The 57,671-nt window shown below is 44.4% G+C and carries 54 protein-coding genes (2 of these 54 cut by a window edge); 43 read left to right on the top strand and 11 right to left on the bottom strand.

What is annotated here, in order from left to right:
• The 11 genes from LIN78_RS14890 to astB form a co-directional block, all read left to right on the top strand.
• Window positions 1-464 carry the 3' portion of an ABC transporter permease gene (locus LIN78_RS14890; protein WP_227181648.1) on the top strand. It extends 226 nt beyond the left edge of the window, so 464 of the gene's 690 nt are visible here — the last part of the coding sequence; its start codon lies beyond the left edge, outside the window; the stop codon is at window positions 462-464.
• Window positions 461-1,189, top strand: a complete 729-nt coding sequence (locus tag LIN78_RS14885) for an ABC transporter permease (protein ID WP_284700260.1) — start codon at window positions 461-463, stop codon at window positions 1,187-1,189. The genes LIN78_RS14890 and LIN78_RS14885 overlap by 4 nt, the downstream gene beginning before the upstream one ends.
• Window positions 1,190-2,308, top strand: a complete 1,119-nt coding sequence (locus LIN78_RS14880) for a succinylglutamate desuccinylase/aspartoacylase family protein (RefSeq protein ID WP_227181647.1) — start codon at window positions 1,190-1,192, stop codon at window positions 2,306-2,308.
• Window positions 2,309-2,342: 34 nt separating this feature from the next.
• Entirely contained in the window at window positions 2,343-3,461 is a 1,119-nt protein-coding gene (locus tag LIN78_RS14875) for a succinylglutamate desuccinylase/aspartoacylase family protein (protein ID WP_227181646.1), read from the top strand.
• Window positions 3,462-3,519: 58 nt separating this feature from the next.
• Complete coding sequence (locus LIN78_RS14870) at window positions 3,520-4,284, top strand: ABC transporter ATP-binding protein (RefSeq protein ID WP_227181645.1); 765 nt, start codon at window positions 3,520-3,522, stop codon at window positions 4,282-4,284.
• A gap of 84 nt (window positions 4,285-4,368) precedes the next feature.
• Window positions 4,369-5,361: a GlxA family transcriptional regulator gene (locus tag LIN78_RS14865; protein WP_227181644.1), complete on the top strand. Its 993-nt coding sequence runs from the start codon at window positions 4,369-4,371 to the stop codon at window positions 5,359-5,361.
• A 208-nt stretch (window positions 5,362-5,569) separates the two neighbouring features.
• Window positions 5,570-6,784, top strand: a complete 1,215-nt coding sequence (locus LIN78_RS14860; RefSeq protein WP_227181643.1) for an aspartate aminotransferase family protein — start codon at window positions 5,570-5,572, stop codon at window positions 6,782-6,784.
• Between the two features lie 24 nt (window positions 6,785-6,808).
• Window positions 6,809-7,825 (top strand): arginine N-succinyltransferase, encoded by a 1,017-nt coding sequence (gene astA / locus LIN78_RS14855; RefSeq protein WP_227181642.1) that lies wholly within the window; start codon window positions 6,809-6,811, stop codon window positions 7,823-7,825.
• Between the two features lie 104 nt (window positions 7,826-7,929).
• On the top strand, window positions 7,930-8,967 hold the full coding sequence (astA, locus tag LIN78_RS14850; protein WP_227181641.1) for an arginine N-succinyltransferase: 1,038 nt from the start codon (window positions 7,930-7,932) through the stop codon (window positions 8,965-8,967).
• A complete protein-coding gene (gene astD / locus LIN78_RS14845) occupies window positions 8,967-10,442 on the top strand; it encodes a succinylglutamate-semialdehyde dehydrogenase (protein WP_227181640.1) in 1,476 nt (491 codons plus the stop codon). Before astA (LIN78_RS14850) ends, astD begins: the two co-directional genes overlap by 1 nt.
• A 20-nt stretch (window positions 10,443-10,462) precedes the next feature.
• The gene (gene astB, locus LIN78_RS14840) at window positions 10,463-11,803 is read left to right on the top strand and encodes an N-succinylarginine dihydrolase (RefSeq protein ID WP_227181639.1); all 1,341 of its coding nucleotides are present in this window, start codon (window positions 10,463-10,465) and stop codon (window positions 11,801-11,803) included.
• Window positions 11,804-11,868: 65 nt separating this feature from the next.
• Here the strand turns inward: astB and LIN78_RS14835 are convergent, their stop codons facing one another.
• Complete coding sequence (locus LIN78_RS14835; protein ID WP_227181638.1) at window positions 11,869-12,648, bottom strand: helix-turn-helix transcriptional regulator; 780 nt, start codon at window positions 12,646-12,648, stop codon at window positions 11,869-11,871.
• 190 nt (window positions 12,649-12,838) lie between these two features.
• Between LIN78_RS14835 and recA the strand changes: the two genes are divergently transcribed.
• From recA to gabD, 5 genes are all read left to right on the top strand, one after another.
• Window positions 12,839-13,897 (top strand): recombinase RecA, encoded by a 1,059-nt coding sequence (gene recA / locus LIN78_RS14830; RefSeq protein ID WP_227181637.1) that lies wholly within the window; start codon window positions 12,839-12,841, stop codon window positions 13,895-13,897.
• Window positions 13,898-13,970: 73 nt separating this feature from the next.
• Window positions 13,971-14,459: a recombination regulator RecX gene (gene recX, locus LIN78_RS14825; RefSeq protein WP_227181636.1), complete on the top strand. Its 489-nt coding sequence runs from the start codon at window positions 13,971-13,973 to the stop codon at window positions 14,457-14,459.
• A 193-nt stretch (window positions 14,460-14,652) separates the two neighbouring features.
• On the top strand, window positions 14,653-15,927 hold the full coding sequence (locus LIN78_RS14820) for a 4-aminobutyrate--2-oxoglutarate transaminase (protein ID WP_227181635.1): 1,275 nt from the start codon (window positions 14,653-14,655) through the stop codon (window positions 15,925-15,927).
• Window positions 15,928-16,011: 84 nt separating this feature from the next.
• Window positions 16,012-16,296 carry a cupin domain-containing protein gene (locus LIN78_RS14815; RefSeq protein ID WP_227181634.1) on the top strand — a complete coding sequence of 95 codons (285 nt, stop codon included), beginning with the start codon at window positions 16,012-16,014 and terminating at the stop codon, window positions 16,294-16,296.
• Between the two features lie 98 nt (window positions 16,297-16,394).
• Window positions 16,395-17,855, top strand: a complete 1,461-nt coding sequence (gene gabD, locus LIN78_RS14810; protein ID WP_227181633.1) for an NADP-dependent succinate-semialdehyde dehydrogenase — start codon at window positions 16,395-16,397, stop codon at window positions 17,853-17,855.
• Window positions 17,856-17,931: 76 nt separating this feature from the next.
• Here the strand turns inward: gabD and murJ are convergent, their stop codons facing one another.
• Window positions 17,932-19,467, bottom strand: a complete 1,536-nt coding sequence (gene murJ / locus LIN78_RS14805; RefSeq protein ID WP_227181632.1) for a murein biosynthesis integral membrane protein MurJ — start codon at window positions 19,465-19,467, stop codon at window positions 17,932-17,934.
• Window positions 19,468-19,693: 226 nt separating this feature from the next.
• Here murJ and rpsT point away from each other — a divergent pair, with 226 nt between their 5' ends.
• The gene (gene rpsT / locus LIN78_RS14800) at window positions 19,694-19,957 is read left to right on the top strand and encodes a 30S ribosomal protein S20 (RefSeq protein WP_227181631.1); all 264 of its coding nucleotides are present in this window, start codon (window positions 19,694-19,696) and stop codon (window positions 19,955-19,957) included.
• A gap of 103 nt (window positions 19,958-20,060) precedes the next feature.
• On the opposite strand, the gene tfpB is transcribed toward rpsT, so the two are convergent.
• Both tfpB and LIN78_RS14790 read right to left on the bottom strand, forming a co-directional pair.
• Complete coding sequence (gene tfpB / locus LIN78_RS14795; protein ID WP_227181630.1) at window positions 20,061-21,848, bottom strand: type IV pilus assembly ATPase TfpB; 1,788 nt, start codon at window positions 21,846-21,848, stop codon at window positions 20,061-20,063.
• A 90-nt stretch (window positions 21,849-21,938) separates the two neighbouring features.
• The gene (locus tag LIN78_RS14790; RefSeq protein WP_227181629.1) at window positions 21,939-22,826 is read right to left on the bottom strand and encodes a LysR family transcriptional regulator; all 888 of its coding nucleotides are present in this window, start codon (window positions 22,824-22,826) and stop codon (window positions 21,939-21,941) included.
• Between the two features lie 88 nt (window positions 22,827-22,914).
• Between LIN78_RS14790 and LIN78_RS14785 the strand changes: the two genes are divergently transcribed.
• Window positions 22,915-23,247, top strand: a complete 333-nt coding sequence (locus tag LIN78_RS14785) for a DMT family transporter (RefSeq protein ID WP_227181628.1) — start codon at window positions 22,915-22,917, stop codon at window positions 23,245-23,247.
• Window positions 23,248-23,313: 66 nt separating this feature from the next.
• On the opposite strand, the gene LIN78_RS14780 is transcribed toward LIN78_RS14785, so the two are convergent.
• On the bottom strand, window positions 23,314-23,901 hold the full coding sequence (locus LIN78_RS14780) for a superoxide dismutase (RefSeq protein ID WP_227181627.1): 588 nt from the start codon (window positions 23,899-23,901) through the stop codon (window positions 23,314-23,316).
• A gap of 377 nt (window positions 23,902-24,278) precedes the next feature.
• On the opposite strand from LIN78_RS14780, the gene LIN78_RS14775 reads away from it, so the two are divergent.
• Together LIN78_RS14775 and LIN78_RS14770 are read left to right on the top strand one after the other, a co-directional pair.
• Complete coding sequence (locus tag LIN78_RS14775) at window positions 24,279-25,199, top strand: CobD/CbiB family protein (protein ID WP_227181626.1); 921 nt, start codon at window positions 24,279-24,281, stop codon at window positions 25,197-25,199.
• Between the two features lie 273 nt (window positions 25,200-25,472).
• Window positions 25,473-28,667, top strand: a complete 3,195-nt coding sequence (locus tag LIN78_RS14770; RefSeq protein WP_227181625.1) for a pilus assembly protein — start codon at window positions 25,473-25,475, stop codon at window positions 28,665-28,667.
• A gap of 65 nt (window positions 28,668-28,732) precedes the next feature.
• Here the strand turns inward: LIN78_RS14770 and LIN78_RS14765 are convergent, their stop codons facing one another.
• The 3 genes from LIN78_RS14765 to betC all read right to left on the bottom strand — a co-directional run bounded on the left by LIN78_RS14765 (window position 28,733) and on the right by betC (window position 33,077).
• Window positions 28,733-30,400, bottom strand: coding sequence for a ClcB-like voltage-gated chloride channel protein (locus LIN78_RS14765; protein WP_227181624.1), 1,668 nt, complete (start codon window positions 30,398-30,400; stop codon window positions 28,733-28,735).
• A gap of 92 nt (window positions 30,401-30,492) precedes the next feature.
• A complete protein-coding gene (gene choX / locus LIN78_RS14760) occupies window positions 30,493-31,440 on the bottom strand; it encodes a choline ABC transporter substrate-binding protein (RefSeq protein ID WP_227181623.1) in 948 nt (315 codons plus the stop codon).
• A 107-nt stretch (window positions 31,441-31,547) separates the two neighbouring features.
• Window positions 31,548-33,077, bottom strand: coding sequence for a choline-sulfatase (gene betC / locus LIN78_RS14755; RefSeq protein WP_227181622.1), 1,530 nt, complete (start codon window positions 33,075-33,077; stop codon window positions 31,548-31,550).
• Window positions 33,078-33,211: 134 nt separating this feature from the next.
• Between betC and LIN78_RS14750 the strand changes: the two genes are divergently transcribed.
• The gene (locus tag LIN78_RS14750; protein ID WP_227181621.1) at window positions 33,212-34,120 is read left to right on the top strand and encodes a choline sulfate utilization transcriptional regulator; all 909 of its coding nucleotides are present in this window, start codon (window positions 33,212-33,214) and stop codon (window positions 34,118-34,120) included.
• 39 nt (window positions 34,121-34,159) lie between these two features.
• Here the strand turns inward: LIN78_RS14750 and LIN78_RS14745 are convergent, their stop codons facing one another.
• The 3 genes from LIN78_RS14745 to mfd are packed head-to-tail and all read right to left on the bottom strand — an operon-like array spanning window position 34,160 to window position 39,062.
• The gene (locus LIN78_RS14745) at window positions 34,160-34,771 is read right to left on the bottom strand and encodes a pyridoxamine 5'-phosphate oxidase family protein (RefSeq protein WP_227181620.1); all 612 of its coding nucleotides are present in this window, start codon (window positions 34,769-34,771) and stop codon (window positions 34,160-34,162) included.
• A gap of 17 nt (window positions 34,772-34,788) precedes the next feature.
• Window positions 34,789-35,634: a phosphoserine phosphatase SerB gene (gene serB, locus LIN78_RS14740; RefSeq protein ID WP_227181619.1), complete on the bottom strand. Its 846-nt coding sequence runs from the start codon at window positions 35,632-35,634 to the stop codon at window positions 34,789-34,791.
• A gap of 2 nt (window positions 35,635-35,636) precedes the next feature.
• The gene (mfd, locus tag LIN78_RS14735; RefSeq protein WP_227181663.1) at window positions 35,637-39,062 is read right to left on the bottom strand and encodes a transcription-repair coupling factor; all 3,426 of its coding nucleotides are present in this window, start codon (window positions 39,060-39,062) and stop codon (window positions 35,637-35,639) included.
• A gap of 202 nt (window positions 39,063-39,264) precedes the next feature.
• Here mfd and LIN78_RS14730 point away from each other — a divergent pair, with 202 nt between their 5' ends.
• From LIN78_RS14730 to flgE, 22 genes are all read left to right on the top strand, one after another.
• Window positions 39,265-39,729, top strand: coding sequence for a ComEA family DNA-binding protein (locus LIN78_RS14730; protein ID WP_227181618.1), 465 nt, complete (start codon window positions 39,265-39,267; stop codon window positions 39,727-39,729).
• A gap of 168 nt (window positions 39,730-39,897) precedes the next feature.
• The gene (gene cysM / locus LIN78_RS14725) at window positions 39,898-40,800 is read left to right on the top strand and encodes a cysteine synthase CysM (RefSeq protein ID WP_227181617.1); all 903 of its coding nucleotides are present in this window, start codon (window positions 39,898-39,900) and stop codon (window positions 40,798-40,800) included.
• Between the two features lie 15 nt (window positions 40,801-40,815).
• Window positions 40,816-42,816, top strand: coding sequence for a translocation/assembly module TamB domain-containing protein (locus LIN78_RS14720; RefSeq protein WP_227181616.1), 2,001 nt, complete (start codon window positions 40,816-40,818; stop codon window positions 42,814-42,816).
• 48 nt (window positions 42,817-42,864) lie between these two features.
• Window positions 42,865-43,056 (top strand): hypothetical protein, encoded by a 192-nt coding sequence (locus tag LIN78_RS14715; protein ID WP_227181615.1) that lies wholly within the window; start codon window positions 42,865-42,867, stop codon window positions 43,054-43,056.
• 56 nt (window positions 43,057-43,112) lie between these two features.
• On the top strand, window positions 43,113-43,541 hold the full coding sequence (locus tag LIN78_RS14710) for a YdbL family probable chaperone protein (RefSeq protein ID WP_227181614.1): 429 nt from the start codon (window positions 43,113-43,115) through the stop codon (window positions 43,539-43,541).
• A gap of 19 nt (window positions 43,542-43,560) precedes the next feature.
• A complete protein-coding gene (locus LIN78_RS14705; protein WP_227181613.1) occupies window positions 43,561-43,890 on the top strand; it encodes a LiaF transmembrane domain-containing protein in 330 nt (109 codons plus the stop codon).
• A gap of 48 nt (window positions 43,891-43,938) precedes the next feature.
• Complete coding sequence (locus LIN78_RS14700) at window positions 43,939-44,445, top strand: disulfide bond formation protein B (protein WP_227181612.1); 507 nt, start codon at window positions 43,939-43,941, stop codon at window positions 44,443-44,445.
• 2 nt (window positions 44,446-44,447) lie between these two features.
• A complete protein-coding gene (locus tag LIN78_RS14695) occupies window positions 44,448-44,765 on the top strand; it encodes a (2Fe-2S) ferredoxin domain-containing protein (RefSeq protein WP_227181611.1) in 318 nt (105 codons plus the stop codon).
• 107 nt (window positions 44,766-44,872) lie between these two features.
• Window positions 44,873-45,496, top strand: coding sequence for an alpha/beta hydrolase (locus tag LIN78_RS14690; RefSeq protein ID WP_227181610.1), 624 nt, complete (start codon window positions 44,873-44,875; stop codon window positions 45,494-45,496).
• The gene (locus LIN78_RS14685; RefSeq protein WP_227181609.1) at window positions 45,484-46,395 is read left to right on the top strand and encodes an ATP-binding cassette domain-containing protein; all 912 of its coding nucleotides are present in this window, start codon (window positions 45,484-45,486) and stop codon (window positions 46,393-46,395) included. Before LIN78_RS14690 ends, LIN78_RS14685 begins: the two co-directional genes overlap by 13 nt.
• Window positions 46,392-47,867, top strand: a complete 1,476-nt coding sequence (locus LIN78_RS14680) for a GGDEF domain-containing protein (RefSeq protein ID WP_227181608.1) — start codon at window positions 46,392-46,394, stop codon at window positions 47,865-47,867. The genes LIN78_RS14685 and LIN78_RS14680 overlap by 4 nt, the downstream gene beginning before the upstream one ends.
• Before the next feature lie 27 nt (window positions 47,868-47,894).
• Window positions 47,895-48,653, top strand: a complete 759-nt coding sequence (locus LIN78_RS14675; RefSeq protein ID WP_227181607.1) for an ABC transporter permease — start codon at window positions 47,895-47,897, stop codon at window positions 48,651-48,653.
• Between the two features lie 121 nt (window positions 48,654-48,774).
• Window positions 48,775-50,412 carry a CTP synthase gene (gene pyrG, locus LIN78_RS14670; RefSeq protein WP_227181606.1) on the top strand — a complete coding sequence of 546 codons (1,638 nt, stop codon included), beginning with the start codon at window positions 48,775-48,777 and terminating at the stop codon, window positions 50,410-50,412.
• A 5-nt stretch (window positions 50,413-50,417) separates the two neighbouring features.
• Window positions 50,418-51,257, top strand: a complete 840-nt coding sequence (gene kdsA / locus LIN78_RS14665; protein WP_227181605.1) for a 3-deoxy-8-phosphooctulonate synthase — start codon at window positions 50,418-50,420, stop codon at window positions 51,255-51,257.
• Between the two features lie 2 nt (window positions 51,258-51,259).
• A complete protein-coding gene (locus LIN78_RS14660) occupies window positions 51,260-51,736 on the top strand; it encodes a GNAT family N-acetyltransferase (protein ID WP_227181604.1) in 477 nt (158 codons plus the stop codon).
• 95 nt (window positions 51,737-51,831) lie between these two features.
• Window positions 51,832-53,115: a phosphopyruvate hydratase gene (gene eno / locus LIN78_RS14655; protein WP_227181603.1), complete on the top strand. Its 1,284-nt coding sequence runs from the start codon at window positions 51,832-51,834 to the stop codon at window positions 53,113-53,115.
• Window positions 53,116-53,228: 113 nt separating this feature from the next.
• Complete coding sequence (gene ftsB, locus LIN78_RS14650) at window positions 53,229-53,564, top strand: cell division protein FtsB (RefSeq protein WP_227181602.1); 336 nt, start codon at window positions 53,229-53,231, stop codon at window positions 53,562-53,564.
• A gap of 282 nt (window positions 53,565-53,846) precedes the next feature.
• Window positions 53,847-55,607: a GGDEF domain-containing protein gene (locus LIN78_RS14645; protein ID WP_227181601.1), complete on the top strand. Its 1,761-nt coding sequence runs from the start codon at window positions 53,847-53,849 to the stop codon at window positions 55,605-55,607.
• Between the two features lie 177 nt (window positions 55,608-55,784).
• A complete protein-coding gene (flgB, locus tag LIN78_RS14640) occupies window positions 55,785-56,198 on the top strand; it encodes a flagellar basal body rod protein FlgB (protein ID WP_227181600.1) in 414 nt (137 codons plus the stop codon).
• Window positions 56,199-56,217: 19 nt separating this feature from the next.
• Window positions 56,218-56,628 (top strand): flagellar basal body rod protein FlgC, encoded by a 411-nt coding sequence (gene flgC, locus LIN78_RS14635; RefSeq protein ID WP_227181599.1) that lies wholly within the window; start codon window positions 56,218-56,220, stop codon window positions 56,626-56,628.
• Between the two features lie 11 nt (window positions 56,629-56,639).
• Complete coding sequence (locus LIN78_RS14630; protein ID WP_227181598.1) at window positions 56,640-57,314, top strand: flagellar hook assembly protein FlgD; 675 nt, start codon at window positions 56,640-56,642, stop codon at window positions 57,312-57,314.
• Between the two features lie 16 nt (window positions 57,315-57,330).
• Window positions 57,331-57,671, top strand: partial view of a flagellar hook protein FlgE gene (flgE, locus tag LIN78_RS14625; RefSeq protein WP_227181597.1) — the beginning only. It continues 898 nt past the right edge of the window; the window shows 341 of its 1,239 coding nt (coding positions 1-341); the start codon lies at window positions 57,331-57,333; its stop codon lies off the right edge, out of view.

The raw sequence follows: 57,671 nt of genomic DNA, 5'->3' as shown, positions 1-57,671 counted from the left end.
GGTTGAACGAATTAACTGAATGGATGGGCATGGAGCAAATTACCATCGATCCATTCATGGCTGGGGTGATCACCATTGGGTTCATCTATGGCGCGTATTTTACCGAAACGTTCCGTGGGGCTTTTCTATCCGTCCCCAAAGGGCAGCTAGAAGCAGGGCAAGCGTTTGGGATGAGTAGCTGGCAAGTATTTCATCGTGTGTTATTTCCTCAGATGATGCGTTTTGCATTGCCAGGCATTGGAAATAACTGGCAGGTATTATTAAAAAGTACCGCGCTTGTCTCCATTATTGGTCTTGCAGATGTCGTGAAGCTGGCTTCTGACGCTGGCAAAGCAACTTTTAATATGTTCTTTTTCACGTTAGTTGCAGGTGGTATTTACCTCATTCTAACTACGCTATCTAATTTTATCTTAATGCGCTTGGAACGTAAGTATTCCGCAGGGGTTAGAGGAGCAGAACTATGATGAGCGGAATCTGGGACATTATTGATAACTACTGGAAAGCTTACCTCTGGACTGACGGTTATAAGTTTTCTGGCTTATTGATTACCTTGTGGTTATTGGCACTATCGGTGTTTTTTGGATTCTTGTTGTCGATTCCATTATCGGTCGCCCGTGTGTCTAGTAATAAGTGGGTTTCAAAGCCTGTTTGGTTGTATACGTATATCTTCCGAGGTACGCCGCTATATGTTCAGCTGCTACTCATTTACTCTGGCTTGTATAGCCTTGAAATGGTGAAAAATACCGAGGCGCTAAACACCTTTTTCCGTGATGGCTTTAACTGTACGATTGTAGCGTTTGTATTAAATACATGTGCCTATACCACAGAGATTTTTGCTGGGGCAATTAAAGCAACGCCGTATGGTGAAATTGAAGCGGCGAGAGCGTATGGGATGTCTCGTTTCACCGCGTACCGCCGTATTATTTTACCTTCAGCACTAAGAAGAGCATTGCCTGCGTACAGCAACGAAGTCATCTTTATGTTGCATTCGACACCAATCGCCTTTACTGCCACGGTTCCTGACTTATTAAAAGTGGCTAGAGACGCGAATGCGGCGACTTATAAATCGTTTGAAGCATTTGGTTTGGCTGCACTGGTGTATTTGTGCGTGACATTCACCTTGGTGTGGATGTTTAGAAAAGCGGAAAACCGTTGGTTGTCTTATTTACAGCCGAGAAAAAGTCACTAAATGAGAGTCTGCTATCATCCGTTGATTTCTCCAGGTTTAGGTGTTGCTAGAGAAATTACTAGCTATCACTTTGGTTTGGCAGGGAGTGGTAAGAAGGTTTATATCCAATCTTCTCTCCATGCGGATGAATTACCGGGGATGTTGGTCAGTTGGCAGCTTAGACAAACACTAGCCCAACTAGAAGCTCAGGGTCTTATCATTGGTGAAGTGGTGCTGGTACCGGTTGCCAATCCAATTGGGCTTTCGCAGCAAGTACTCAGACAATCAATGGGTCGGTATGACTTAGATAGTGGCGAAGATTTTAACCGAGGCTTTGAGGATCTATCTAGATCATTAATCGATGTTGTAAAAGATCGTCTGACGCAGAGTGAAGCGCAAAACTTGCAAGTCATCAGAGAGGCCGCAAAGCAAATTTTGGCAAAGCAAACGCCTGAAGATGAGTTGAGTTCTGCTAGAAACATACTGCTTTCGTTGTTGATTGATGCAGATGTTGTGCTCGACTTGCATTGCGATTGGGAGTCCGTTGTTCATCTGTATGCAAATACAGATGGTTGGCAAACGTTAGCGCCGCTAGCAAGATATTTAGAAAGCCAAGTTTCATTATTAGCTGAGTCCTCGGGTGGGATGCCTATAGATGATTCTGTTCTCGTATTGTGGTCCGCATTAAAAGAAGCATTTGGCGATCAGTATCCGATCCCGAATGGCGTCGCTTGTGCAACGATTGAACACAGAGGACAGCGCGATACTAGTTATGCTTATGCAGATAAAGATGCAAAAGCTATCGTGTCGTATATGGTTTGGTTGGGTGTTATTAAGGGGGAAGCTCCCTCAATGCCTGATTTACCTAATCCTGCCACACCATTGGCTGGGTCGTTGCCAGTAAAGGCCGTTAGTTCTGGTGTGATTGTGCATTTGGTGGCCGTTGGTTCGCAGGTGAAAAAGAATCAGGCATTAATGGAAGTGATAGATCCTCATAAGAGTGAGGTTTCTACATTGTATAGTCCTGTGGATGGGGTGCTATATCAACGTCACTTTCAACGGTTGGCATACCCTGGAATGGCGATAGCTTATATTGCTGGAGTGGATGCCGTACGTTCAGGTAATTTATTGATTGAATAGATCAGTGCCATCTAAACATGGCATAGGGGCAAAGATGAAGACACAAACTCACGCTTTGATTTCTCCTGCGTTAGGGACGCAAAGAGAAGTGATCAGCTATCACTTTGGTAATGAGGGGCAAGGTAAGAAAGTTTATATCCAATCTTCATTGCATGCTGACGAATTGCCTGGAATGCTGACAGCTTGGCAACTCAGACAACAACTTACCGCACTAGAGGCGGAAGGGAAGTTAATTGGCGAAGTGGTGTTAGTACCTGTCTGTAACCCAATTGGTTTAAATCAGCGTTTGCAAAATGCGTTTCTAGGCCGGTTTGAGTTAGGTAGCGGGGAAAATTTTAACCGTAACTATCCTGATATTACTGAAGAACTGATTGCAGCAGTAGATGGCCAATTAAGCCAAAATGCAGAAGAAAATGTTCGTTTAATTAGACAGACGGCAAAGGCGATTTTAAAGGCTCGCCAATCGGTTAACGAACTGGACTCTCTTCGCACAACGCTACTAGGGTTGTTGATTGATGCAGATGTATTTTTAGATTTGCATTGTGATTGGGAAGCTGCTCTACATTTATATACCGGCACGTCGGTTTGGCCAACGGTGGAGCCATTGGCAAGGTATTTAGGTGCGTATGCGTCATTACTCTCATTAGAGTGTGGCGGGGCGCCAATTGATGATGCTTCTTTCCAGATTTGGTGGAAGTTGCGCGAACATTTTGGTGACCAATTTCCGATCCCAGATGCGACTGCCTGCGTAACCGTAGAGTTGCGTGGCCAATCGGACATTACGCATGAACTTGCAAAGCAAGATGCGGACAATTTGATTGCGTATTTAACTTGGTTAGGGGTTGTTGGGGGCGATGTCCCACCACAACCGGATTTAATTTATCCAGCCACACCACTTGCAGGCACCGCCCCTGTGAAAGCGCCTGTGTCAGGTGTGATTGTCCACCGCTCTGAAGTGGGGCAATTTGTGAAAGCTGGCGAGCCATTAATGGATATTGTGAATCCGCATCACGATGAAGTGACGACACTTTATGCGCCTGTCGATGGCGTATTGTATCAACGTCATTTTGTCCGTTTTGCACATACAGGCATGGATATCGCCCGGATTGCAGGCAGTGAAGCAACTAGAAGTGGCAAGTTATTAGGTGCTTAATCACCCTTTGACCGAACATTAGAACCAAAGTAGAGAACCGAGATAGGACAGGAAAGTCATGAACAAGCTGGTAGTCAAAGACATTCATAAGAAGTATGGCAGTCATGAAGTACTAAAAGGCGTATCCCTTTCTGCAAAAGCGGGTGACGTGATTAGTATTATCGGTTCTTCTGGCTCGGGAAAAAGTACGTTTCTGCGCTGCATTAACTTTCTAGAGCAGCCAAGTGCAGGTTCTATCGAAGTGAGTGGGGAAGTGATTGCGACTACCCAAGATAAAAGCGGAAACTTACGTGCGGCAGATGTGAAGCAATTACAAAAAATGCGCACTAAGTTAGCTATGGTGTTTCAGCATTTCAACTTGTGGTCTCATATGACGGTGTTGGAAAACATTATTGAAGGGCCGATTCACGTGCTAGGTGTGCCAAAAGAAGAGGCCATTGCACGTGCCAGAAAATATCTGGAAAAAGTAGGCCTTCAAAGTGCGGAAGATAAATATCCGGCGCATATGTCTGGTGGTCAGCAGCAACGTGTAGCCATCGCCCGTGCTTTGGCCATGGAGCCAGAAGTGATGTTGTTCGATGAACCAACCTCTGCGTTAGATCCAGAGTTGGTTGGTGAAGTGCTAAAAGTGATGCAGAAATTGGCGGAAGAAGGCCGAACCATGGTGGTGGTGACGCATGAAATGGGGTTTGCACGCAATGTATCTAACCATGTGATCTTCTTGCACCAGGGTAAAATTGAAGAAGAGGGCAATCCTTCTGAAGTTTTTGATAACACAAAGAGTGAACGACTCAAGCAGTTTTTATCTGGTAGTCTAAAGTAATACTAAGCCCAGCCATTTTATGCTAAATGTCTGGGCAGCTTTCCCATCGAGAATCGTCGATTATTTGTCGCAAATAGCCCTTTCATGATCATTTCTACCGAAAAAGCTCAGGCGCCTTGGCGTGTTGGGATCTTGTTATTGCCGCCATGTTCCTTGTTAGGCATTGGTGCATTAACTGATCCTATGTCTCGCATTAACCGCCAAACAGGGTCTCGAGCCTATCAGTATCTTACGTTGTCCGTCGATGGTAAGCCGGTTGCCTTGTATGGCGGGGGCCAATGGCCGGTGGATATGGCACTGAGTGATGCTCCAACATTGGATGTGCTCCTCGTGCTAGCAGAAGAAGTGACGATGGTACGTGGCAGTGATCAATTCTTGCAGACGCTTGCTTTGTTGTCACAAAAACAAATGATACTAGGTGGCGTTGGCGTGGGGGCTTGGTGGTTAGCCAAAGCGGGCGTTTTAAACGATTATCGCGCAACGATTCATTGGTCTGAACAGGCACGATTTAGCGATGAGTTCGAGCAAGTTATTTTAACCACTAACTTGTATGAAATGGATCGTGATCGTGTGACGTGTGCAGGTGGTACTGCAAGCTTAGACATGATGCTTTACTTGATTGGCGAAAGACAGGGGCAAGAGCAGGCAGCTCAAATTTCTGAGCAACTATGTCTCGAGCGAATTCGTGGTGATCATGATAAGCAACGAGTACCGTTGGTGAATCGAATTGGCGGTAGCCAGCCTAAGCTTTCTGAAGCAGTGATGTTGATGGAAGCTAATATTGAAGAACCGTTAACCACGGATGATATTGCCCATTACGTCGGTTTGTCTCGTCGACAATTAGAACGCCTATTTAAGCAATATCTAAATAGTGTGCCTTCCAAGTATTATTTAGAGTTGCGCTTAAACCGGGCAAAACAACTATTACTGACAACCAGTAAATCGATTGTTCAAATTGGTTTATCGTGTGGATTTTCGAGTGGTCCCCATTTTTCGAGTACTTATCGTGGCCATTTTGGTTTAACGCCGCGTGACGAGCGAAGCCAACGCGCTATGTCGGGTGTAATGGATGAGTAATCGGATACATAAATAGAGATTAGATGTACGAGGGTGTCGCATTGCAGAAATGGAATAGGCTGGATTTTAGATAGAATGTAATTAATCCGATATTCACCGCTTAATCAGTGCAATATTGCGCATTTCAGCACCATCATTAGACACATTGAGTGTATTGAATCGTTTCAATACGAATAAAGAACAGCAAAATAGAATTGATGAGGAAAAAATGTCTCAGGATAAAGTCACCCGCCAAACCTTCGATGAAATTATGGTGCCAAACTATGCACCATCACAATTTATTCCAGTGAAAGGCGAAGGTTCTCGCGTTTGGGATCAAGAAGGTAAAGACTATATCGACTTTGCCGGTGGTATTGCCGTCAATAGTTTGGGACATGCGCATCCTGCTTTGGTGGAAGCATTAACTGAGCAAGCCAAAAAATTGTGGCATGTATCTAATACATTCACCAATGAACCAATTTTGAAATTAGCTCAACAACTAATTGAAAGCACCTTTGCAGAGCGTGTGTTCTTTTGTAACTCGGGCGCAGAGGCAAACGAAGCCGCTTTGAAATTGGCACGTAAATATGCGCGTGATCATTTTGGCCCAGAAAAGAACGAAATCATTTCTTTCACTAACTCATTCCATGGCCGTACGCTATTTACCGTGAGTGTGGGTGGTCAGCCAAAATATTCTGAAGATTTTGCACCATTGCCTGGTGGTATTCATCACGCTACATACAACGATTTAGCTTCAGTGCGTGCATTAATTTCTGAGCGTACCTGCGCGGTGATTGTTGAGCCGGTGCAAGGCGAAGGTGGTGTATTGCCAGCGGATCCAGGGTTCTTAGAAGGTCTGCGTATGCTTTGTGACAAGAACAAAGCATTGTTGATTTTTGATGAAGTGCAAACGGGCGTTGGTCGTACTGGTGAGCTATACGCGTACATGCACCATAACGTAACGCCAGATATCCTTTCTACAGCGAAAGCGTTGGGCGGAGGCTTCCCTATTGGCGGTATTCTAACAACGAGCAATATTGCAGCGAGTTTAGTGCCGGGAACACACGGTACAACTTACGGTGGTAACCCGTTAGCTGGTGCTGTCGCGGGCAAATTGCTAGAAATTGTGAATACAGAAGAAGTGTTGGAAGGCGTGAAAAAGCGTCATCACTTATTCGTTGAAGGCTTAAATGCAATTAACCATCGCTACAACGTATTTACACAAATCCGTGGTGCAGGTTTATTGATTGGTTGTGTGTTAAACGACACCTTCAAAGATAAAGCAAAAGCCTTTACCACCGCTGCTGAGAAAGAACAGTTGATGGTGTTAGTGGCGGGTCCTAATGTGGTGCGTTTTGCGCCTTCATTGGTGATTACAGAAGAAGAAATTGCGGAAGGCTTGGCAAGATTCGAGCGCGCAGTAGCTTCTGTTGCGAATAGCTAAAAGAAAAACTCTGGAAGTTAGCCTGTGTTAATTGTTCGTCCAAGTCGTTTGTCTGATTTAGCACAAGTAGAGCGTATGGCGTCTGCTAGTGGTGCGGCTGTTCATACGCTGCCTGCGCATCGGGACAAACTGTTTGAAAAAATTAGTGCCTCAGTTCATTCATTTGATGCAGAAGTGGATGTGTACGGTGAGGAAAGCTACTTTTTTGTCTTGGAAAATACGGCAACGGGTGTCTTACATGGCACCTCAGCAGTAGTCGCATACACAGGCTTTTCCGAGCCTTTTTATGTGTACCGTAACGATATTATCGTTCATGCATCTCGTGCATTAAAAGTACATAACCGGATTCATGTATTAACCCTTTCACATGATCTAACCGGCGATAGCCAATTGTGTTCGTTCTATGTGGATCCTGAATTAGCAAAAACGCATTACCCGCGTTTATTGTCTCGGGCAAGGTTGCTGTTTGCTGCGCAGCACCCAGAGCGCTTCGCCGATAACATGATGTCGTTTTTACCGGGTGTGAGTGATGCCACCGGAAGGGCGCCATTTTGGGAAGGGGTAGGGCGTAAGTTTTTTGGTATTGATTACGTTCAAGCCGAGTACTTTACCGGCGTAAAAGAGAAGACATTTATTGCGGAGTTAATGCCGCATTATCCGATTTATGTGCCGTTGCTTTCTGATGAAGCGCAGCAAGCAATGGGGCAGGTTCATCCTGGTTCTAGAGTGCCTTTTAACATCTTGTTAGAAGAAGGTTTTGAGGCGGATAACTATATCGAAATTTTCGATGGTGGCCCAGTTATTCGTGCAAAACGAGAAAATCTGAAAACGATACAACAAAGTAAAGTAATACCAACCCGCCGTGGTCGACAAATGGCTGGTGAGGTGTGGTACTTGGTGAGTAATACCGCGATACATCGATTTAGAGCCATGTTGTTGCAATTGCCTGCGCAATTGCCAGACGTACTGACGCTTGCCTCTCAGGTGGCTGATGCGTTGGAACTGGATGATGATGATGAGATTCGTATTGTTCCCATGTAATTTGCTGGTGCGGTAAGTAGTATCGATAATCTTCTTTGGATAGTGGTCAGGCTAATCACAGATCGCTCCCAAAAATTGTTCAATTGAAGTGTGGAATAAACATCATGATGATCGTACGCCCTATTCGTAACGATGATTTGGCATCTTTAATGGCTTTGGCCGAAAAAACCGGTGTAGGTGTCACGTCGTTGCCAAGGAATGAACAGCGTTTAGCTGCGCGAATTGATCGCGCTGTGCGGACGATGAATGGTGAAGCTCCACTAGCAGAGCAATGCTATTTATTTGTGCTAGAAGATGCTGATGCGAAACAGGTGGTAGGGATATGTGCTGTAGAAGTCGCGGTAGGGCTAGCCGAAGCTTGGTACAACTATCGGGTGGGTACGCTTGTTCATGCCTCTAAAGAGTTAGATGTATATACCCAGATGCCGACGCTTTTCTTAAGTAATGACCATACAGGCTACAGTGAACTATGTTCACTGTTTCTATCGCCAGATTATCGTAAGAATAAAAACGGCGCGTTGCTATCTAAGTCTCGCTTTCTCTTTATGGCTGCCTTCCAAGAGAAATTTGCGAAAAAAGTCATCGCTGAAATGCGTGGAGTGTCTGATGAAAAAGGGCTATCTCCATTTTGGGAAAGCCTAGGACGCCATTTCTTCTCGATTGAGTTTTCGCATGCAGACTACTTAACCGGTATTGGGCAAAAAGCATTTGTGGCTGAACTCATGCCTAAGCATCCTTTATATGTCACTTTTTTATCTGATGAAGCACAGTCAGTCATCGGAAAAGTGCATGAGCAAACCGCGCCAGCCAGAGCCATGTTGGAGTCTGAAGGGTTCCGTTACGAAGGTTATGTAGACATCTTTGATGCGGGTCCAACCATTGAGGCTTATACAGAAGATGTCAGAGCCATCAAGCAAAGCCGCGTTTATACCGTTGCGATTGTGCCAGATGACGCGATCCCAGAAGATGGGTTAATACATCTAGTCAGTAATGATCAGTACCAAGATTTCCGTGTGTTGCTAGCAAAGTGTAGCCATACAGAGGATGTTTTCCCCCTAACAGAAGCGGCCGCACAAGCACTTGGCGTAAAAGCGGGTGATGGCATTAGAGCCGTAACACTTAATCCAATGGAGAATCACTAATGTCTAGTTTGCACCCTGCCTTGTTTATTAATGGTGAATGGCGACACGGGCATGGTTCCGTCTTTGAATCGTTGAATCCAGTTAGTCAGCAAGTATTGTGGCAAGCGGTTTCTGCTAATCGCTCTGATGTCGATGAAGCGGTGAAGGCTGCTCGTGCTGCATTTCCTAACTGGGCGAAAACCGATGTAAATCATCGCATTGAGATTCTCAGAAAGTTTGCTTCGTTATTAGCGGAAAATAAAGCACGTTTAGCGGATGTGATTGGTTCGGAAACGGGTAAGCCACGTTGGGAATCGGTTACTGAAGTCACTACCATGGTGAATAAGATTGAAATCTCTATTCAATCTTATCAAGAGAGAACAGGCATCAAAGAAAACAGCATGCCTGATGCGAAAGCGGTTTTAAGACACCGCCCGCATGGCGTGGTAGCCGTATTTGGCCCATATAACTTCCCTGGGCATTTGCCAAATGGACATATTGTTCCCGCATTATTGGCCGGTAACTGCGTGGTATTTAAGCCGAGTGAACTTACCCCAATGATGGCAGAAGAAACGGTCAAATTATGGGAGTTGTCGGGGTTGCCAGCTGGCGTGATCAATTTAGTGACTGGTGCAAAAGAAACCGGTATCGCTTTAGCCAGCCATTCAGGCATTGATGGTCTATTCTTTACTGGTAGCTCTTTGACCGGTGAAATCCTACATAAGCAATTTGCAGGTCATCCAGACAAAATCTTGGCATTAGAAATGGGCGGGAACAATCCGCTTATTGTGAAAGATGTAGCGGATGTCGATGCAGCTGTTCATCACATTGTGCAATCGGCTTTTGTTTCTGCCGGACAACGTTGTACCTGCGCAAGAAGGTTGTTGGTTGAAGCGGGGAGTGCCGGTGATCAGCTAATTGAACGCCTTATTAGCGTAGTAAAAGCGATTAAGGTTGGGCGGTTTGATGATGCCGAGCAGCCATTTATGGGTTCGGTGATTTCTTTAGCAGCAGCAAAGGCTATGTTAGATGCCCAAGCAAAGTTGCTGGCGGCTGGGGGCGTTTCATTACTAGAAATGCAATCACTTGAAGCGGGTACTGCATTGCTAAGCCCTGGCATTATTGATGTCTCCGCCATTTCAGAACCAATCGATGAAGAGTTCTTTGGTCCATTGCTGCAAATTATTCGCTTTACTACATTCGATGAAGCAATTGAAGTAGCCAATCAAACAAGATTTGGTTTAGCTGCTGGATTGTTATCTGACGAGCGTGCTTTATTTGATCGTCTATTATTAGAAGCGCGTGCAGGGATTGTGAACTGGAACAAACCGTTAACAGGTGCATCTAGTGCCGCGCCATTTGGTGGTATTGGTGCATCGGGTAATCACCGCCCAAGTGCTTATTACGCCGCAGACTACTGTGCATGGCCGATGGCATCGTTAGAGAGTGAAACACTCGCTATGCCAGCCCAATTAAGCCCAGGGTTAATGTTCTAATGGATTTCGAGGTAGATAGCATGAAAGCTTTTGAAGCAAACTTTGATGGACTCGTCGGTCCTACGCATAACTATAGTGGCTTATCTTTTGGTAATGTCGCATCTACATCAAATTTAAAGCAGGCCTCCAATCCACGTTTAGCAGCCAAACAAGGGCTGCTAAAAATGAAAGCACTGGCGGATTTGGGGTTTAAACAAGGTGTGTTTGCACCTCAGGCAAGACCGAGTATCAAGACCTTACGTGGACTTGGCTTTACAGGCAAAGACGCCGATGTAATTCGCCAAGCGGCAAAAGAAGCGCCTGCTATTTTGGCCAATGTGAGTTCTGCTTCTTGTATGTGGACGGCCAATGCTGCAACCGTCAGCCCATCTGCTGATACGCAAGATGGTTGTTTACATTTTACGGCGGCAAACTTAAACAATAAATTTCATCGCTCGATTGAACATCCGACAACCAGCCGAATTTTGCGCGCGATGTTTCCTGATGAATACTACTTTATCCATCATGATGCCTTGCCTGCTGTTGCCGCATTTGGTGATGAGGGTGCCGCAAACCATACCCGCTTTTGTGCAGAATACGATAGCCCCGGTGTTGAGTTGTTTGTTTACGGTAAGAAAGCGTTTTCAGCCGGAGTGGAACCGCAAAAATATCCTGCACGCCATACATTAGAAGCCTGCGAAGCAGTGGCTAGACTTCATGGCCTAGACGAAGGCAGCGTGGTATATGCACAGCAAAATCCAGAAGTTATTGATTTAGGTGTATTCCATAATGACGTCATCTCTGTTGGTAACAGAAATGTGCTATTCCACCACCAAGAAAGCTTTTTAGATCAAGCCAATGTACTGGCTGAATTGAAAAGAAAATTGGCGGCTAAGGGGGCAGATTTTATCGCCATAGAAGTGCCAACTGCTAAAGTGTCTGTGCTAGACGCAGTGAAATCGTATTTGTTTAATAGTCAATTGCTGTCTAAGGCCGATGGCAAAATGATTATTGTAGTGCCGGAAGAATGTAGAAATAACGCGGCGGTATCTGCTTACTTGGACGAGTTGATCAGCAGTGGTGGGCCGATTAACGAAGTGAAAATCTTCGATTTAAAACAAAGTATGCAAAATGGTGGTGGGCCTGCTTGTCTGCGCTTAAGAGTTGCGTTGACGGAGGCTGAACTTGCCGCAGTCAACCCTGCCATTATGATGAATGACCGCTTGTTTGATACGTTAAATACGTGGGTAGATAAACATTACCGTGATCAGCTTGCCGAAGCGGATTTAGCTGACCCATCTCTGTATGAAGAATGCAAAACCGCGCTAGATGAATTAACACAAATCTTAAAACTAGGTTCTGTTTACCCATTCCAACGATAAGGTAAGCATTCATTTAGAATACTCTGCAGTTGCCCGGCTTTTTGCCGGGCTTTTTTTTTCGCTAATTAGGCTTTAGTCAGGATGACGAGTTTAAGATCTGGCCTGCTTGCCGGATAAAATGTTTGTTGGTTGTACGCTGTTTCACCAAACTCCGGATGGCAAAATTTACGCAAGCCACCATAGCGTTCGGTGACTTTTTGATCATGCCAAGCATCGACAAATAAAGTGGATTGCGCTGTTAATTCATTGATTAAGGACTGAATCTCTTCATCGTCACGGTATCTCACACAATCTGCTCTAAATTCTGCCACTAACCGCTGACAGCGAATTTGCCAATCGGGAATCAGCGTGTGCGCAGTTTCACTTAATAAGGCGAACGTGAGTAAATTACGAGTGGTGGCATGGCTATCTAACCAGCCTTGAAAAAGCTGGCTAGCTTGCTTATTCCAAGAGACGGCTCGCCATGTTTTATCGAGTACGTAAGCAGGGCTATTAATTGCCTTGAGCGTATCTTGTAAAGATTTTTCTATGCTCGGATCTGCATGCGCTAATTCTGCTGGATCTGGACGAGCAGCAAGCCTAAATAAATAGCGCTTTTCAGAATCAGTAAGCCCCAATGCGGTCGCTAGCCGATCTAACATTTTGGCTGATGGCTGAATATCACGACCTTGTTCAAGCCAGGTGATCCAAGTAATGCTGACACCACATAGCTGGGCTAATTCTTCGCGACGAAGGCCTGGTGTGCGACGTCGTTTCCCTGCGGAAATACCCACTTCTTCTGGTCGACGTAACTCTCTGTGCTTTCGAATAAACTCAGCGAGTTCTGTTGCTAATACCTCAGCCAAAGGAGCTACCTTTTGTAATAAATGATGATAAGTAACATCAGTATACTGATGGTTGAGCAAATCTTGAAATTCCCCGTATGAACATAGAAAACACACATTAAAAAATTTATAATGAATAGTTATTGCAATAAAAAGAACGATCGTTCTATAATGCGTGCATACACAACTACCAACCCAGCAGGATATCGCCATGGATGAAAATAAAAGCAGAGCACTAGCCGCCGCACTAGCCCAAATCGAAAAGCAATTTGGTAAAGGCTCCATTATGAAAATGGGTGAAGGCCAAATTGAAAACGATATTCAAGTGGTCTCTACTGGCTCGCTAGGACTCGACATTGCGCTTGGCGTGGGTGGTTTGCCAAAAGGTCGTATCGTAGAAATTTACGGCCCAGAATCATCTGGTAAAACAACATTGTGTTTACAAGTGGTTGCTGAAATTCAAAAGCAAGGCGGTGTTGCAGCTTATATCGATGCAGAAAATGCATTAGATCCACAGTACGCACAAAAATTAGGTGTTAATGTCGGTGAGATGCTAATTTCTCAGCCAGACACCGGTGAGCAGGCATTAGAAATTGCAGACATGCTAGTTCGTTCTGGTGGCGTAGATATTATTGTTGTCGACTCGGTAGCTGCATTAACACCAAAAGCAGAAATTGAAGGTGAAATGGGTGATAGCCACGTAGGTTTGCAAGCTCGCTTAATGAGCCAAGCATTACGTAAACTGACAGGTAATATTAAACGCACTAACACCTTGGTTATCTTCATTAACCAGATTCGTATGAAAATTGGTGTGATGTTTGGTAGCCCAGAAACCACAACTGGTGGTAACGCTCTAAAATTCTACGCGTCTGTACGTATGGATATTCGTCGCATCGGCTCGATTAAAAAGGGCGATGAAGTAGTTGGTAACGAAACTCGCGTTAAAGTGGTAAAGAACAAAGTGTCGCCTCCATTCCGCGAAGCTTTGTTTGATATTCTTTACGGCGAAGGCATTTCTCGTGAAGGTGAAGTGATTGAATTAGGTGTTGCGCATAAGATCATTGATAAATCAGGCGCTTGGTATGCTTACAACGGAAGCAAAATTGGCCAAGGCAAAGACAATGTGCGCGAGTACTTAAAAGAAAATCCTGCTATTGCCCAAGAAATTGAAGCGAAAGTGCGCCAAGCAGTAGGCGTTGCTGCAGCCCCTCAGTTTGAGCCATCTGAAGAAGAAAAGATGGAAGCTGAAATGCATGGTGATGCAGAGTAAGCGTAGTACGTAAATTCGTAATACAACAGAAGACCCTTCATGCAAATGAAGGGTTTTTTGTTTGGAGAAGAAGATGACGGAGAAACCAGAAAAAAAGACGATCAGCCTAGAGGCGAGAGCGATTAATCTATTATCTCGTCGCGAATACTCAAAAGCGGAGTTAACCCAACGGTTAAGAGCTCATGCTAACTCTACTGAAGAATTAGAGGCTGTTGTTAATAAACTGGAGCAACGTAAGTGGTTGTCAGATGAACGAGCTGCAGAACAATGGGTACAGGCTAAATCGAGTAAGTATGGTGATCGGTATCTAAAACAGCTAATGCGAGAAAAAGGTATTGATGCCTCGTTAGCCAATGACACCATTCAAGATTCCGCTGACGATGAAAAAGCGAGAGTAAAGCAAGTTTGGCTAAAGAAATTTGGCCAAAAGCCCGACAGCCCGCAAGATAAAATGAAGCAAATGCGTTTTCTGGCAAGCAGGGGGTTTTCAATGAGCAGTATCCAGTATGTTTTGTCTCTTGATGATGGTGAAATAGATCAAAGTGCAGATGATGAATGGTAGTGGATTCTGTTAAAAGGTCCTCCAAGCGTAACAATAAAATTAAACACTGATGTACTAAAAAATCGACAAAAAACCTTTTTTGTTTATTTTATTCATCACATATCTAGTTTTGTGTTTAAATTTCTGCTATCGTGGTGTGGTTAAATGTTAAACACTTCTAGGTGTTTATTTCTTGTTATCTTTGGAGACTGTAATGGCTGACAACCAATCCCTATTGAATCGCAAAAATGAAGCAACGCCACGTGGCGTTGGTGTGATGGCTCCTTTCTTTGTGGAGCGCGCAGAGAATTCTGAGTTGTGGGATGTGGAAGGTCGTCGTTATATCGACTTCGCAGGTGGTATTGCTGTATTGAACACCGGTCACCGTCATCCAAAAGTGACAGCTGCTGTTGCTGCTCAACTAGAGAAGTTCTCTCACACTTGTTACCAAGTGGTTCCATACGAGTCTTATGTTTCTCTTGCAGAAAAGATTAATAAATTAACCCCAGGTACCCACGCGAAGAAAACCGCTTTCTTCTCTACTGGTGCAGAAGCTGTTGAAAACACGATCAAAATTGCTCGTGCAGCTACTGGCCGTTCTGGTGTGATTGCTTTCAATGGTGGCTTCCATGGCCGTACCATGATGGGCATGGCATTGACCGGTAAAGTGGTTCCTTACAAAGTAGGTTTTGGCCCATTCCCAGGTGAAATCTACCATGCACCATATCCTTCTGAATTACATGGTATTTCTGTTGAAGATTCTTTAGACGCGATCAAATTGATCTTTAAAGCATCTATCGATCCAAAACGTGTTGCTGCCATTATTCTTGAGCCAGTTCAAGGTGAAGGTGGTTTCTACGCAGCGCCTGCAGAATTAATGCGCGCACTACGTCAATTATGTGACGAGCATGGCATTCTGTTGATTGCTGACGAAGTGCAGACTGGTTTTGCTCGTACCGGCAAACTATTTGCGATGGAACACTACGATGTATTGCCAGATTTGATGACCATGGCTAAATCAATGGCTGGTGGTTATACATTGGCAGCCGTGTGTGGTCGTGCCGAAATCATGGATGCACCCGCTCCAGGTGGATTGGGTGGTACTTACGCAGGTAACCCATTGGCAATTGCAGCATCTCATGCAGTGATTGACGTGATTGCAGAAGAAAAATTGTGTGACCGTGCAAATTGGTTAGGTCAGCAGATCAAAGAAACCTTGAATGGTTTGAAAGCTTCTGTACCACAAATCGCTGATGTACGTGGTCTAGGTGGCATGATTGCGGTTGAGTTTAACCAAGCAGGTACTTCTCAGCCAGATCCAGATTTCACTAAGAAAGTACAGCAACTAGCATTGCAAAAAGGTCTGATTCTATTGACTTGCGGTGTGTATGCAAACGTTGTTCGTTTCTTGATGCCACTTACTATCCAAGAAAACGTCTTGGCTGAAGGCATGAACATTCTTGCTGAAGCAATGAAAGAAGCTCAATAAGCTTTTTTACTAGTTTGAAAACTCGTGATTAAGCCCGGGAACGACGCAAATGCAGTTTCCGGGCTGCTTTTTCAGGTGTAGATGATGTGTAAAGTCTGCGCAGTACCTAGTCAACAAATTAATAATGACCGCACTGTGGTAACAGAGTGGAAGTTTGCTGCAGGTGCAGAGACTGGTTGGCACACCCACGAAATGGATTATGTGGTTGTTCCAATGACAGACGGCGTGTTAATGCTGGAAGTCGATGGGGAAACAAAAACATCTGCCTTGGTTAAAGGGCAATCTTACTTTCGTAAAGCAGGTGTTCGGCATAACGTCACCAACACCAGTGATCACGAAGTTAGCTTTATCGAGATAGAAATTCGATAGCCGAATATTGTATTCGGCTATTCTTTTATGATTCGTTTTATTGAATGTTGATGTATTTGCTGCCATGAGTGTGGCAATTATATTTTCCGGAGATTCAAATGCTTTCTTTAAAAGATCCTGGCCTATTAAAAAGCCAATGCTATATCAATGGCGAATGGTTAAATGCAGACAATGGTGAGTCAATTCCAGTGACTAACCCTGCAACCGGTGAAGTGATTGGCTCTATCCCAAAAATGGGTGCAGTCGAAACTCGCCGTGCCGTGGAAGCTGCAAACGTAGCCTTCAAAACTTGGCGTAAGAAAACAGCGAAAGAGCGTGCAAACATTCTTCGCAAGTGGTTTGATCTAATGATGGCATCACAAGATGACTTGGCTGCTATCTTAACCGCAGAGCAAGGTAAGCCATTAGCCGAAGCAAAAGGCGAGATTGCTTACGGCGCTAGCTATATTGAATGGTTTGCTGAAGAAGCAAAACGTATTTATGGTGATGTAATTCCACAGCCTGCTAATGATAAGCGCGTAGTAGTGATTAAAGAGCCAATCGGTGTTTGTGCAGCGGTTACGCCTTGGAACTTTCCAAATGCCATGATCACCCGTAAAGCAGCCCCTGCTTTAGCAGCCGGTTGTACCATGGTGATTAAGCCTGCAACCCAAACGCCATTGTCAGCATTGGCAATTGCAGTGTTGGCTGAGCGTGCTGGTATCCCTGCTGGTGTGGTTAACGTGGTAACTGGTTCTGCTGTGGCAATTGGTGGCGAACTATCAACCAACGATATCGTGCGTAAACTAAGCTTCACTGGCTCTACTGAAATTGGTCGTGAGTTGATGCAGCAAACTGCAGGAACGATCAAGAAAGTTTCAATGGAACTTGGTGGCAATGCTCCATTCATCGTATTTGATGATGCAGACCTAGATGCCGCGGTTGAAGGTGCGTTGATTTCTAAATACCGCAATGCTGGTCAGACTTGCGTATGTGCAAACCGTCTGTACGTGCAAGCTGGTGTATACGATGCATTTAACGAAAAATTTGCTGCTGCTGTGGCTAAGCTGCAAGTGGGTAACGGTACCGAAGCGGGTGTAACGCAAGGTCCACTAATCGATGCTAAAGCCGTTGCAAAAGTAGAAGAGCACATCGCTGATGCGGTTGCAAAAGGCGGTAAAGTGATTCTTGGTGGTAAGCGCCATGCACTAGGTGGTTCATTCTTCGAGCCAACGATTGTGACCGGTGTAACGAAAGAGATGAAAGTTGCTCGCGAAGAAACATTTGGTCCATTAGCACCTGTGTTCAAGTTCGAGACCGAAGAAGAAGTGCTTGGTTATTCAAACGATACAGAGTTTGGCTTAGCATCGTACTTCTATGCTCGTGATATCGGCCGTATCTGGCGTGTTTCTGAAGGTCTAGAGTACGGTATGGTGGGTATCAATACCGGTATTATTTCTAACGAAGCAGCACCGTTTGGTGGTGTAAAGCAGTCTGGTCTAGGCCGTGAAGGTTCTAAATACGGTATTGAAGACTACGTAGAAATTAAATATCTATGTATGGGTGGTTTAGACAAGTAATTTGTCTCTATCGCAATAAAAAACCCGCCAACTAAAATTGGCGGGTTTTTTATTTGTACCGACTTAGCCGCGATGCTTAATCTGCACGACGTTTAAATTGAGATAATCTGAACCCAAGCGCGTATAAACTACCAAAGTACAAGACCACACCGCCACCAATACAAGCGGTAAGCCAAATTGCCCGTTGCCATGCACGCAAATGCGTCCAGGTGTCAAAACTCCCTTTAGCAAACCATAAAAATACTGCCATTAGGCTAGTGGCAAGAATCAGCTTACTAAAGAATACTAACCAGCCTGCGGCAGGTTGGTATTCTCCTCGACGTCGCAAATTAAAGAACAATAAGCCTGCATTCGCCATCGCACCTAAACTAATTGCCAAGGCTAGGCCTGCATGCTTCATAAATGGGACTAGCACGTAGTTTGTCGCTTGCGTAAAGCACAAAACAGCAATCCCAATTTTGACGGGGGTTTTAATGTTTTGTCTTGCATAAAAACCAGGTGCTAACACTTTCACGAGGATTAGCCCCGCTAAACCGATGCTATATGCTGCTAATGCTTGTTCTGTCATTAACACATCTCTCGCCGTGTATTTGCCTCCCATAAATAAGGTGGCCAGTAACGGTGCTGCCATAATCGCTAGTCCTACAGCTGCAGGGATGGCAAGTAATAGGGTTAGCCTTAAGCCCCAATCTAACAGTGCATTAAACTCTTCTTGGTTATTGCTGGCGGCACTTCTAGAGAGTGAAGGCAGCAATACCGTGCCTAGCGCTACTCCCAATAGCCCTGTGGGTAATTCCATTAGACGATCAGCGTTATAAAGCCAAGTAACACTACCGTTTTCAAGATAAGAGGCAAACCAAGTATTAATTAAAAGGCTAATCTGGCTAATGGATACAGCAAAAATCGCCGGACCCATCTGTAAGACAATGCGCTTTACCGCTGGATCTTTAAAAGCGGGCATTGGCTTCGGCAATTTGCCAAGCTTCGCTAAATGCGGAAGTTGGTAACCCAGTTGTAAGATGCCACCAATTAGTACGCCAATTGCGAGAGCTAACACTGGGGTGTGCATGTGCGGTGCCACAAAGACGGTGGCAATAATCATCGAGATATTGAGTAGCGTGGGAGTAAATGCAGGTACAGAGAATTTATTGTAAGCATTTAAAATACTGCCTGCTAATGAAGCAAGAGAGATTAGAAAAATATAAGGGAATAACCAGCGTAGCAAGGTAACTGTGAGTTCAAACTTTGCCGGTGTGTTGGCAAACCCTGTTGCTGTTAGCCAGACGACAAATGGTGCTGCGATAATACCTAATATAGTGACAATCAATAATGCGAGACCAAGCACACCTGCGACATGGTTGAGCAAAGTGTTGGTTTCTTCATCGCTTTTTGTTTTGCGGTATTCTGCTAAGATAGGGACGAAAGCTTGCGAGAATGCACCTTCTGCAAACGTTCTTCTTAATAGATTAGGGATTTTGAAGGCAGTCCAGAAAGCGTCCGTTGCGACGCTGACGCCAAAAATCCTAGCGATAGCGGCATCTCTAATAAACCCAAGGATCCTAGAGATTAGTGTCATCCCGCTAACGGTAAATACGGTTTTTAATAAATTCATTGTGCTTCTAGTCTTTTTAAAGCATTACGATTAATCGGCATTGTTGTGGTAACAACGCTTGGTTCGCTCATTTGGTTGATATTCTTGTTGCAAAGTTAACTATCAATTCAAAAATGAGGTAAAATAATTGCCCTAGATCATACGCGAAACTTGCATTTTATGCAGGAAGTCCGTAACATCCAACATTTGTTTGATCCGTCATCTTTTTAAGGTTTAAGGAGTTTTCATGGCAAATAGCGCTCAAGCTAGAAAGCGTGCGCGTCAAGCCGAGCAAGCTCGCCAGCACAATGCCAGCCAGCGTTCAGCACTGCGTACGGCTATCAAAAAAGTGCGCAAGGCGATTGAAGCCGGTGACAAAGCAGCTGCACAAGGTGTTTTCCAGGCATCACAAGCTATCGTTGACCGTATTGCAGACAAGAAAGTTATTCATAAGAATACTGTAGCTCGTTACAAGAGCCGTCTGTCTGCTGCAATCAAAGCTATGGCTTGATTGTAAACAGTCAAACTTCCATTAGGAAGTAAGCGTAAAGCCACCCATTGGGTGGCTTTTGTTTTTTCTACGATGCTTCAGATGTCATCCTGAATATCCGGCATCAGTCGTCATGATCAGTCGGTACGACTTTTAGTACTTCTTCTAGTGTTGTTAATCCAGCCGCGATTTTTTGTGCGCCAGACAATTTCAGTGGTTTTAAACCGTCCTTCATTGCTTGTAGCTTTAGTGTGTCCGGTGCAGCTGATTTACTAATTAATCTTTTTAAGTCTGGGGTAACGGTTAGCATTTCATATAAGCCGACACGGCCTTTAAATCCGGTCATACGGCATTCCAGGCATCCCACTGCTTTATATACTTTGTTGGGCATTGGGGCTTTGTATGGTTTTAATAAATCATTCCATGCCATTTCATCTAGTTCATCTGGCGCTTTACAATGTGGGCAAAGTGTCCTGACCAGACGCTGAGCCATGACGCCGACTAAGCTTGCGGTGATTAAATATTCAGGCACGCCTAAGTCAATTAAGCGAATAATGGCCGAGGGCGCGTCATTTGTGTGAAGCGTGGATAGTACTAAGTGCCCCGTCAGCGCTGCTTGAATAGCCATTTCAGCTGTTTCTTTATCCCGTATTTCGCCAATCATAATGATGTCTGGGTCTTGGCGTAGTAGGGTGCGTACACCAGAGGCAAAATCTAAATCAATTTGTGATTGCACCTGCATTTGGTTAAATGAGGGCTCAATCATCTCAATTGGATCTTCAACGGTACAAACGTTTACTTCATCATTGGCTAATTGTTTGAGTGTGGTGTAGAGGGTTGTGGTTTTACCAGAACCTGTTGGCCCTGTTACCAATACAATGCCGTGAGGGCGTTGGATAAAACGGTTCCAATTGGCTTGGTCATCCGATGAAAAACCAAGCTCGGAGAAATTTTTAATCAAAATTTGCGGGTCAAAAATCCGCATCACTAACTTTTCACCAAACGCGGTTGGCATGGTGGAAAGTCGCAGTTCGATTTCGCGTTGGTCAGGTGTTTTAGTCTTGATTCGACCATCTTGCGGACGTCTTTTTTCAGCTAGGTCCATTCTGCCGAGCGCTTTGATACGCGCAATAATAGCTTGCATGACGGTTGTTGGTACTTGATAGGCATTATGTAGTACGCCATCTATGCGGAAACGGATATTCCCCATATCCCGCCTTGGTTCTACATGAATATCTGAGGCTCGTTGTTCAAATGCATATTGAAAGATCCAATCAACCAAAGAAACAATGTGGTGATCATTTGCGTCTAGCGTGCCTTTTTGCCCGAGTTCGACGAGCTGTTCGAAATTTTGTAGAAAATTCTGCTGGGTAACTTGATTACTCGCTTTTTTCACAAAGCGAGACAAGTTATAAAACTCTGGCAGATATTTGGCGATATCAATGGGGCTAGCTAAGACACGAACGATCGTCCGATTCAGGATTTTCGTTAACTCTTCTTCCCACTCTCTAATAAATGGCTCAGAAGTCGCAATTGTCACGGTGGTTGGTGTTACTTCAATCGGCAAGATGCCATAACGGCTAGCATACGCATGGGTCACAACACCACCAACGGCGGCGACATCTATTTTAAGCGGATCAATAATAAAATAAGGAAGGCCAACTTTTTTGGATAACCAACTACCTAGGTAATCAATAGAGATTACTTCATTGGTCGGTGACGCACATTTCCAATTTTGTTTTGAAATCAGTGTGAGAGGATGTACATCGCTGTTGATCGAGGTTCTGGCGGGTATCAGGAAGGCTTCTGCAACGCTTTTTGGTAATACCCCATCCTCAATTAATGCTTCAATAATACCTTGAGTCGACAGACGTCTATCATGTGCCGAGCGAATGGGTAAAAAGACACGCATGGGTAGTCCTGTAAACGGGATAAATGAGTAACTTGCGGAGTGTAACGAATTTACTTGTCATGTTGTGTGCAAATTCGTTAAAACTTGTGGCTAAGCAATATGTGTAAATCGATTTGTTTGCAAATATTGCCGTATCCAACGCAAAACCTCACTTTCACCTTGCCCACTTCGCCAATATAGTCGCACTTCTAAGGCTGGAAAAAATAAATCTGTACTACTGAGTTCAACCAATTTTCCGTCAAGCGTAGGATATTGGACAATGTTCACAGGTAAGACCCCCCATCCCAGATTTAACCGAGCAAGTTCAGCGACTGCATATAAGCTATTTGCTCTCCAAACTTGTGGGCTAATTCGCTCTTCTTCATCCTCATCCACCTGATTTGGGGAGAGGATTAATTGACGGTAACGCGCCAATTGTCTTCGCTGGATTTTTGGTTTGCCTGCAAGTGGGTGTTCATGTCCACAAACCATGATACGTGGTACGGCACTAACTGGAACTGATTCGATCGTTGGTGGGACAGGTTTTCGATGAAAGCCTAGGGCAATGTCTGCCTGATTGGTTTGTAGCCAATCGACAATATTTTCCTGAGAACCATGTAGTACATTGAGTTCTATTTGTGGGTAGGGTTTAGCCAATGCACTTAATAAGGCTAAGGCTGGTGGGTAGGGGAGACCCTCATCCATTGCAAAGGTGACACGACCTACCTCAGCTTGCCCAAGTATGAGTGCTTGGTTATTCAGTGCATCACATTGCCTAAGAATCTCTCTTGCCTCGGGTAGTAGGCTTTTCCCTTGGTTTGTTAGCGTTGGTATTTTTGTGCTGCGATCAAAAAGCGATACGCCTAAACTAGATTCTAGCAGGCCAATTGCGGTGCTAATGGCAGATTGTGCTCTTCCCAACTTTCGTGCTGCCGCGCTGAAAGAGCCTGAATCTACAGTGGTCACAAAAGTGACTAATTGATCGAGTGTCCAATTCATCTATCTATTTTTCAGATGGTAATTATCTTTAACGATATATTATTTTGAATTATTGTACGCTTCGCAACGTTTGACAAGGAGTGACAAGATGAATGCTTACCTACTATTAACTTTTGCAATCTTCTCAGAAGTGATTGCAACCACCTCGCTAAAAGCCTCTAATGGATTTACTCGTCCATTGCCGTCTGTTTTAGTGGTGATAGGGTATGGATTTTCTTTTTACTTGCTTGCGCTTGTAATGAGAGCACTACCTGTTGGTGTGGTATATGCCATTTGGTGCGGTGTTGGCATTTTGCTGGTCATGGTGACTAGTTTCTTTGTCTTCAAAGAAATGCCTGATTTGCCTGCCATTATTGGTTGCTTAATGATTGTTGGTGGCGTATTGGTCATTCAACTTTTTTCCCATACTAAAGCACATTAAAGTACGAGATTCGGAAATAAAAAAAGCGGGGCGAGTCCCCGCTTTTTTCATGGTGTTCGCTAAGAATTAACCTAGGCGAGCAGCAACAACATCCCAGTCTACCAATTTCCAGAAACCTTCTAGGTAGTTAGGACGGCTGTTACGGTAGTCGATGTAGTATGCGTGTTCCCATACGTCACAGGTCAACAATGCGGTATCAGCAGTTGTTAGTGGGGTTGCAGCAGCAGATGTGTTAACGATGTCTAGAGAACCGTCAGCTTTTTTCACTAACCAAGTCCAGCCAGAACCGAAGTTACCAGCAGCAGATGTATTGAAAGCTTTTTTGAATTCTTCCAAAGAACCCCATTTTGCATTGATAGCATCTGCTAGTTTGCCAGCTGGTACGCGTGCATCACCTGCATTTGGCTTGAAGCCTAGCCAGAAGAATGTGTGGTTCCAAACTTGAGCTGCGTTGTTGAACAAGCCACCAGCTGGTGCTTTTTTAACGATCTCTTCCAGAGAAAGCTCTTCGTTCTCTGTGCCTTTGATCAAGTTGTTCAAGTTGGTGATGTATGTCTGGTGGTGTTTGCCGTAGTGGTATTCTAGGGTTTCTTTAGACATGTGAGGAGCTAGTGCGTCTAATGCGTATGGTAGTTCTGGCAGTTTGTGTTCCATTTGCTACTCCATTATTTAGTTTCTAACAGTGAGGTTGGCTGATTGTTATATGGCATCAACCAAAGAAAAAGGATAGCGGACTTATATAACTAATGCTTTTAAGCTTATAAAACAAGCAAATATGCTGCTTCCGTCATCATGCTTAGTTTATAGAACAACGGTTTGACCGACAATAGTTGACTAAAATGATAATCTATTTTTTCAGAAATTTTCAGTTTGCTTTGCTTGTGAGCGAAGACAATACCCCCCCTTTATGCTATCTTGCTGCCCATACCAACTTGCAAGTATCGAAGCAATAGCGCGGTTTTCGTCAGGAAAAGCATTGAATCTAAGCCGCTATGTGCTAAGGTATAGATAATGATAACTATGGAGCATTCATGAGTTTGCTTGCATTGGTTCTAGCGTTGTTGCTAGAGCAATTTCATCCGTTAGGCAGTCGAAATCAGTTTTTCCTCCTATATACCCGTTTTTCCAACCTGATTGAACGGAAGTTCAATGCCGGTGAATATGTTCACGGCGTGGTGGGCTGGTTACTGGCGGTTGTCCCCGCTTGTTTAATCGCTTGGGCAGTGTATGCCGTCTTGCACCGTATTAATCCATTTTTGGGGTTAGCTTGGAATGTAGTGATTCTTTACCTCACCATGGGATTTCGGCATTTTTCTAGTGCTTTTTCCGGTATTTCAGAGTCGCTACAGCAGCAAGATTTGCATAGTGCACGTGAATTGCTATCTGGTTGGACAAATCAACCAACAAGCGAGATGACCGAGTCGGAAGTCTCTAAAGTGTCTATTGAACAGGGGTTAATCGACTCGCACCGCTATGTGTTTGCGACGATCTTCTGGTTCTTAATGTTGCCAGGCCCAATTGGTGCTGTGTTATATCGTTTATCGTCTCGTTTGTTCGATAAATGGGGTCAACGAGCAGAGCGAACGGACGATTTGTTTGGCCGCTTTGCTGCGACGATGCATAACTTGTTAGATTGGATACCTATCCGTTTAACAGCGGTTAGCTTTGCGATTGTGGGTGATTTTGAAGATGCGGTGTATTGCTGGAGAGCGCAGGCGGCAAACTGGGCAAACTACGCTTACGGTATCTTACTCGCGAGTGGTGCTGGCGCTATTGGAGTGAGACTGGGAGACCCTGTTCACCAAGACCATACCGTGAAATATCGCCCTGAGTTAGGTGTGGGGGACGAGGCTGATCCAGACTATCTAAAGAGTGCTGTCGGACTAATTTGGCGTGGTGTTTTGCTATGGTTATTAGTAGTGCTGTTGCTATCGTTATCCCATGCGATCTAGTTGATAACAGTTCTTCAATTTTTAAAAAACCGCTGAGAAATCAGCGGTTTTTTTTATGTCTTTTTGCGGTTTGCTGAATAAATAAGTTTACAACTTTATGCGAGGTGAAAGACTGGGTAAAGGTTGGGCGAATACTTCCAAAAAATCGATATGCTTTTAAATTCGATAATACCGTTGAGTTATTTAAAGTGGCAATTCATCTGTAATTAGATGTCATGTCAAAAATGCCAGCGTAGCATGTATTTTGTATATAGTGATTTTGGGGAACTACAAATGAAGCCGTCAAACCATCGCAAAACAAGGCGAACACATCCAAAACTAATTGTTACATTGGTAGCTGCTGGTTTGGTCGAAATGGCTGCTTCTCCTGTGTATGCTGATTCTCCCTATCCAAGTGTTCCTCAGTACTCGGCGGTTACCGTACCCCCAAATATTATGTTGCTATTTGATGATTCTGGATCAATGGCGTCTTGCCCCTCTGGCAGTTCGTCCCCTTGTACATCAAAATTAAGTACAGCAAAAAGCGTATCAACTACATTAATTACAAATAACAGTAGTATGAAATGGGGGCTTTTTTCGTTTCAGACGGTTTCTGGTATTATGCGATCGCCTGTTAAAAGTCGAAGTGCGGCTGCTGATTTAACTGAGATTAATAATAAAATCAATGCATTAACTGCCTCTTATATTACGCCATTAGCATCGACTTACAATGAAATTACTCGATACTACCGTGGGCTAACTTCTCTTTATGGTAGAGATACTGATCCTTTAACAGCGGGTACCCAGAATACTGCATACTCGTCACCAATTCAGTACCGATGCCAAAAAAACTTTGTCATTATTGTGACGGATGGCGAGCCGAATGAAAATTCATCCGTGACTTTCCCAACGGAGTCCGCTTCTAATACTTCCAAGTTGCCTTATCGTGATAATGCAACATATCCGGCCAGCTATAGTACGCGTAACACTACCTCATTAGCTTATCTTGCAAAATTTATGCATGAAGTAGATTTGGTCCAAGGGGGAACAGATGCAGATGGTGTTTCATTTGATGCGACTGATTTTCCAAAACAGACGGTTGCAACCTACATGGTTGGATTTGATGCGCCTAGCTCTGCAAACTCTGTCTTTACAAATACGACAAGTTGGGGGGGCGGTGAGTATTACACAGCAAGCAACCAAGCCAGTTTGGTGAGTTCTTTAAATTCGATTCTGCAGAGCATTTCTAATCAGGTTGCGAACTCAAGACAGGTGATTGCTAGTACGTCGACGGTTGAGTCTGGTACCAAAATGATCAAGGGTATTTATGATACTTCTGACTGGCATGGCGATATTTTAATTGCTGATTATAATGGAGGTAATCCAAGTTGGGGTTCTGCCACGAGTGCTATGACGGTGATGAGAGCGGCGGCCGCCGCTAGTTCTACTTGGTGGAGTAACACAAGAGTTGTCTTAACAGGATTGGTTTCAGGAACGACTACAACACCACTTGTTTTCAATAAATCGGTATTGCCATCCTACACTGCATACTGGAACTTGTTAGGCTCAACAACCGCTGCAAAACAAAATGTGGTGGATTTTATACGTGGTAAACAAGGAATATCAGGCTTTAGAACCCGCCTAGATTCTGCTAGCCAAGCCCAATTACTTGGTGATTTCTTAGATACGAACCCTGTTCATGTAGGTGCGCCAAGTGGCTCTTCTAATCTAACTGATTACGCCACTTTTAAAACTAATAATGCTTCTCGGGCAATGGTATTTGCTGGTGCGAATGATGGCATGCTCCATGGATTTAGTACATCTTCTGGCTCCGAGATATTGGGGTATGTTCCTTCATCTGTGTACGGTAACTTACCTGACCTGACTAGCACTAGTTATGGGTCCACAGTGGCACACAACTATTTTGTGAATGGACCCTTAATCGCGACAGATATTAAGATACAACGTTCAGGGGAGTCCGCTGCGAGTTGGAAAACCATTCTTCTTGGCTCTCTTGCTCAGGGCGGTAAGGGGGTATTTGCACTAGATGTGACAAGTAGTGCTAACTTTACAGAAACAACCCCAAGCAAGACTGTCATGTGGGAGTACACAAATAAGCATGATGCCTCTGTCGGTTATAATTTCTCAAAAGCATTAATCACAGTCGCAAGAACAAGTAGCACCACAGCTGAACCGGTGGCAATTATTCCAAGTGGTTATGATAATAATACGACCGACTCTCCAAATGATACGATCTCGGACTCATCTTCTACCAATAAACTGTATGTAATTCGGTTAAGTGATGGTTCTTTAATTCGTTCTATTAATGTGCCAATCACTGGCGCTGGACTTTCAGCGCCTGCGGGTCTTGATGTCGCTCAGGATGGCATTATCGACTATGTATATGCGGGTGATATCAACGGGAATCTATGGCGATTTAATTTAACCTCTAGTACGCCAAGTGCATGGTCTGTTGCAAGTAGCCCCATTTTTGTGGCGAAAAATAGTTCAAATGAAACTCAGCCAATTTTTTATCGGCCAGTGATTACAACCGCTAAAGACAGTAGTGGCAATAAGTTGGGAACCATGATTGTCTTTGGGACTGGTAGATTACTTACAACGGCTGATAGAACTAGCACATCGACACAATCACTTTATGGTGTATTGGATCGATATAACAGCTCTTCTGATTCGTTCACTTCAAATAACTTATCTAGATCTAACTTAATCCAGCAAACGATTAATACGTCACGTGAAATTGATGTGACGGATACTGCCAAGTTAGTTGGTAAGTACAGAAATATTTCCACAAACTCTGTTGATTTAACAGATACAGGTGTATTCGGTTGGTATATAGACTTGCCTGATTCTGGTGCACGAGAGGCGGCCAATCCACGCATCGAAGAGGCTAGTGATGGATCGATTTCTGCTGTGTGGTTTCCAACGGGACAACCTGTGTCATCTGGTCAATGTACTGCCGGAGGTGAAGGATGGCTTTACTCTGTGAATGCACTAACAGGAGCGCCTTTAACTACCTCATTCTTAGATATTGACCAAGATGGTTATGCTGAGGTTGGGGATAATTTAGATTTCAATAATGATGGTTCTGTAACAGAATCGGCTGTTGATTCTGCTGCTGGGTACAAACTAACCTTTTATCCTGGGGAGCTATCTCGAATTGGGCTTTCAACGACGACAGTCAGTAATGGGGTTACTTCCTCTACAGGATCATTTGGGGATTCAGGAAGCTTTGTAGCATTGAAAGATTCAAACGACTCTGGCGTATTTACCCAAATGTCTGGTGGTGGCGGAACCTCTGGAAATACAGTAACGGTAGCGCAAACACCGGTAAATGGGACAACAACACTAGGTTCAGCTACATCAACTACTACATTGACGTTTAATAATAGCTGCTTAGGGACATCGTGCTCTTCAAGCGCTGCTAGCAAAGTAAAGGTAAATCGAATTTCTTGGCGCGAATTACTGTAGTCGATAATGAGCGAGTCTTAGTGAGTTGCTAAGGCTCGCTCATTTTTTTGTTATTTCTTTTTTGATTAATCTTGCCAATGTTGCCCTAGGCGTTTTAGAAGATCATTCTTCGTCATGTATCCAATCAACTTTCCATCTTCTCCTATCACAGGCACCCGCTCCCCTTGATGGGTGACAAATACATTAATCGCTTCTTCTACGAGGTTGTCTGAGCGAATTCTTGGGTAATTCATTCGAATATAGCAATCAGGTACATTGAGCATTTCTGCTAAGGCTTGTTTGCTCTCTAGCGCTCTGAAGTCATGAAGAGAAATCGCACCTAAAAAGCGAAACTCGTTATCGGTCACATAGATATGTGGCCAAAGATAGGTTTTAAATAGTTGGTCAGCTATTTCGATGTTCGGCGGATAGGCCAAAGTGGGCGGGTCTTTTTTGATTAGATGATCGATGGGTGTTGTACCTTGGTGGCTTTCTGGTAAGGCACGCGCGTAAACAGATGTGCTGCCAAGCCCTTTTGACAGAATAAACCCACATACGGTTGAAAGCATTAGCGGCACAATGGCTTGTGGGGCTTGTGTCATTTCAAACAGCATGAGGATTGCCATTAATGGCGCATGTGTTGTTGCACCTAAAAATGCCCCCATGCCACAGATAATCCAAATCGCACTGTTTGCCATATTTGGCTGAAAAAAAGCAGCGATATGGAATGCGATTGATCCCATGATTGCGCCGACTAATAAGGAGGGGGTGAAGATACCGCCAATGGCACCTGAACCAGTAGAAACCGCTGTGGCGCTGACTTTATATAACAACAAGACAATTAAAGCGGTAAGCGATAGCGGGTTTGCAAAAAGAAAGTTGACCGTTTCATAGCCATTTCCCCATACCGCAGTTTCACCAACAGATAGCACACCAACAATTAGCCCACCAACACCAAGTTTTCCCCAAAGTGGAATCGGGGTTTTTTGAAATAGTTGTCGCGTGATATTTAGGAGTTTTAGCAAAATAGGCGCTGCAACGCCGGCAATCATGCCAATCAGTGCGTACCAATACCAGCTAATGCCTAGGTGTTGAGCTAGTGCAGGGAAATGATAAATAGCCCCTTCTCCGATGAATGAGCTAGAGATAAGCTGGGCAACTGCAGCGGAAATGACAAGCGGCGCAAGGGTTTCAAACGTGATGGTTTGTAAGATGATTTCACTAACAAAGAGGGCTGCTGCGATGGGGGTGTTGTAGGCGGCGGTGATGCCTGCTGCTGCCCCACAGGCAACGAGTAACCTCTTGTTTGGAAGATGAGAAAGGAATTGATTCAGTAATAATGAGCCGCTTAAGGCGGCCAACTGAATCATCGATGCTTCTCGTCCAATCGAACTCCCTGAGACAACCGAAATCGCTGACGAAGCGGCACGAAGTAAGGATTGCTTAATTGGTAGACTGCCGTTACCTAGGGTAATGGCTTCCATATAGTCGGTTTGTTCACCAGCTTGGTAATGCACTTTTTGCAAGATATAGCCTGCAAGTATTCCACCTAATGCTGGGGTGAGTATCTTTAGCCAGTCAGGCAAGAGGCTGGCCGTATGAACCGGGCTATCGGGGTGCTGATATAAGAAGAGGCTCAATAAATTGAGTAACCCGCGAAACCCTTGCGTCGCTAAAGCGCCAATGGCACCAATGACGACGGCGATACAAAGCGTAACGACGAGTTTGTTGTATTGGCTTTTCCGATGTCTCATGTGGTAAGCCTGACTAGAGGATGACATGATTGTACAGTGAAAAAAAACACCCATCGAGGAGATAAATCGATGGGTGTAAGGAGAGAGGGGTATTATTTAGCTAGTGCTTGTTTAACGGCTGCTAGACCATCACCACCAGTGGTGGTTTGTACACCTGCTAGCCAGCTAGCAACCAATTGTGGGTTGGCTTTTAAAGCTGCTTTTGCGGCGACTTTTGCATCTTGTTTTTTGTCTAGTACATCAGTGATGATGTCATTTTCCATATCGACGTTAAATTTGATTTGTGTGAACAATTTGCCTAGGTTAGGACATTGTTTAGCAAAACCCTTACGTGACACGGTATGTACACTCGCACTGCCGTAGTTCGGGCCAAAATAGGCATCGCCATCCGCTAAGTAAGATATCTTGAACTTGGTATTCATCATGTGTGGTTCCCAAGCCAAAAAGACAATCCATGCTTTATCGGCAATTTTGCGAGACACCTGGCTGAGCATACCGGCTTCACTTGATTCAACTAATTTCCAGTCTTTCAAACCGAAATCATGTTTGATTAGCATATTTTGAATATTACGGTTTGCAGGGGCGCCAGCTTCAATACCGTAGATTTTGTTTTCAAATTTGTCGGCGTTCTTTTGTAAATCATTAAAGCTTTTTACCCCTGCCGCTGCGACATAGGCAGGCACCGCTAATGTGAACTTAGCTTGTGGTAAGTTGGTTTGCATGACTTCAATGCTGCCATCTTTAATCGAGCCTTCCACCATCGGTTTTTGGGCGGGCATCCAGTTACCTAGGAATACATCTGTTTGGCCCATTTGTAAGCCACGGAATGTGATAGGGACCGATAGGTTATCTACTTTGGGTGTGTAGCCCAGCGCCTCTAATACCACTTCAACCATTGAGTTGGTTGCTTGAATATCCGCCCAGCCTGGTTCAGACATTTTGACGGTTTTGCAGCTATCTGGATCTGCTGCCATCGCAATGGTGGAAATACTTGCGGCAATGGTGGCAACAGAAAACTTAAAAAGGGCAGTGCGACGCATAATGACTCTCTCCTGACATTGAGGGTTACTGCAACATAAATTAATTAGTTAAGCTAGTGTTTTCACGGTCAAATGCAGTGGTTAACTGCATTTGCCGCGTAAAAGGGTTAACCGCCGTGACCAAAGACTCTTGGGAATCTGGCCATGGCTTCTAAGGTGTCTAGTTCAATATGATTTCTCATATATTTCTGACTAGCATCTTGGAAGGGTTGGAAGTCCCATGCTTTACGATGCCCTTTTACTTGAGCTTCATAATGGAACTGGCGACGTTTTTGACTTTGTAGAACCGATTTGGTGAGCGTGGCTAAGTCCCAGCGCTCTGCAATTTCAGCATGGAATTTGGCGACTAGATCTGCATAATCGATTAATCCAGCTAAGTTTTGCTTTTCTAGTGGATCTTCTTCTAGATTAAACAGCATGTCGGGATCTGTTGGACTATAGATAAACTTCCATGGGCCGCGACGAATCATGAGTAGCGGAGCAATGGCGCCTTCGCCTAGGTATTCGCCAATCACTTCATCGTGACCGCCGTTTTGGGTGAGGTGTGGCCATAAGCTACGACCATCTAGTTGCTCTGGGTGTGCAGGTGCGTCTCCGTTGTATGCTATGTCGTAGACGGTTGGCAAAATATCTGCGAGTGAGACAGATGCTTTAATACGACCAATTCCAAATTTTTCAGGTGCGGAAATGATCAGTGGTACACGAGTAGCTCCCTCGAAGTAACACATCTTGTACCAAAGACCACGTTCGCCGAGCATGTCGCCATGGTCTGCTAATAACATCACAATGGTGTTCTCGCTTTGACCGGTATCTTCTAGCGCTTGCAGAATTTCTCCGATTTGATCATCAACAAATGCCACTGAACCATAATAAGCATGGCGTGCATTACGAACTTGTTCATCACTAATCGGACTGTTATCCATATCGCTTACATGACGCAGACGCAGGGTATGCGGGTCTTGCGGTACATCTGCGGCGCTAACCTTTGGCATGTCGATTTCATCATGCTGATAGCGATCCCAGTATTTTTTAGGAATGGCGTAAGGATCGTGCGGGTGGGTCATCGAAACTACCATGCAAAACGGACGTTTATCGTCAGTTCTGACTAGGTCATAGAGCTTTTGTTTAGCCGCAAACACGACTTCTTCATCAAAATCTAACTGATTGGTCCGAACACACACACCTGCATCCGTGACAGAACTCATATTGTGATACCAGCTAGGACGATCTTCTGGTTTGCTCCAATCCGGTGTCCATCCAAAATCGGCAGGGTAGATATCTGTGGTGAGGCGTTCTTCAAAGCCATGCATTTGATCTGCGCCACAGAAATGCATCTTGCCGGACAAAATAGTGTGATAACCCGCGTGGCGTAGATAGTGGCCAAACGTCAGGACTTCGGATGGTAGTTCAGATGCATTGTCATAACCACCAATTCTGCTTGGCAATTTGCCAGACATAAACACATAGCGGGATGGCGCGCACAACGGACTATTGGTATAGGCTGACTCAAATACTTGGCCATTGGCGGCTAGCTTATCGATATTTGGTGTTTTACAGACCTTATTGCCATAAGCAGCTAACGCACCAGGGGTAAGCTGGTCTGCCATCAGAATCAAAATGTTTGGTTGTTTACTCATCGCCGTGATATACCTATGATTCATCATGATTACTTATGTTAATCATGTAGTTGAACGAACAATGATTCATAATTTATACATAGATAGCCTTGCTGTGAACATGGGCTTTTAATATGAAGACATAAGAAAATCTGATGGCAAACTTGCAAGAAATACCCGGCTTACAAGCGCTGCAATATTTTGAGTCAGCCGCTCGGCACTTAAACTTTACAACGGCCGCACAAGAGCTTGGCACGACTCAGCCGGCTATTAGCGCGAGAATCCAGCAATTGGAGTCTCGCCTTGGCGTGCCGTTATTTAAGCGCCAGCATCGTGGCGTTGTGTTAACGCCAGATGGCGCACGCCTGATGCAAGCGGTACAAGAAGGGTTGGGGATTATTGCGAATGTCACTGAAGATATATTAGCGAGGCAAAAGAAACCGGTATTAACGGTGGCAACCGACTTTGGTTTTGCCGCCTATTGGTTGATGCCAAGGTTGGGTGCATTAAGAGATTTTATTCCCGATTTAGATGTTCGGATTGTCACTTCTCAACAGGCCATTGATATTCGAGATGGGATGGTGGATGTCGCCATCGCATTTGGAGAGGGGAACTGGCCAGGGTGTGTCGCTGAAAAACTACTCCCTGAGCAAGTCATTCCCGTCTGTACGCAAGTATTTAAAGAGACTAAAGGCTTAGACCAAATGGCCGCTTGGGCAGATATCCCTCTCATCCACTTAGAAAGGCCTAACCCCGTTCGTTGGCTTGGATGGGACGATTGGTATTCATCTCATCATTGGCCAATCCATCATCAGGGGCACGATGTTACCTTTAATAACTACCCATTAGTGATTCAAGGCGCAATGGCAGGGCAGGGGGTTGCCCTAGGTTGGGTACCGCTAGTACAAGATTTGCTTCAGCATGGACAGTTGGTGCGTGCATATGATGAGCCCTTAGAAACTGAAAGGGGCTATTTCATAGTGTTACGAGAAGATACACGCTTAGCGGGTTACATTAAGCTATTTCGAGATTGGATTCGTGGTGCTTGTGGAGTGGGGAGATAGACTATCTCCCATAATGATTAACGCTGAGTTTGGTCTGGCCTATGGAACCAACCATTCGGCAGTGAGACTTTGATTTTCTAACCAGCAAAATTTCGCTCGACGCTGATTAAATGGCGCCAAGTAAAGCCAATGCAATTCAGATACTTTGATGGTGATAACGGCAAAATGCTTTTTGCCCGGCAAACTTTCAGTGTCGGTTGGTGCCCTGTAGGACAAATCTCTCGCTAGTCCATTACCCGGGCGAAGTAGTTTTTCGCCTGGTCCAGGAGTCACCAAGTAGGCTCTTTTTGAGTGAGGTTTGGCTTTTTGCCAATATTGATCCGCGATTGCATCTTGCTGATGAATCGTCGCAATCCCTTTTAATTGCACCTGAATTTTCTGAGCGTGATCATAAAATTGCATCACAAGATGCTGCTGGTGCTGTAAGTCTTTAATTTTCTGACTACGGATATCCGTATAAAAAATGACTTCACGGGTAGCCGATCTAGCCGCGCGCAATACAACGGTTCGTACTTGTGGAAAACCCATTTCATCAACAGTAGCAATTACGGGTAAATGCGCTCCCACACGAGGGTCATTTACACCTTGTTCGATTAATCGCCATGCATGGACGAGCGTTTCATCCAAATTGTCAAAAAATGGGTTTACCATCCCTTTTATCGCCTAACTTATTTACTTGCCGGAAAAATATTCAAAATACCATCTAGGCCTACATGGTCAAATGCAGCAGATGCTACCGCTTTTAACACTTTTTTGCCTCTAAACGCAACAGAGAAACCTGCTGCTTCGAACATCGCTTTATCATTTGCTCCATCACCAAAAGCGATTGTTTGTTCTTTGTTTAAGCCAAGATCATCCGCTAAGCGCATTAGGTGGTGTGCTTTTGCATTCGCATCAATAATATCGCCCAAGACGTTGCCGGTTAACTTGCCATCAATAATTTCTAATTCGTTGGCAATTGTCCAGGTTAAGCCAAGTTCAGCTTGTAAGCGACGGGTAAAGTAGGTAAATCCACCAGAAATCAGTAGGGTTTTGATTCCTTGCTCGTGCACCGCAGCTAACATTTCTCTCGCGCCTGGCTGCAACTGAAGACGCTCTTCGTAGATGGTGGCTAATACAGACTCATCTAGACCGGCCAATAGGGCAACACGTTCCCGAAGGCTAGAAGAAAAATCTAATTCCCCTGCCATTGAACGCTCTGTAATGGCAGATACTTGCTCTTTCAAGCCATTCATATCTGCAATTTCATCAATACATTCAATAGTAATCAGGGTCGAGTCCATATCCATCGCAACCAAGCCAAACTCGTCTAATGACATGGCTGGTGCAAAAACATAGTCGATTGGCAGTTGTGCACAAATTTCATCAACAGCAGGTTTCTGATACTTATCGACACCTGTAAAACGGTACGCAAATTCTGACGGCTGCTCTACGCCTGTCGCACAAGCTGCTTTTGCCACTTGTTGTAAAATGGGGAGGTCAATGGCTTGTGTCGATTGTAAAATTAGATTCATTGTTAACTCAGTTCTTTCAGTAGTTCTTTAATTCTGGCAATGCGAATACCTATTTCAGGTAGCTTGCTTTCAACTTTCAGCTTTTCCGGCCCTGCTAGCTTGTAGTGACGCTTCGTCTGTATCAGCGTAATAATCTTCATCGGATCGATTGGCGGATTTGGCTTAAATTGGATACTGATGCCGATATCGGTTGCATCAAGCTTCACGATACCCAATGGCTTTGCCATTAGACGGATACGGTGGGATTCTAATAACGCTTGTGCAGGATCCGGTAATAAGCCGAAACGGTCGATTAACTCTTGGTGTAATTCATCTAGCTGCTCGAAGGAATCACAGTTTGCCAACCGTTTATACATGACCAACCGTTCGTGAACGGATGGGCAATAGTCATTTGGTAGTAGCGCCGGTACGTGAAGATTAATCTCTGAAACCACTTCTAATGGTTGAGAGAAATCAGGTTCAATGCCTTTCTTCAATGCTTTTACCGCTTGGTTCAGCATCTCTGCATAAAGATTGAAACCAATCTCTTGAACTTGGCCGCTTTGCCCATCGCCTAATACTTCACCTGCACCACGAATTTCCAAATCATGCATTGCTAAATAGAAGCCAGAGCCAAGCTCTTCCATCATCTGGATCGCTTCTAATCGTTTGATTGCTGCCGTGGTCGTTTTCTCTGGGGTGAGTAAGTAAGCGTAGGCTTGGTGGTGGCTTCGACCGACACGTCCACGCAATTGATGAAGCTGGGCTAAGCCAAACTTATCTGCGCGATGAATAATAATGGTGTTGGCGTTAGGAACGTCAATCCCTGTTTCAATAATCGTTGTACAAAGGAATAAGTTAAAACGCTGTTGGTAGAAGTCTCGCATGACCTGCTCAAGATCACGCTCACGCATTTGTCCATGGCCAATACCAATGCGCGCTTCAGGGAGTAACTTTTCTAACCTTTCGCGCATATTTTCAATGGTATCTACCTCGTTATAAAGATAGAACACCTGTCCACCACGTTTTAATTCACGCAGTACGGCTTCTCGGATAATGCCGTCCGATTCATTTGCCACAAATGTTTTAATAGCCAATCGGCGTTGTGGAGCGGTGGCAATAACCGAGAAATCACGCAACCCTTCCAACGCCATCCCTAAGGTGCGAGGAATTGGTGTGGCGGTGAGTGTTAACACGTCTACTTCTGCACGCAGGGCTTTGAGCTGTTCTTTTTGGCGGACACCGAAGCGATGCTCTTCATCAATAATCACTAGACCAAGACGTGAGAATTTAATATCGCTCTGAACAAGGCGGTGCGTACCGATCACAATATCGGCAGAACCTTCTTCAAGCATTTTCATCGCCTGAGCTTGCTCTTTTGCCGTCCTGAACCGCGAAAGTTCTACTACCTTAATTGGCAAATCTGCAAAGCGATCGCAGAAAGTTTGATAGTGTTGTTCTGCTAGTAGGGTCGTCGGGACGAGAACGGCTACTTGTTTGCCGTCGGCAACGGCCACAAAGGCGGCCCGTAAAGCGACTTCTGTTTTACCAAAACCAACATCGCCACACACCAAGCGATCCATTGGTTTGCCAGAGGTCATGTCTTTAATGACGGCTGCAATGGCAGCGGCTTGGTCTGGTGTTTCCTCAAAACCAAAACCATCAGCAAACGCAGCGTAGTCGTGCTCGTTTAGGCCAAAGGCGTAGCCTTGGCGAGCAGCACGTCTAGCGTATAAATTCAGTAGTTCAGCAGCGGTATCTCGTACTTGCTCCGCTGCTTTTTTCTTCGCCTTTTCCCATTGGCCAGAGCCTAGCTTATGTAGCGGGGCCGCATCTGCAGATACGCCTGCAAAACGAGAAATCACATGTAGTTGAGAAACGGGGATATAAAGCTTGGCGTCATCCGCATAGCTTAAGTGCAAAAACTCCGTCGCACCCTCACCAAGATCCATTGTGACCAAACCAAGATAACGACCAACACCATGCTGCTCATGTACAACCGGATCACCTTCTTTTAATTCAGAAAGATCGCGTAACAAGTTTTCAGTGTTAGTTTTCTTGTTTTGTCTTTTTTGCTGGGCTCGGTTTACATTGGCGTAGAGTTCTGCCTCGGTGATTAGATGGAATCCATCACAGCTAAAACCTTGCTGCGGCGTGCCGGCAACAATAGAGAAATGCGCTTTGCTACCCAAGAAAGAAGCAAAATCATCGGCAATTTCTGGTTGAAGGCCATATTCTTTTAGAAAATTGAATAAGGTTTCTCGTCTACCTAGTGACTCAGCAACAATTAAAATGCGCTTTTGGCTGCTATTGACCAATGTCTCGAGGCGAAACAATGGGTTTTCGGCTTTTCGATCGACTAATACATCGGGTGTTGCCGAGGAAACCGTAATTTCATTTTCAAGTTTTGCATCTGGGATACTGAGCATTCGGTAATGCTGAGTATGGGCAAAGAATTGTTCCGCACTTAAAAAGAGTTTATTTGGTGCAAGGAGTGGAAAGTCTTTGTCGCCTGATAACAATTTAAAACGGGAATTTGTATCTTTCCAAAAGCCCTGAATCGCATCATCTAATTGATGATGTAACACCAACAAGGTTTCTTCTGGCAAATAATCAAACAGAGTCGCTGTTTCATCAAAGAATAGCGGTAGATAGTATTCAATCCCTGCAGGCGTTAAGTTATTGCTAATGTCTTTATACAGACGAGACTTCGTTGGGTCCCCTTCAAACTGCTCTCGGAAGTTGCGTCTAAAGGTTGAAACCCCAGTTGCATCTGTTGGAAACTCGCGCGCAGGCAGCATACGAATTTCGGGAACCGGATAGAGCGTTCTTTGGCTATCTACATCAAAAGTACGAATCGTTTCCAGATCATTGTCAAACAGATCTAGCCTAAACGGTAATACCGCCCCCATCGGGAATAGATCAATCAAGCTGCCTCGAATGCTAAACTCACCCGGAGAATAAACCTGTGTGACATGTGTGTAGCCGGCAAGGGTAAATTGCTCACGTAGTTTCTCTAAATCTAAGCGTTGCCCTTTACTCAGCATAAAGGTATACGCCGCCAGATAAGATGGCGGGGCTAGACGATAAAGCGCGGTACTTACCGGAACAATGGCGACATCAAAATCTTTGTTTTGTAAGCGATACAGCGTTGCTAGACGCTCAGAAATCAAATCCTGATGAGGGGAGAAGTGATCGTAAGGTAGTGTTTCCCAATCCGGCAATACACTTATTTTTAAGTCTGGCGCAAAAAATACCAGTTCTTCCTTCAAGCGCTGTGCATTTTGGGCCGACGCACATAATACGGCGATTGGCGCGCCCGTTTTACTTATGTCTGCAATGGCTAAAGCATCAGATGCGCCATATAGTGGTGGCCATCTAAGGCGATTCCCCACTTTGGTGGCAGTTGTAAAAGGGCTTTGTAATGAAAGAACTGCTTTTTTTGTCATCATTTACCGGTGCGATGGAAAGCAAACTTGATCAAGCGGGATATTATACGCTGCTAAGTCATCTCTTTGCGTGTCAATTCGTTTACTAATTGTGTTATCAAAGATTTGACAATATTTCACCGAAAGCGGCTTGCGATCCGAATGTCGCTTCCTTACACTCGAGACATCCCAATTATTCATTCAATCAGAAGGATTGATTATTATGTTACGTAAATTATTTGCTACTATTTTTGCTTGTTTTAGCATGGTTTGTGCGATGGCGGCAGTGAACATCAATACGGCGACAGAAGCACAATTAGAAACGTTAAAAGGCATTGGTCCAGCAAAAGCGAAGGCTATTCTTGAGCACCGCACCAAAAATGGTCCTTTCAAATCGATTGAAGCATTAAAAGATGTAAAAGGAATTGGTGAGGCAACCTTTAATAGCATCAAGGGTGAAATCAGCACTTCTGGCGCCACCATGCCACCAGCTGGCAAGCCAGATGCTAAGCCAGCAAAACCGGACGCTGCTAAAGATGGCAAGAAACCAGAACCAATGAAAGACCCAAAAAAAGCTGAAAAACCAGCATCTAAGCCTGCGCCAAAAGCTGATAAAGCAATGAAAAAAGATGCATCAAAAGACGCTCCAAAAGATGCGAAGAAAAAGCCAGAAGAGAAAAAACAGTAAGCTGCTTATTGCTTACGATCAGAAACCGCCTTCCCCGGCGGTTTTTTTACGTCTTCATTTAAAGAAATGGAACCTAATACAAGGATTCTTAGTCTTTTCTATTCTGAACCCCGTGTTTTCCTTTACAATTTAACGATTATTATTTTTATTGCACGCTAGGCGACTTAGATGACATTCAAAACACTTTCGAATACGGTTGGCAACACCCCCCTAGTCGAACTCGTTAGACTTCCTTCGCTATTTGGGGTGCCCGCTTCAACGAAAGTCTTGGTTAAACTAGAAGGCAATAACCCAGCTGGATCGGTAAAAGATCGACCAGCACTTTCTATGATTAAGCGTGCCGCAGCGAGAGGCGACATCCAGCCTGGTGATACGTTGATTGAGGCCACAAGCGGCAACACAGGGATTGCCCTTGCCATGGCATCCGCCATGATGGGCCTTAAAATGATTTTAATCATGCCGGAGCACCTCAGCATTGAGCGTCGCCAATCGATGGCCGCCTATGGTGCCGAGATTATCCTTACGCCGAAAGAAATTGGCATGGAAGGCGCAAGAGATTTAGCGCTTCAAATGCAACAAGAAGGCAAAGGGAAAATCCTAGACCAATTTTCAAACCCTGATAATCCGCTTGCCCATTACGAAGGCACCGGCCCAGAAATTTGGCGAGATACAGAGGGTTCGATAACCCATTTTGTTAGTAGTATGGGAACAACGGGTACCATCATGGGCACTTCAAAGTATTTACTAGAACAAAATCCATCGGTGCAGATTATTGGCGTTCAACCGGAAGAAGGCGCGCAAATTCCGGGGATTCGTAAATGGCCTGAAGAATATTTGCCTTCTATCTATGATGCAAGCCGAGTCAATAAATTAGAGTATGTTAGCCAAGAAGCAGCGGAAGAGACGACAAGACAACTAGCCAAAGTCGAAGGCGTCTTTGTTGGCGTGTCTTCCGGTGGTGCATTGTATGCAGCATTGCAAATTGCAAAAGGGCAAGAGAATGCGGTGGTGGTCTCTATTGCATGTGATCGTGGGGATCGTTACCTATCAACGGGCATTTTTCCCGCCTAATATAGTAAGCAAGATATGATCAAGTCCCTTGTTCAATGGCTAGCGCTAGGACTACTACTCATGACGAGTAGTGCCTTTGCAGAGCAAGGGATGCTTATCCAGTTAGGCGCTATTCAATACCCAGGGATTTCCTCAGGACCTGCACGTCTTTTCTGGGGGGGGAATGGAAAAGCTGCACAACTGTCTGTCAAAAACGTAGTCGTTTCCGGTGAGCGTTTTCCAGAAGTAAGCATTCAATGCGCAGCGCTGACCCTTAAAACCAGACAGGTTAGCTGTAAAGACGGTTCCATTGCCTCTAAATCATTACCTGCCGCGTGGCAGTCATTAAAATTTGCGATTACTTACGATGTCTCTGGTGTGATCGATGTCGCAGCGACAACCGGTAATGGCAAACTTAGTTTGCAATATTCTCCCAATAAAAAACAGCCGAACATTACCGCGCAGCTTCAAAATCTTCCTGTGAGTGTCCTGCAGCCATTTGTTGCCGCTTCTCAACTTCAACTCTCGTCGGGGGATTTGTCTGGGAAAATCTCTTGGCAATTAGCCGATGGTCAAACCCATGCCAACATAACCGTATCCAAATTAGCGTTTGGAGATGAGTCTGGAAATAAAGCCGCTCAAGAGGTCTCGATCAACAGTCAAATCATCGGCAAGCTTTCAAATAGTGGCTGGCAAGGCAACGTGAATATGAATTGGTCGCAAGGGGAGCTTTATTTTGCGCCATATTATGCAAAGACCTCGCCTGACAAGGCCATCTCTTTTAATGGCGATGTACTTTGGGATAAAACCAATAAACGAATTCAACTCAGTCAAGGCTCATTAACGTGGCCTGGACTTGGTGCTGCGGCACTTGGCATGACGTTTGTAGATAGCCAGTTAGATGCTTTAAGTTTAAAAACGAAGTCTTTGTCGCTAGCCTCTAGTTACCAAACCATCTTAAAACCACTGTTAACAGATGGTGGTTTGCTGTCTGATTTAGAGGTTCAGGGTAAGGTTGATTTAAGTGTTGATTTTTCGGATAAAAAACTGAAGGCAATTGATTTATCGGTACATCAACTGTTTGCCGAAGATAAAAATGGGCGAATTGCAATTTATGATCTAAACGGGGTGATTCCCTGGCGGGCCAATGGGGCTTCAACGGCTAATTTGCGTTTAAATGGTGGAAAGGTTTTGGGGCTGCCTGTGGATGATACATCCATTGCTATTAAGCTAAAGGGCGATCAACTAGAAATTCCAACGTTAGATATTCCGTTAATGGGAGGGCATTTTTCGCTCTCAGGATTAAAACTCAAAAAAGAGCAAAATGGATGGTCTGGAGGTGTTGCCGGTGAAATAAAGCAGGTCTCGATGCCTAAAATGTCCGCTGCCCTTGGCTGGCCAACCATTGAAGGCGAGCTGTCTGCTAGTCTGCCTCGAATAGTCTTTGATCCAATAGAGCTAAAAGCTTATGGCCCAATTGAACTGGATTTGTTTGATGGGGTCTCATTCTTAAGAAATCTTAAATTAACAGAACCATTTGGGCGTGCGCCAAGGTTTACTGCCGATCTTGAAATGCAAAATCTTGATCTGGGCAAATTAACCAAGACCTTTTCTTTCGGCGCGATCGAAGGAAAATTAGATGTCACGGTAGATGATTTAACACTTGTCGATTGGCAAGTGACGGGTTTCGATGCCAAGGTGCAAAATAGTCCGGGCGACTATCGGAAACGAATTAGCCAGAAGGCGGTTGAAAATATTGGAGAGCTGGGCGGTGCTGGTTTCTCTGGGGCATTACAACGAAGCTTTTTACGTTTTTTTGATAGCTTTGGATATTCAAAACTTGGTTGGTCATGCAAACTTGTGAATAATGTATGCCATATGACTGGTATTGCGGATGCACCGAATGGATATTATCTAGTGGTCGGTGGCGGGGTACCTGCCATCAATGTGATTGGATTTAACCAGTCCGTTCACTGGTCTGAATTACTTGCTCGTATTAAGCGGATAACTGAAGGTGGAAAACCTGTCATGCAATAGGTCTTCCGCGAGATTGATCGTAACGATAGAAAGAAAGTGACACAAATAATGTTGCAATCAAATGTATTAAAACCGATGTTGGTAGGTGGCCTACTTGCGATGAGTCTTGCCGGGTGCGTGACCATCAATATTTACTTCCCAGCAGCCGCAGCAGAAAAAGCTGCTGATAAAATTATTGATGAAGTATTGCAAGTGAAGCCAATTGCTAAAACAAATATTGAAAAACCGGCTTCTAACTAATACTTCAAACTAACTTGTGAAAAAGTAAGAGCACGCACAAGAAAAGGGAATTCTTCATGAAAACAATGAAAACGTTCTTCTCCGCTATTGCTGTTGCCTCGGCAATTGGGATCGTTATGCCAGCCTATGCTGCTGCTGATTTAGATGTGAACACCCCAGCTGTTCAATCTCTCACCCAAAGCATGAAAGCAAGAACGGCAAAACTTGCCGAATATTATTCTTCTGGTGCAGTAGGTTTTGGCAAAGATGGCAATGTAGTCCTTCGTGATGCCAACCTCGTCCCTCTGCCAAAGCGCCAAGAAGTTAACAGATTGGTATCAGATGAAAACCAAGATCGCTCTGCGTTGTACCGTGAAATTGCACGAGCAAATAATCACCCGGAATGGGAGCAAGATATTCGCCAAACGTTTGCCCAACGTTGGGGGCAGCGTGCCCAAGCGGGTTGGTGGGTTCAGCAAACAAATGGCAGCTGGTCTCAAAAATAAGTACTAGCAAAGGTCTAATATGAGGCGCTTTTTTACACCAATTATGCTGTTAGTCGCAGGTGCTGTATGGCTTTTGTCCGAGTTGGAGTGGGTTAGTGCTTATGCTGTATTCTGGCCTGCGTTACTTGGTGTGATTGGTGTGTCTATTTTATTAGATGAAGGTGTCCACCAGCTTAGTTTCCCAAGTGGGGCTGGTTTTATCTTGGCCTCTGTACTAATGGGGTGGCGAGCTGTTTCTGATATCCGTTTGGGTATATTGATGCCCGTTTGGCTAATTGGTTTCGGAATCGTGCTGCTGATAAATCGCTCTGGCGCTATTCCTCCGCCCACAAAACACACCGCTAGTTAATCAACAACGCATTTGCACTATTATCTATTTGGTAAATATAAAGTCATTATGATCGATAAACTTCTCTCGTTTCTACCTGCAAGACGGTGGGTCAATTTACTTGCTGCCGGTGTCTGTGCAGCATTAATGGCATATGCACTTTATTTGCAATATTACAAATTTCAAGAACCATGCCCCTTATGTATGTTGCAGCGGGTAGTGATTGTTTTCATGGGGGTTATCTTTTTTATTGCAGGTATTCATCACCCCGGTAAACGCGGCGCAACCGTTTACGGTGTCATCATTGCGCTCATTGGTCTTGTCGGCGCGGCTATTTCTGCAAGGCATGTGTGGATTCAGTATTTGCCACCAGAGCAAGTGCCACAATGCGGTCCTGGGCTTTCTTATATGCTAGAAACAATGCCTTTTGGATCTGCTATATTGCAGGTACTCCATGGTTCTGGGGAATGTGCGGATAAATCCTGGATGTTCCTTGGGTTGACTATCCCTGGTTGGACCTTCTTATTTTTCGTGGCACTCAGCGTGTTGGCTTTAGTGCTGCCTAGAAAGCGTTAGTAATGACAGAAAAGAGTTTTTTCGAAAAGCATGTGTTCTTCTGCTGTAATCAACGGGCAGAAGGAGAGGGCTGCTGCAATAATTTTGGGGCGACAGACGTTCGCAACTACGCAAAAGATAAAGTGAAAGCGCTTGGATTAGCAGGCGAAGGCAAAGTAAGAATTAATAATGCAGGCTGTTTGGGGCGTTGCGATGATGGTCCCGTTATTGTCATCTACCCAGAAAATGTCTGGTACACCTATGTAGACAAAGAAGATGTCGATGAAATTATTGAATCGCATCTGAAAAATAATCAAATTGTTGAACGTCTAAAACGCTGACCTCTAATAGATCATGAGGTAAATCAAATTACTTCATGATCTTTCAATATACGTTTATCATGTACTAATCGAAGTTCTATTCGATTCATCAAGCTGGAAAATTTCAAATGAAAGTGGATACATTCAATCTGATGATTGATGGCCCTGTTGGGCAATTAGAAACGATTTTGATGACGTCACCACTCCAAGCGGTGAAAGGGATTGCATTAGTGGCGCATCCAAATCCGACGCAAGGTGGCACCAATACAAATAAGGTGGTTCAGACTATCGCCAAAGCATTTGCTAGAAAAGGTTATGCTGTGTACTGCCCAAACTTACGTGGCGTGGGTAATAGTGCGGGTGAATTTGATGCTGGTATTGGTGAAACAGATGATATGGCTGCTGTGTTAGCGTATGCACGCCAAAGTTATGGCAATTTGCCGTTGATTTTATCTGGTTTTTCATTTGGCACTTTTGTGCAGGCATCATTAGGTGCCCGGCTTACTGCTGCTGGTGAAACATTTGGGATGCTGTTGGCTGGTCCCGCCGTGAAAAAATTTGATGTACCAAGCGTGCCGGCAGAAACACTCATTGTGCATGGAGAAGAAGACGAAGTGATTCCTCTCCAACATGTATTGGATTGGGCAAGACCACAAAAATTGCCGGTGGTGGTTCTGCCTGGTGTCTCACATTTCTTCCATGGTCATCTAGGACAGTTGACTGACTGGGTTAATCTTAAATGGCCGTCTTAAGTGTAAAGCAACTCTGTAAAAAATATGGTGATCAACAAGTTGTTGATCACCTAGATCTTTCTATTCCCAAAGGAATTTGCTTTGGCTTACTTGGCCCAAACGGGGCCGGTAAAACGACCACGCTTAAACTTTGTCTTGGTTTAATTCGGCCTGATGGTGGAGAAATTGAATTACTAGGACATGCCGTACCTCAAAGTGGTCCGTTAGCACGTGTGCGGGTTGGGGTTGTTCCTCAGTTCGATAATCTGGATCCTGATTTTTCTGTTGGCGAAAATTTGGTTGTTTTTGGTCGATATTTTGGATTGTCAGCCGCAGAAGTAAGGCCAAAAATTCCTTCGCTGCTTGCTTTTGCAGGATTGGAAGGTAAAGAAAAAAGCCAGATACGTGAATTATCTGGCGGTATGCGTCGCCGTTTAACCCTTGCTAGAGCACTGGTAAATGATCCTGAAGTGATTTTTTTAGATGAACCTACAACAGGGTTGGATCCTCAGGCTCGCCATCTTATTTGGGAGCGACTGCGTCAATTGGTGGTGCAAGGTAAAACGCTAATACTCACAACACACTTTATGGATGAGGCAGAAAGGCTTTGCAGTCGGCTTGCGGTGATGGATCATGGAAAGCTTGTTGTAGAAGATTCGCCAAGGGACTTAATTGCAAAGCATATTGAGCCGGTTGTGGTAGAGGTTTTTGGCGATGATCTACTGGCATGGCAACAACAAAGCCAACTGCATACCATTGCACGAGTAGAAAAAGCAGGCGAGACCCTCTTTTGTTATGTTCAAGAGGCGCAGCACGTACTTGATAAATTAGCTGGTTACCCAAATTTACGCTCTATTGTTCGCCAAGCAAATTTAGAAGATGTCTTTATTAAACTGACTGGCCGAGAGCTAAGAGATTGATTTCCCAACGGCTTCCATCAATTGCTGCTGTGTTAAGTAAAGCGCTCCGCTTTACACTGAAGCTATTGGCTGGTGCAGGAAGTCTGTTTTTCGTATCGCCAGTAGGCGCATCTACTATTTCGCCTGGTAATGTAAGTTTGCACCCTGATGCGTTTGGTTTGTTGATTGCCGCAGGCGTGTTAATTTTTTCTGCGCTGGCAGAGATTGTCTTAATACGTTCTAAAAGTCATATCGATTTTATAATTGTAATTGTTGTCGCCGCGCTTTGGTCATTGCTGCGCTTAAGTATGCCGACACCTGCCGAAGGAATTGGTGCCTACACCTTTTTGACTTCCATTTTGACCGGCGCACTGTTTTTGTATGCGCGGCGCTTATTAGATTTGCCTGCGCAACAACCGGGTCTTGCTCGCCTTACGCTAACAATGACGTTTTTGTCTGTGCTTGTCTGGATTCCAGCCTTATTTCTAAAATCAACCGTGTCCCTTTTTCTCATCTTGCTAATGAGTGCAGGTGGGTTAGGATTTATCTCTTGGATGGCGCTGAAGTTAGGCCGTCTATTTTTTGCGGAAATACTATTTTTCTTCATCGGAAGCGCTGTCTTTATCTTTCTCCAAATCAGCGCATTAGCGGGTGTGATGATTGGCAGCTTTTATCCGTCTCATGATTGGATTGTGTTACTGCTTGCCTTAATGGGGCTGGCTTGGCGAATCGCGATTACAGCACAATTAAAAGTCATGTTTGATGAAGAGTTAATGGCGAAAGATCAACTGATATTTGAATATCAAGGACAGGTAGAGTTTCAGCAAAGTACCGAGTTGATACTTAACCAACGTTTAGAAAAACGTGAGCTAAAAATTAACAGTCTAAAAAATCAGCTTGTTGATTATACAAAGCGGCACCACCACCTTGAAAAGCAGTTGGTGCAAAGTGAAGAGCTGATTCGTCAATTTAGTTATTTTGATTCTTTAACAGGCTTACCCAACCGAGCACTTTTTTCTAACCAGCTTGAACAATTAATTGAGCATGCTGAAAGTGCCAAGCCAAAGCAATTACTGCTATTGGGAATGATTGATATTGATCACTTTGGGGTGGTGAATGCCGAGCATGGTCCTGAGTTGGCGGATGAATTACTTAGCCAGGTCGCCAAGCGGTTGCAATCTATTTTGCCGATCAATACATTAATTGCGAGATTAGGTGGCGATGAGTTCGCTTTTGTTTTGCAAGACATCGGTAGTGCTGAATTAGCCAGAGGACTCATACAACGATGGTTGTCAGAGTTATCTCTACCATTTCGGGTAAATGGAAAAACAAGCATTGAGTTGTGTTTCACCTTTGGGATGGCGGTTTATCCTGATGACGGCGTCACAGCAAGCAAAATGATGCAGTGCGTCGAGTCTCATGTAACGACTTCAAAAGAATCTCGTTCTGATTTGAAGTTATTTCAGACGGCCAAGATGGGGCAAGGTAAGTGATTAGATTATTAAGAAGGGACGTAAGTTTTGCTGACTAAACGCGCGCTGGCTGTTTGGCTTCGTAATTTTGGAGTTTGGAAGAAGCTAGCCATCCCTTCTGTTCTAGGTAATATCATTGAACCCATGTTGTATTTGGTTGGCCTTGGTTATGGCCTAGGTTCAATGCTTCCTTCCGTTGGCGGATTCCCATATCTGCACTTTTTGGCCGCAGGGATTGTCTGCCAAAGCACCATGAACTCCGCAACCTTCGAAGCATTGTATTCGGCATTTTCAAGATTGCACGTTCAGCGAACATGGGAGGCAATTCTGCACGCGCCTGTCTCGATTGATGAAGTACTGATGGGCGAGTGGCTATGGGCTGCGAGTAAAAGTTTTCTTTCAGGTTTAGCAATCCTTTTTGTAATGGTCGTATGGGGGATCACTAGCGTTGAGCATGCCTTATTTGCTGTGCCTGTTGTTTTCCTTATTGGGTTGTGCTTTGCTGGTATCGGTCTAATCGTGACCTGTGTATCTCCAAGCTATGATTTCTTCATGTACTACTTCACGCTGGTCATTGGGCCAATGCTGTTTGTTTCTGGTGTGTTTTATCCTGTTTCTCAGTTACCTGATTGGTTGCAGATATTCAGTCAGTTGCTTCCGTTAACGCATGCAATTGAATTGCTGCGTCCTGTTTTGCTAACTGGGGAATCAGTACATCCTCTGCAAAATATCGCAGTACTTGTTTTCTATGCATTGGTAGGGTTTAATGTTTCTCGATTTCTAGCGCGTAGAAGGTTGCTTCGGTAGTCTCTCTACAACGAACTAGTGACGTCACCTTTGAATAATTGTGAAAAAATGAAGTTGTCGTTTTACCGGAACCCGAGTTTGCGGTAAAATAACCCATTCAAATCCTGTCAGTTTTTCTCCCATGACCAAATTCGTATTTGTCACCGGCGGTGTAGTGTCTTCTCTTGGTAAAGGCATCGCAGCCGCTTCTCTTGCAGCGATTCTGGAGTCACGTGGTATCAAAGTCACCATGCTGAAACTGGATCCTTATATTAACGTTGACCCAGGTACCATGAGTCCATTCCAACACGGTGAAGTTTTCGTGACGGAAGACGGTGCAGAAACCGACTTGGACTTGGGGCATTATGAGCGTTTCATCACTAACAAGATGAAAAAAGCGAATAACTTCACCACTGGCCAAATTTACGAGTCAGTAATCAAGAAAGAGCGCCGCGGCGACTATCTTGGCGGCACAGTGCAAGTTATTCCTCATATTACAGACGAAATTAAGCATTTCATTGGCTTAGGTGCTAGTGAGGCTGAAGTGGCTATTGTAGAAATCGGCGGAACAGTGGGTGATATTGAATCCCTTCCATTCCTTGAAGCCATTCGCCAAATGGGTGTTCAGCTTGGCCGTGAAAACACATGCTATGTGCACTTGTCTTATGTGCCATATCTTGCTGCTGCGGGTGAAATTAAAACCAAACCAACTCAGCACTCTGTAAAAGAGTTGCGTGAAATCGGTATTCAACCAGACGTGTTGATTTGCCGTATGGATCGTCCGTTGCCTGATGATGAACGTCGTAAGATTGGCCTTTTCTGTAACTTGTCAGAAAACGCAGTGATTTCTTGTTACGATGTTGATTCAATCTACAAAATTCCAAGTGTGCTTAACCAGCAAGGTTTGGATGAAATCGTTTGCCGTAAGTTGAACCTAACCCCACGTCCAGCTGATTTGTCTATGTGGGAAAAACTGGTGTTTGCTAAAGCAAACCCAGAGCATGAAGTTAACTTGGCAATGGTTGGTAAGTATGTTGACTTGGCGGATTCTTACAAGTCATTGACCGAAGCGCTTGTTCATGCTGGGATTCATACCCGCACAAAGATCAATATCGAGTACGTTGATTCTGAAGAGATCGAGCGTGACGGTGCGGCTTGCCTAAAAGGTAAAGATGCCATCTTAGTACCAGGTGGTTTTGGTAAGCGTGGCGTGGAAGGCAAGATTAAAGCTGTTCAATTTGCTCGCGAAAACAAAATCCCTTACCTTGGCATTTGCTACGGTATGCAGCTTGCGTTGATCGAGTTTGCGCGTCATGTTGCCGGCTGGGAAGGTGCATCTTCTACCGAATTCAATCTAGAAACGCCATATCCAGTGGTTGCGCTGATTGATGAATGGGTTAATCACGATGGTAAAATTGAAACACGTGATGAAAACTCAAATCTTGGCGGAACAATGCGTCTAGGCGGTCAAGAGTTTGTGATGAAGCCAGACTCATTGATTAGCAAGGTATATGGTGGTGAACGTTATGTAGAGCGTCATCGTCATCGTTATGAAGTAAATAACCATTATCTTCCTAGACTAGAAGAGGCCGGATTAATTGTCTCTGGTCGTTCGGCAGGGCACGAAGCGCTTTGTGAAGTCATTGAGCTTGCAGACCATCCATGGTTTGTTGGTGTGCAGTTCCACCCAGAGTTCACTTCTACTCCGCGTGTCGGACACCCATTGTTTAAGTCATACATTGAGGCAGCTGTTGCATACAGCGAATCAAACAAAGGTTAATTTATATGCAACTATGTGGTTTTGAAGTCGGCCTGAACCAACCTTTCTTTCTTATTGCAGGCCCTTGTGTAATCGAGGGTGAGCAGTTTTCAATTGATGTTGCTGGTCAACTGAAAGAAATTGCTGAAAGCTTGAATATCCCATTTATATTCAAGTCGTCTTTCGACAAGGCAAATCGTAGTTCAGGCGCTTCATTCCGCGGTTGTGGTATGGATGAAGGCCTAAAAATCTTAGAAAATGTACGCGCAAAAGTGGGCGTTCCAGTCATCACCGATGTTCATGATATTGAACAGGTGAATCCCGTTGCCGCGGTGGTAGATGTCTTGCAGACGCCTGCATTTCTTTGCCGCCAAACTGACTTTATTAAAGCGGTAGCATGTTCTGGTAAGCCTGTTAATATTAAAAAAGGACAGTTCCTTGCGCCATGGGACATGAAGCACGTTGTAGACAAGGCGAAGCAAGCGAATGGTGGCTTAGATAACATCATGGTTTGTGAACGTGGCGCATCATTTGGCTACAACAATCTAGTATCTGATATGCGTAGTTTGTCTGTCATGCGTGAAACAGGGTGTCCTGTCGTGTTTGATGCGACGCATTCTGTTCAATTGCCTGGTGGGCAAGGAACTAGCTCTGGCGGTCAGCGTGAGCATGTACCTGTTTTAGCGCGTGCTGCCGTTGCTGCTGGCATTTCTGGTTTATTTATGGAAACCCACCCTGATCCTGCAAAAGCATTGTCAGATGGACCAAATGCTTGGCCATTAGGGAAAATGAAAGCACTGCTCGAAGTGCTACAACAAATTGATCGCGCAGTTAAATCTTCGACCTGGCTGGAAAGTGAGGTGTAAAGATGTCTGAAGTGAAAAATTTAGAATTGGTCGTTACTCGTACAACGAGTAAGCATGCTGCTGCCATTATGCTAATTGGCGAAATGGAAGCTGAATTAGTTGGGCGTTATGGTGACTACCAAATTAGTCCGTTTCGTCTGGCGGATGTAGACAAACCTGGCAACGCGCTGTATTTAGCAACATGCGATGGCGTGTTGGCTGGCTGTGGTGCCTTAAAGCCAATTGAAGCCGATACGGTTGAAATCAAGCGTATGTATGTACGATCAGCTTTTCGACGCATGGGTGTAGCTAGTCGTTTGCTTTCTGAGTTAGAAAAAGCTGCAAGAAAATTTAGCTATCATCGAATTGTGTTGGAAACCGCAAATCGTCAACCAGAAGCGGTGGCTTTGTATGAGCGAGCGGGTTACTCACGCATTCCTTCATTTGGTGAATATGTAAATGAGCCAAGAAGCATCTGCTTTGAGAAAATTTTACCGTAAAAATCAGATTAAATAGGGACTTGGCTTAACAAGTCCCTTTGATTTTCTATCCCCCTTAAAGTTGTTAACTCAAAATCTACAAGGAAATATCACGCATGAGTTCTATCGTTGATGTTATTGCCCGCGAAATTTTAGATTCTCGCGGTAATCCGACTGTTGAAGCTGATGTATTGCTAGAGTCCGGTGTGATGGGGCGCGCTGCGGTTCCTAGCGGCGCATCTACTGGTGAAAAAGAAGCGCTTGAATTGCGCGATGGTGACAAAAGCCGTTATCTAGGTAAAGGTGTTTTGAAGGCTGTTGAAAATATCAACACCGAGATCTGTGAAGCTATTATTGGCTTAGATGCTTCAGAACAAGCTTTTATCGATCGCACAATGATTGAACTAGATGGTACAGAAACGAAGAGCCGTCTGGGTGCGAATGCGATCTTGGCTGTTTCTATGGCCGTTGCCCGTGCAGCGGCTGAAGAAGCTGGCTTGCCACTTTATCGTTATCTAGGTGGTGCAGGTCCAATGACATTGCCAGTGCCGATGATGAACGTGATTAACGGCGGCGCGCACGCTAACAACAACATCGACTTCCAAGAGTTCATGATTGTGCCTGTTGGTCGTCCTACATTCCGTGAAGCATTGCGTTGCGGTGCGGAAGTTTTCCATGCACTGAAAAAGCTAATTGCAGATAAAGACATGTCAACTGCAGTGGGTGATGAAGGTGGTTTTGCACCAAATATCGAAAGCCATGAAGCTGCGATCGAATTGATTCTGACAGCTATTTCAAATGCTGGATATGTCGCTGGTGAAGATGTAGTACTGGCGCTAGATTGTGCTGCATCTGAGTTCTACAAAGATGGCATGTATGACATGAGCGGTAACGGTCTGAAATTGACCACCGAGCAAATGGTCGATTACTTGGCTTCTTTGGCTGACAAATACCCAATTATCAGTATCGAAGACGGCATGTCTGAGCACGACTGGGATGGTTGGAGAGCATTGACAGACCGTTTGGGCGATAGCGTTCAATTGGTAGGTGACGATGTTTTCGTTACTAACCCTAAAATTTTGAAACAAGGTATTGAGGCAGGTATTGCTAACTCTATCTTGATCAAGGTTAACCAAATTGGTTCTATGACTGAAACCTTGCAAGCAATTGATTTGGCTAAGCGCTCAAACTACACCTCTGTATCTTCTCATCGTTCAGGCGAGACAGAAGATAGTACGATTGCTGATTTGGCGGTTGCTACCAATTGTATGCAGATCAAAACAGGTTCACTGTCTCGTTCTGACCGTATGGCGAAATACAACCAACTACTACGTATTGAAGAAGAGTTGGGCGATATGGCTCGCTACGCTGGTCGTGATGCGTTCTATCATATCAGCTAATATTTATCCCATTTCTTCGTGAAATGAAATGAATCTAAAAGCAGAACTGCTAGATGGCAGTTCTGCTTTTACATTATTTATGCTAGATTTATAAAAAATTTTGGATTCTAGTCGTGTTCCTGCGTTTACTTAGTCTTTCTTTAGCTGCACTTATTGTTGCTCTTCAGTACCCTTTGTGGTTGGGTAAAGGAGGGTGGTTTAAGGTATGGCAACATGAGACCCAGCTAGAACAAGCTGAAAAAGTGAACGAAGGGTTAAAGCATCGAAATGATGCTTTAGAAGCCGAAGTAATGGATTTGAAACAGGGTTTTGATGCGATTGAAGAGCGTGCCCGTCATGAACTGGGCATGATTAAACAAGATGAATTGTTTATCCAAATTTTGAATACCCAAAATACAACGCCAGCTCCCGCCCAAGCTACTTCCAATGTGGTGAAGTCTGAAGATTAACAGGTAATTGTTTTAAGTGGCTTGCCCAAAGTAAGTGAATTTAAGGGTTGGCTAGTTTATTCAATGCATCTGAGCCATTCTTACGCAAAGATTTTTGCATCTCTCCAATATTTACCTCCTGATTGGTCTATTATTAATCTGTTGAGCTAACGCCTAAATCTGTTTATTACAAAGTGATTTTAAAAGCGTTGTGTTCGCCATGTTTACTGATTAAGATTGCAATTCTTAACAAGTTCAAACACTCTTTTTTTCATTTACAAGTAACTGTTTTACAGGTGCTGAATGGCTGATTTTTCTAATCCAGCTGAAATTGCTCGAGAAACGCTTAAGCAGATGGCAATGAGTCGTCTGCTTCCTACTCCTGATAATTATCGAAAAACCTATTGCCAAATCGCTGGCGTGCCTGTTGAAGATACGCACCCCGTTCTACAACTACTGACTGAACGATTTTCAAAGCTCCAAAAGCCTGCTTTTGAATTGCAGCGCACGAAACAAGTACTTGATGACCATTTGCAATCAGGTAATTGGAATGCTTGGATTGAGAAAATCTTAGAATCCCTTGCTGACGCTAGTGACGTAGATAGCGGCAAAGGGAATGCTTGGGCTGAATTAGTCCGAGATCTAATCAAGCAGTGGGATCTTCGGCAAGCGGGTTGGACAACACCGAAGAAAAAAGAAGCACTTGAAAAGGTGCTTATTAATTTTGGAAGTAAGCCGGATTTATTGTTTACCAAATTGGATGCCTTGGTCACCGCTTGGTCGGACAATGTTCAACTAGATGATATTTTGCAAGAAGAGCTGGAGCCTACCCCTTCCTCGGAGATTAAAGGAGATGCAGGGCAGGTGTTTCAAGCTTGGCGTGATTTGCTGATTTATACCTTAGAGTATGGAGTGGTCGCTCGTCTTACTACTGCACCAGATTTGCATGAAGAAGCAATGGCATTAGTTACCCGCTTGCGAGAAACAACCGAAATGAAAGGGCTTGAAGCCTTTTCAACAGTTGCTAAGAAATTTTGGTTAAAGCTAGAGTTAAGAAATGAGTCTGATCAAACATTAATGTTGGGTCTACAAAGATTACTACGTTTACTGGTCAATAACATTTCTGAATTGGTTGCAGATGATAGCTGGATGCAAGGGCAGGTTGAAGTCATCCGTGCGGTTATTGATCAGCCTTTAGATAGCCGTTTCTTATATGAAATGGAAGAGTCCTTATCAGAGTTGATTTTTAAACAAGGTCACTTAAAACAGAGCTTAGTTGAGGCTAAGCATACGTTTAAGAATATGATCACAAGCTTTATTGATCGACTAAGTACGATGGCGTCGAGTACTGGTTCTTACCACGACAAGATTGTTAGTTACTCTTCTGAAATTAAACAAACTGATGATTTAACTAAAATTGCCTCTATCGTCGATCGCTTGATGGACGATACACGTTCTATGCAGCTGGATATGCTTCGTTCGCGAGATGAGCTAGTGAAGGTGAGGGAAGAGGCGGAAAAAGCCTCGGAAAAAGTCACTGCACTGGAAAAAGAAATCGAGTTAGTGTCCGAGCAAGTAAGAACGGATCAACTCACTGGAGTATTAAATCGCCGAGGCATGGAAGACGCATTTGCGACTGAGTTGTCTAGGGCTAATCGTGAACATAAAAAACTGTCGATTGCATTACTTGATATCGATAACTTTAAGAAGTTGAACGATCGCCTTGGTCACCAAGCTGGCGATATGGCACTTGCTCATTTGGCTAAGGTGGTCAAAGATGTTTTACGGCCGACAGATTCAGTTGCTAGATATGGTGGTGAGGAATTTGTCATTTTGCTTCCTTCTACTCCTGTCGAAGAAGGTGTTTTGGTGATGCAACGTGTACAGCGTGAATTAACTAAACGTTTCTACTTACATAATAATGAGCGTGTGCTAATTACCTTTAGCTGTGGTGTTGCCGAATACCGTGAGGGGGAAGATGAGATGGATGTGATTGGTCGTGCGGATAGTGCAATGTACCAAGCAAAGTTATCCGGCAAGAACCGTGTAGAAATTAGCGAATAATTCAAAGAAGCGGTAAATACAAAATAGAAGGGCGGCAATCATTGCCGCCCTTTTTCTTTTTAGCAAGCTTGGAGAGGTTTTTTAGTGGTTAAATAATGTTAAGTCTTTGTATTTTATCAATATATTTAGTCTGGCATGTTTTGTGCTTTTAATTGGATGACTAGTGAGGGGTAAAGCATGGTGAATTCAATAGATGGACACTTTCGATTTTTAGAGAGCGCCTTGAAAGCAAGGTCGTATCGCCAAGAAGTCTTAGGTGCCAACATTGCCAATGCTGATACGCCAAACTACAAAGCAAAAGATTTTGATTTTAAATCTGCGCTCACTAATGCATTAGGAAATAGTAGTAACGGCCAGCAATTACAATTGCAAACGACAAATGGTGCTCACTTTGCCGGAGCAAGTGAAACAGGATTTAGTGGCGCTGAGTTGCAATACCGTGTGCCAAAACAGCCATCTATCGATGGAAACACCGTTGAGGCAGAAGATGAAATGGCGCGATTTACAGACAATGCATTGCAGTACCAAGCGTTGCTGAACTTCACGACTGGCAAAATTAAGACATTGCAGCAAGCAATGGCTAGCCAATAAACGATAAGAGGTAACTAACATGTCAATTATGGGAGTATTTCAAATCGCTGGCTCAGCAATGACTGCACAGTCTATGCGCCTGAATGTGGTGGCGAGCAATTTGGCAAACGTAGATTCGGCCACTAGCTCAACTGGCCAACCGTATAAAGCGAAGCAAGTAATTTTCCAAGCAATGCCTGTAGATGGTTCTTCCACTGGTGCGATGGGCGTTCAGGTTAAAGAGGTAGTAGAAGATCCTTCTCCTGCAAGACTAGTTTATGAGCCTAGTAATCCATTGGCTGACGAAAAAGGTTTTATCGCCATGCCAAATGTGAGTGTGGTGGAAGAAATGGCCAATATGATTTCTGCTTCTCGTTCATACCAGGCAAACGTTGAAATGATGAATACCGCAAAAACCCTAATGACAAGAACTTTGTCACTAGGTCAGTAAGGAGTAGTTAAATGTCTACCACAGTTACCTCAACCGATAGTTCAAATCCGTATGCCTATTTGAACAGCAGTAGTACCACTACGACTGATTCAACTAGCTCTACCATTGAAGATCGTTTCTTGAAATTGCTTGTTACGCAGTTGCAAAATCAAGACCCATTGAACCCAATGGATAATTCTGAGACCACTTCGCAAATGGCTCAAATTAGCACGGTGACTGGTATTGAGAAGCTAAATACGACGATGGAGAACTTGGCTACCTCCTATGCATCTTCTCAATCCTACCAAGCGGCTTCTTTGGTTGGACGTGGTGTGATGACATCCGGCGATAATTTGACGCTGGAGGATGGTGCCGCAAAAGGTGCGGTGGTTTTAGATGGAAGTGCAAGTAGCGTTGTTGTTACTGTTAAAGACAGCTATGGCAATACGGTTGATACCGTGGATCTAGGTGCACAAAGTAGCGGTATGGTGGACTTTAGCTGGGACGGTGTTAACTCTGACGGCACTCAGTTAGAAGATGGCGATTATACCTTTTCTGTTTCCGCGACTTCAGGTTCAACCGCTGTTGAATCAACTACTTTGTCTTATGGAAAGATTTCTAGCGCGACATTCAGCTCCGCTGGTATCACGGTTAATGTGGCAGGTGTAGGCGATATCTCCCTGTCTGATATTGTTCAAATTCTGTAATTAGGGGAGATATCAAATGAGCTTCCAACAAGGTCTAAGTGGTTTAAATTCATCCTCTAAAAGTTTGGATGTGATTGGTAACAACGTAGCGAACGCTAGCGTGGTTGGTTTTAAACCATTTCGTGCAGAATTTTCGGATGCATTTGCTGCAAGCCTGAACACAGGCGGTACAAACAACATTGGTATCGGTAGCTCGTTAGCTGCGGTTACTCAGCAATTCTTGCAGGGCGAAATCACTTCTACTAGCAATCCATTAGATGTTGCAGTGAATGGTGATGGTTTCTTCCGCATGTCTGATAATGGTGCGATTAGCTATACACGTAACGGACAGTTCCAAGTCGATAAAAGTGGCTATAT

This window comes from Leeia speluncae, assembly GCF_020564625.1.
Classification (GTDB): domain Bacteria; phylum Pseudomonadota; class Gammaproteobacteria; order Burkholderiales; family Leeiaceae; genus Leeia; species Leeia speluncae.
The sequence above is the reverse complement of the archived record's forward strand: the minus strand, read 5'-3'. Positions and strand labels throughout refer to the sequence as shown.

Excerpts from the sequence above, each read along its gene's own strand:
- LIN78_RS14700 (WP_227181612.1), top strand. The coding sequence starts at position 43,939 with ATGATCGATAAACTTCTCTCGTTTCTACCTGCAAGACGGTGGGTCAAT.
- LIN78_RS14775 (WP_227181626.1), top strand. The coding sequence starts at position 24,279 with ATGAGTTTGCTTGCATTGGTTCTAGCGTTGTTGCTAGAGCAATTTCAT.
- rpsT (WP_227181631.1), top strand. The coding sequence starts at position 19,694 with ATGGCAAATAGCGCTCAAGCTAGAAAGCGTGCGCGTCAAGCCGAGCAA.
- LIN78_RS14690 (WP_227181610.1), top strand. The coding sequence starts at position 44,873 with ATGAAAGTGGATACATTCAATCTGATGATTGATGGCCCTGTTGGGCAA.
- gabD (WP_227181633.1), top strand. The coding sequence starts at position 16,395 with ATGCTTTCTTTAAAAGATCCTGGCCTATTAAAAAGCCAATGCTATATC.
- LIN78_RS14875 (WP_227181646.1), top strand. The coding sequence starts at position 2,343 with ATGAAGACACAAACTCACGCTTTGATTTCTCCTGCGTTAGGGACGCAA.
- pyrG (WP_227181606.1), top strand. The coding sequence starts at position 48,775 with ATGACCAAATTCGTATTTGTCACCGGCGGTGTAGTGTCTTCTCTTGGT.
- kdsA (WP_227181605.1), top strand. The coding sequence starts at position 50,418 with ATGCAACTATGTGGTTTTGAAGTCGGCCTGAACCAACCTTTCTTTCTT.
- LIN78_RS14815 (WP_227181634.1), top strand. The coding sequence starts at position 16,012 with ATGTGTAAAGTCTGCGCAGTACCTAGTCAACAAATTAATAATGACCGC.
- LIN78_RS14770 (WP_227181625.1), top strand. The coding sequence starts at position 25,473 with ATGAAGCCGTCAAACCATCGCAAAACAAGGCGAACACATCCAAAACTA.
- LIN78_RS14730 (WP_227181618.1), top strand. The coding sequence starts at position 39,265 with ATGTTACGTAAATTATTTGCTACTATTTTTGCTTGTTTTAGCATGGTT.
- LIN78_RS14750 (WP_227181621.1), top strand. The coding sequence starts at position 33,212 with ATGGCAAACTTGCAAGAAATACCCGGCTTACAAGCGCTGCAATATTTT.
- LIN78_RS14745 (WP_227181620.1), bottom strand. The coding sequence starts at position 34,771 with ATGGTAAACCCATTTTTTGACAATTTGGATGAAACGCTCGTCCATGCA.
- LIN78_RS14870 (WP_227181645.1), top strand. The coding sequence starts at position 3,520 with ATGAACAAGCTGGTAGTCAAAGACATTCATAAGAAGTATGGCAGTCAT.
- LIN78_RS14660 (WP_227181604.1), top strand. The coding sequence starts at position 51,260 with ATGTCTGAAGTGAAAAATTTAGAATTGGTCGTTACTCGTACAACGAGT.
- serB (WP_227181619.1), bottom strand. The coding sequence starts at position 35,634 with ATGAATCTAATTTTACAATCGACACAAGCCATTGACCTCCCCATTTTA.
- LIN78_RS14715 (WP_227181615.1), top strand. The coding sequence starts at position 42,865 with ATGTTGCAATCAAATGTATTAAAACCGATGTTGGTAGGTGGCCTACTT.
- flgC (WP_227181599.1), top strand. The coding sequence starts at position 56,218 with ATGTCAATTATGGGAGTATTTCAAATCGCTGGCTCAGCAATGACTGCA.
- mfd (WP_227181663.1), bottom strand. The coding sequence starts at position 39,062 with ATGACAAAAAAAGCAGTTCTTTCATTACAAAGCCCTTTTACAACTGCC.
- LIN78_RS14765 (WP_227181624.1), bottom strand. The coding sequence starts at position 30,400 with ATGAGACATCGGAAAAGCCAATACAACAAACTCGTCGTTACGCTTTGT.
- eno (WP_227181603.1), top strand. The coding sequence starts at position 51,832 with ATGAGTTCTATCGTTGATGTTATTGCCCGCGAAATTTTAGATTCTCGC.
- recA (WP_227181637.1), top strand. The coding sequence starts at position 12,839 with ATGGATGAAAATAAAAGCAGAGCACTAGCCGCCGCACTAGCCCAAATC.
- recX (WP_227181636.1), top strand. The coding sequence starts at position 13,971 with ATGACGGAGAAACCAGAAAAAAAGACGATCAGCCTAGAGGCGAGAGCG.
- choX (WP_227181623.1), bottom strand. The coding sequence starts at position 31,440 with ATGCGTCGCACTGCCCTTTTTAAGTTTTCTGTTGCCACCATTGCCGCA.
- LIN78_RS14885 (WP_284700260.1), top strand. The coding sequence starts at position 461 with ATGATGAGCGGAATCTGGGACATTATTGATAACTACTGGAAAGCTTAC.
- flgB (WP_227181600.1), top strand. The coding sequence starts at position 55,785 with ATGGTGAATTCAATAGATGGACACTTTCGATTTTTAGAGAGCGCCTTG.
- LIN78_RS14790 (WP_227181629.1), bottom strand. The coding sequence starts at position 22,826 with ATGAATTGGACACTCGATCAATTAGTCACTTTTGTGACCACTGTAGAT.
- LIN78_RS14705 (WP_227181613.1), top strand. The coding sequence starts at position 43,561 with ATGAGGCGCTTTTTTACACCAATTATGCTGTTAGTCGCAGGTGCTGTA.
- LIN78_RS14710 (WP_227181614.1), top strand. The coding sequence starts at position 43,113 with ATGAAAACAATGAAAACGTTCTTCTCCGCTATTGCTGTTGCCTCGGCA.
- LIN78_RS14820 (WP_227181635.1), top strand. The coding sequence starts at position 14,653 with ATGGCTGACAACCAATCCCTATTGAATCGCAAAAATGAAGCAACGCCA.
- LIN78_RS14695 (WP_227181611.1), top strand. The coding sequence starts at position 44,448 with ATGACAGAAAAGAGTTTTTTCGAAAAGCATGTGTTCTTCTGCTGTAAT.
- murJ (WP_227181632.1), bottom strand. The coding sequence starts at position 19,467 with ATGAATTTATTAAAAACCGTATTTACCGTTAGCGGGATGACACTAATC.
- LIN78_RS14780 (WP_227181627.1), bottom strand. The coding sequence starts at position 23,901 with ATGGAACACAAACTGCCAGAACTACCATACGCATTAGACGCACTAGCT.
- astD (WP_227181640.1), top strand. The coding sequence starts at position 8,967 with ATGTCTAGTTTGCACCCTGCCTTGTTTATTAATGGTGAATGGCGACAC.
- LIN78_RS14880 (WP_227181647.1), top strand. The coding sequence starts at position 1,190 with ATGAGAGTCTGCTATCATCCGTTGATTTCTCCAGGTTTAGGTGTTGCT.
- LIN78_RS14645 (WP_227181601.1), top strand. The coding sequence starts at position 53,847 with ATGGCTGATTTTTCTAATCCAGCTGAAATTGCTCGAGAAACGCTTAAG.
- LIN78_RS14720 (WP_227181616.1), top strand. The coding sequence starts at position 40,816 with ATGATCAAGTCCCTTGTTCAATGGCTAGCGCTAGGACTACTACTCATG.
- betC (WP_227181622.1), bottom strand. The coding sequence starts at position 33,077 with ATGAGTAAACAACCAAACATTTTGATTCTGATGGCAGACCAGCTTACC.
- cysM (WP_227181617.1), top strand. The coding sequence starts at position 39,898 with ATGACATTCAAAACACTTTCGAATACGGTTGGCAACACCCCCCTAGTC.
- tfpB (WP_227181630.1), bottom strand. The coding sequence starts at position 21,848 with ATGCGTGTCTTTTTACCCATTCGCTCGGCACATGATAGACGTCTGTCG.
- LIN78_RS14860 (WP_227181643.1), top strand. The coding sequence starts at position 5,570 with ATGTCTCAGGATAAAGTCACCCGCCAAACCTTCGATGAAATTATGGTG.
- LIN78_RS14865 (WP_227181644.1), top strand. The coding sequence starts at position 4,369 with ATGATCATTTCTACCGAAAAAGCTCAGGCGCCTTGGCGTGTTGGGATC.
- LIN78_RS14685 (WP_227181609.1), top strand. The coding sequence starts at position 45,484 with ATGGCCGTCTTAAGTGTAAAGCAACTCTGTAAAAAATATGGTGATCAA.
- LIN78_RS14630 (WP_227181598.1), top strand. The coding sequence starts at position 56,640 with ATGTCTACCACAGTTACCTCAACCGATAGTTCAAATCCGTATGCCTAT.
- astB (WP_227181639.1), top strand. The coding sequence starts at position 10,463 with ATGAAAGCTTTTGAAGCAAACTTTGATGGACTCGTCGGTCCTACGCAT.
- LIN78_RS14785 (WP_227181628.1), top strand. The coding sequence starts at position 22,915 with ATGAATGCTTACCTACTATTAACTTTTGCAATCTTCTCAGAAGTGATT.
- astA (WP_227181641.1), top strand. The coding sequence starts at position 7,930 with ATGATGATCGTACGCCCTATTCGTAACGATGATTTGGCATCTTTAATG.